Source organism: Komagataeibacter ossonobensis (assembly GCF_057359305.1).
Window position 1 is genome coordinate 1 of record NZ_JBXAYQ010000015.1, and the last position, 56,898, is coordinate 56,898.

52 protein-coding genes, 2 tRNA genes and 1 pseudogene (1 of these 55 only partly in view) are annotated in these 56,898 nt (G+C 60.8%); 27 read left to right on the forward strand and 28 right to left on the reverse strand.

Annotation, left to right across the window (positions count from 1 at the left end; genetic code table 11):
* Positions 1 to 48: 48 nt before the first annotated feature.
* Together AC1RQ9_RS09990 and AC1RQ9_RS09995 are read right to left on the reverse strand one after the other, a co-directional pair.
* Complete coding sequence (locus AC1RQ9_RS09990) at positions 49 to 1,335, reverse strand: NAD(P)/FAD-dependent oxidoreductase (protein WP_485986736.1); 1,287 nt, start codon at positions 1,333 to 1,335, stop codon at positions 49 to 51.
* A gap of 57 nt (positions 1,336 to 1,392) precedes the next feature.
* Entirely contained in the window at positions 1,393 to 2,316 is a 924-nt protein-coding gene (locus AC1RQ9_RS09995) for an MBL fold metallo-hydrolase (RefSeq protein WP_485986737.1), read from the reverse strand.
* Positions 2,317 to 2,406: 90 nt separating this feature from the next.
* Here AC1RQ9_RS09995 and AC1RQ9_RS10000 point away from each other — a divergent pair, with 90 nt between their 5' ends.
* The 5 genes from AC1RQ9_RS10000 (at position 2,407) to AC1RQ9_RS10020 (ending at position 7,796) form a co-directional block, all read left to right on the forward strand.
* Positions 2,407 to 3,078 carry a peroxiredoxin gene (locus tag AC1RQ9_RS10000; protein ID WP_193732768.1) on the forward strand — a complete coding sequence of 224 codons (672 nt, stop codon included), beginning with the start codon at positions 2,407 to 2,409 and terminating at the stop codon, positions 3,076 to 3,078.
* Between the two features lie 6 nt (positions 3,079 to 3,084).
* Positions 3,085 to 3,987 carry a formyltetrahydrofolate deformylase gene (gene purU / locus AC1RQ9_RS10005; RefSeq protein ID WP_485986738.1) on the forward strand — a complete coding sequence of 301 codons (903 nt, stop codon included), beginning with the start codon at positions 3,085 to 3,087 and terminating at the stop codon, positions 3,985 to 3,987.
* Positions 3,984 to 4,499 (forward strand): manganese-binding transcriptional regulator MntR, encoded by a 516-nt coding sequence (gene mntR / locus AC1RQ9_RS10010; RefSeq protein WP_256431447.1) that lies wholly within the window; start codon positions 3,984 to 3,986, stop codon positions 4,497 to 4,499. Before purU ends, mntR begins: the two co-directional genes overlap by 4 nt.
* 33 nt (positions 4,500 to 4,532) lie before the next feature.
* Positions 4,533 to 5,873, forward strand: coding sequence for a DUF763 domain-containing protein (locus AC1RQ9_RS10015; protein ID WP_485986739.1), 1,341 nt, complete (start codon positions 4,533 to 4,535; stop codon positions 5,871 to 5,873).
* Positions 5,874 to 5,966: 93 nt separating this feature from the next.
* Positions 5,967 to 7,796, forward strand: coding sequence for an ABC transporter ATP-binding protein (locus tag AC1RQ9_RS10020; RefSeq protein ID WP_485986740.1), 1,830 nt, complete (start codon positions 5,967 to 5,969; stop codon positions 7,794 to 7,796).
* 3 nt (positions 7,797 to 7,799) lie between these two features.
* Here the strand turns inward: AC1RQ9_RS10020 and AC1RQ9_RS10025 are convergent, their stop codons facing one another.
* Together AC1RQ9_RS10025 and AC1RQ9_RS10030 are read right to left on the reverse strand one after the other, a co-directional pair.
* Positions 7,800 to 8,948 carry a retropepsin-like aspartic protease gene (locus tag AC1RQ9_RS10025; protein WP_485986741.1) on the reverse strand — a complete coding sequence of 383 codons (1,149 nt, stop codon included), beginning with the start codon at positions 8,946 to 8,948 and terminating at the stop codon, positions 7,800 to 7,802.
* Entirely contained in the window at positions 8,914 to 9,891 is a 978-nt protein-coding gene (locus AC1RQ9_RS10030) for an ion channel (RefSeq protein ID WP_485986742.1), read from the reverse strand. Before AC1RQ9_RS10030 ends, AC1RQ9_RS10025 begins: the two co-directional genes overlap by 35 nt.
* Before the next feature lie 161 nt (positions 9,892 to 10,052).
* Here AC1RQ9_RS10030 and AC1RQ9_RS10035 point away from each other — a divergent pair, with 161 nt between their 5' ends.
* Positions 10,053 to 10,955, forward strand: coding sequence for a 3'-5' exonuclease (locus AC1RQ9_RS10035; protein WP_485986743.1), 903 nt, complete (start codon positions 10,053 to 10,055; stop codon positions 10,953 to 10,955).
* Positions 10,956 to 10,964: 9 nt separating this feature from the next.
* On the opposite strand, the gene AC1RQ9_RS10040 is transcribed toward AC1RQ9_RS10035, so the two are convergent.
* On the reverse strand, positions 10,965 to 11,450 hold the full coding sequence (locus AC1RQ9_RS10040) for an IS5 family transposase (protein WP_485986744.1): 486 nt from the start codon (positions 11,448 to 11,450) through the stop codon (positions 10,965 to 10,967).
* 150 nt (positions 11,451 to 11,600) lie between these two features.
* Between AC1RQ9_RS10040 and AC1RQ9_RS10045 the strand changes: the two genes are divergently transcribed.
* From AC1RQ9_RS10045 to AC1RQ9_RS10080, 8 genes are all read left to right on the forward strand, one after another.
* Positions 11,601 to 12,929, forward strand: coding sequence for a UDP-glucose dehydrogenase family protein (locus AC1RQ9_RS10045; RefSeq protein WP_485986745.1), 1,329 nt, complete (start codon positions 11,601 to 11,603; stop codon positions 12,927 to 12,929).
* Positions 12,930 to 13,202: 273 nt separating this feature from the next.
* Complete coding sequence (locus AC1RQ9_RS10050; RefSeq protein ID WP_485986746.1) at positions 13,203 to 13,565, forward strand: hypothetical protein; 363 nt, start codon at positions 13,203 to 13,205, stop codon at positions 13,563 to 13,565.
* Positions 13,555 to 13,749: a hypothetical protein gene (locus tag AC1RQ9_RS10055; RefSeq protein ID WP_485986747.1), complete on the forward strand. Its 195-nt coding sequence runs from the start codon at positions 13,555 to 13,557 to the stop codon at positions 13,747 to 13,749. Before AC1RQ9_RS10050 ends, AC1RQ9_RS10055 begins: the two co-directional genes overlap by 11 nt.
* On the forward strand, positions 13,746 to 14,078 hold the full coding sequence (locus tag AC1RQ9_RS10060) for an ATP-binding cassette domain-containing protein (RefSeq protein ID WP_485986748.1): 333 nt from the start codon (positions 13,746 to 13,748) through the stop codon (positions 14,076 to 14,078). Before AC1RQ9_RS10055 ends, AC1RQ9_RS10060 begins: the two co-directional genes overlap by 4 nt.
* Positions 14,075 to 14,446, forward strand: a complete 372-nt coding sequence (locus tag AC1RQ9_RS10065; protein ID WP_485986749.1) for a hypothetical protein — start codon at positions 14,075 to 14,077, stop codon at positions 14,444 to 14,446. The genes AC1RQ9_RS10060 and AC1RQ9_RS10065 overlap by 4 nt, the downstream gene beginning before the upstream one ends.
* Positions 14,447 to 14,530: 84 nt before the next feature.
* Positions 14,531 to 15,538: an NAD-dependent epimerase gene (locus AC1RQ9_RS10070; RefSeq protein ID WP_485986751.1), complete on the forward strand. Its 1,008-nt coding sequence runs from the start codon at positions 14,531 to 14,533 to the stop codon at positions 15,536 to 15,538.
* A complete protein-coding gene (locus tag AC1RQ9_RS10075; protein ID WP_485986752.1) occupies positions 15,529 to 15,864 on the forward strand; it encodes a hypothetical protein in 336 nt (111 codons plus the stop codon). The genes AC1RQ9_RS10070 and AC1RQ9_RS10075 overlap by 10 nt, the downstream gene beginning before the upstream one ends.
* The gene (locus tag AC1RQ9_RS10080; protein WP_485986754.1) at positions 15,822 to 16,202 is read left to right on the forward strand and encodes a hypothetical protein; all 381 of its coding nucleotides are present in this window, start codon (positions 15,822 to 15,824) and stop codon (positions 16,200 to 16,202) included. The genes AC1RQ9_RS10075 and AC1RQ9_RS10080 overlap by 43 nt, the downstream gene beginning before the upstream one ends.
* A 161-nt stretch (positions 16,203 to 16,363) precedes the next feature.
* On the opposite strand, the gene AC1RQ9_RS10085 is transcribed toward AC1RQ9_RS10080, so the two are convergent.
* From AC1RQ9_RS10085 to AC1RQ9_RS10100, 4 genes are all read right to left on the reverse strand, one after another.
* Entirely contained in the window at positions 16,364 to 16,624 is a 261-nt protein-coding gene (locus tag AC1RQ9_RS10085; RefSeq protein ID WP_485986755.1) for a hypothetical protein, read from the reverse strand.
* 12 nt (positions 16,625 to 16,636) lie between these two features.
* Positions 16,637 to 18,046 (reverse strand): amidohydrolase family protein, encoded by a 1,410-nt coding sequence (locus AC1RQ9_RS10090; RefSeq protein ID WP_485986756.1) that lies wholly within the window; start codon positions 18,044 to 18,046, stop codon positions 16,637 to 16,639.
* Between the two features lie 85 nt (positions 18,047 to 18,131).
* Positions 18,132 to 18,461 (reverse strand): hypothetical protein, encoded by a 330-nt coding sequence (locus tag AC1RQ9_RS10095; RefSeq protein ID WP_193732756.1) that lies wholly within the window; start codon positions 18,459 to 18,461, stop codon positions 18,132 to 18,134.
* Positions 18,462 to 18,686: 225 nt separating this feature from the next.
* Positions 18,687 to 18,902, reverse strand: a complete 216-nt coding sequence (locus AC1RQ9_RS10100; RefSeq protein ID WP_193732755.1) for a hypothetical protein — start codon at positions 18,900 to 18,902, stop codon at positions 18,687 to 18,689.
* Between AC1RQ9_RS10100 and eat the strand changes: the two genes are divergently transcribed.
* Complete coding sequence (gene eat, locus AC1RQ9_RS10105; RefSeq protein ID WP_485986758.1) at positions 18,902 to 20,296, forward strand: ethanolamine permease; 1,395 nt, start codon at positions 18,902 to 18,904, stop codon at positions 20,294 to 20,296. The genes AC1RQ9_RS10100 and eat overlap by 1 nt on opposite strands.
* A 572-nt stretch (positions 20,297 to 20,868) precedes the next feature.
* Entirely contained in the window at positions 20,869 to 23,295 is a 2,427-nt protein-coding gene (locus tag AC1RQ9_RS10110) for a TonB-dependent receptor (RefSeq protein WP_193732754.1), read from the forward strand.
* Positions 23,296 to 23,550: 255 nt separating this feature from the next.
* On the opposite strand, the gene AC1RQ9_RS10115 is transcribed toward AC1RQ9_RS10110, so the two are convergent.
* Positions 23,551 to 24,843: a haloacid dehalogenase-like hydrolase gene (locus AC1RQ9_RS10115; RefSeq protein WP_485986760.1), complete on the reverse strand. Its 1,293-nt coding sequence runs from the start codon at positions 24,841 to 24,843 to the stop codon at positions 23,551 to 23,553.
* The gene (locus AC1RQ9_RS10120) at positions 24,840 to 26,933 is read right to left on the reverse strand and encodes a phosphocholine-specific phospholipase C (RefSeq protein WP_485986761.1); all 2,094 of its coding nucleotides are present in this window, start codon (positions 26,931 to 26,933) and stop codon (positions 24,840 to 24,842) included. Before AC1RQ9_RS10120 ends, AC1RQ9_RS10115 begins: the two co-directional genes overlap by 4 nt.
* 196 nt (positions 26,934 to 27,129) lie before the next feature.
* Here AC1RQ9_RS10120 and qhpR point away from each other — a divergent pair, with 196 nt between their 5' ends.
* The 3 genes from qhpR (at position 27,130) to eutC (ending at position 30,467) form a co-directional block, all read left to right on the forward strand.
* On the forward strand, positions 27,130 to 28,212 hold the full coding sequence (gene qhpR / locus AC1RQ9_RS10125; RefSeq protein ID WP_485986762.1) for an AraC-like transcriptional regulator QhpR: 1,083 nt from the start codon (positions 27,130 to 27,132) through the stop codon (positions 28,210 to 28,212).
* Positions 28,213 to 28,330: 118 nt separating this feature from the next.
* Positions 28,331 to 29,713 (forward strand): ethanolamine ammonia-lyase subunit EutB, encoded by a 1,383-nt coding sequence (locus AC1RQ9_RS10130; protein WP_485986763.1) that lies wholly within the window; start codon positions 28,331 to 28,333, stop codon positions 29,711 to 29,713.
* Entirely contained in the window at positions 29,706 to 30,467 is a 762-nt protein-coding gene (gene eutC / locus AC1RQ9_RS10135) for an ethanolamine ammonia-lyase subunit EutC (protein ID WP_485986764.1), read from the forward strand. The genes AC1RQ9_RS10130 and eutC overlap by 8 nt, the downstream gene beginning before the upstream one ends.
* 485 nt (positions 30,468 to 30,952) lie before the next feature.
* Here the strand turns inward: eutC and AC1RQ9_RS10140 are convergent.
* The 5 genes from AC1RQ9_RS10140 to AC1RQ9_RS10160 all read right to left on the reverse strand — a co-directional run bounded on the left by AC1RQ9_RS10140 (position 30,953) and on the right by AC1RQ9_RS10160 (position 36,577).
* Positions 30,953 to 31,028, reverse strand: a tRNA-Glu gene (locus AC1RQ9_RS10140).
* Between the two features lie 68 nt (positions 31,029 to 31,096).
* On the reverse strand, positions 31,097 to 32,947 hold the full coding sequence (gene recJ / locus AC1RQ9_RS10145) for a single-stranded-DNA-specific exonuclease RecJ (RefSeq protein WP_485986765.1): 1,851 nt from the start codon (positions 32,945 to 32,947) through the stop codon (positions 31,097 to 31,099).
* 78 nt (positions 32,948 to 33,025) lie between these two features.
* Entirely contained in the window at positions 33,026 to 34,363 is a 1,338-nt protein-coding gene (locus tag AC1RQ9_RS10150; protein WP_485986766.1) for a homoserine dehydrogenase, read from the reverse strand.
* A 27-nt stretch (positions 34,364 to 34,390) separates the two neighbouring features.
* The gene (locus AC1RQ9_RS10155; RefSeq protein ID WP_485986767.1) at positions 34,391 to 35,632 is read right to left on the reverse strand and encodes an LL-diaminopimelate aminotransferase; all 1,242 of its coding nucleotides are present in this window, start codon (positions 35,630 to 35,632) and stop codon (positions 34,391 to 34,393) included.
* An 84-nt stretch (positions 35,633 to 35,716) separates the two neighbouring features.
* Entirely contained in the window at positions 35,717 to 36,577 is an 861-nt protein-coding gene (locus AC1RQ9_RS10160) for an OmpA family protein (RefSeq protein ID WP_485986768.1), read from the reverse strand.
* 354 nt (positions 36,578 to 36,931) lie between these two features.
* Between AC1RQ9_RS10160 and AC1RQ9_RS10165 the strand changes: the two genes are divergently transcribed.
* Positions 36,932 to 37,606: an ATP-dependent Clp protease proteolytic subunit gene (locus AC1RQ9_RS10165; RefSeq protein ID WP_485986797.1), complete on the forward strand. Its 675-nt coding sequence runs from the start codon at positions 36,932 to 36,934 to the stop codon at positions 37,604 to 37,606.
* Between the two features lie 210 nt (positions 37,607 to 37,816).
* Entirely contained in the window at positions 37,817 to 38,821 is a 1,005-nt protein-coding gene (locus AC1RQ9_RS10170; protein WP_485986770.1) for a ferritin-like domain-containing protein, read from the forward strand.
* Between the two features lie 48 nt (positions 38,822 to 38,869).
* On the opposite strand, the gene AC1RQ9_RS10175 is transcribed toward AC1RQ9_RS10170, so the two are convergent.
* Positions 38,870 to 39,391, reverse strand: a complete 522-nt coding sequence (locus AC1RQ9_RS10175) for a hypothetical protein (RefSeq protein WP_485986772.1) — start codon at positions 39,389 to 39,391, stop codon at positions 38,870 to 38,872.
* A 182-nt stretch (positions 39,392 to 39,573) separates the two neighbouring features.
* Here AC1RQ9_RS10175 and AC1RQ9_RS10180 point away from each other — a divergent pair, with 182 nt between their 5' ends.
* The 6 genes from AC1RQ9_RS10180 (at position 39,574) to AC1RQ9_RS10205 (ending at position 49,284) form a co-directional block, all read left to right on the forward strand.
* Complete coding sequence (locus AC1RQ9_RS10180) at positions 39,574 to 40,017, forward strand: hypothetical protein (protein WP_485986774.1); 444 nt, start codon at positions 39,574 to 39,576, stop codon at positions 40,015 to 40,017.
* Between the two features lie 60 nt (positions 40,018 to 40,077).
* The gene (locus AC1RQ9_RS10185; RefSeq protein WP_485986776.1) at positions 40,078 to 40,635 is read left to right on the forward strand and encodes a cytochrome b; all 558 of its coding nucleotides are present in this window, start codon (positions 40,078 to 40,080) and stop codon (positions 40,633 to 40,635) included.
* Between the two features lie 509 nt (positions 40,636 to 41,144).
* Positions 41,145 to 43,148: a putative bifunctional diguanylate cyclase/phosphodiesterase gene (locus AC1RQ9_RS10190; RefSeq protein WP_485986777.1), complete on the forward strand. Its 2,004-nt coding sequence runs from the start codon at positions 41,145 to 41,147 to the stop codon at positions 43,146 to 43,148.
* A 41-nt stretch (positions 43,149 to 43,189) separates the two neighbouring features.
* Positions 43,190 to 45,448, forward strand: coding sequence for an EAL domain-containing protein (locus AC1RQ9_RS10195; protein WP_485986778.1), 2,259 nt, complete (start codon positions 43,190 to 43,192; stop codon positions 45,446 to 45,448).
* A 75-nt stretch (positions 45,449 to 45,523) separates the two neighbouring features.
* Complete coding sequence (locus tag AC1RQ9_RS10200; RefSeq protein WP_485986779.1) at positions 45,524 to 47,746, forward strand: sensor domain-containing protein; 2,223 nt, start codon at positions 45,524 to 45,526, stop codon at positions 47,744 to 47,746.
* A gap of 197 nt (positions 47,747 to 47,943) precedes the next feature.
* On the forward strand, positions 47,944 to 49,284 hold the full coding sequence (locus tag AC1RQ9_RS10205; protein ID WP_485986780.1) for a dihydroorotase: 1,341 nt from the start codon (positions 47,944 to 47,946) through the stop codon (positions 49,282 to 49,284).
* Between the two features lie 405 nt (positions 49,285 to 49,689).
* Here AC1RQ9_RS10205 and AC1RQ9_RS10210 read toward each other — a convergent pair.
* The 11 genes and pseudogenes from AC1RQ9_RS10210 to dcd form a co-directional block, all read right to left on the reverse strand.
* Positions 49,690 to 49,765: transfer RNA gene (locus tag AC1RQ9_RS10210), tRNA-Phe, on the reverse strand.
* Positions 49,766 to 49,825: 60 nt separating this feature from the next.
* Positions 49,826 to 50,032 (reverse strand): DNA gyrase inhibitor YacG, encoded by a 207-nt coding sequence (locus AC1RQ9_RS10215; protein WP_485986781.1) that lies wholly within the window; start codon positions 50,030 to 50,032, stop codon positions 49,826 to 49,828.
* Positions 50,025 to 51,143 carry a ribonuclease E/G gene (locus tag AC1RQ9_RS10220; RefSeq protein WP_193732733.1) on the reverse strand — a complete coding sequence of 373 codons (1,119 nt, stop codon included), beginning with the start codon at positions 51,141 to 51,143 and terminating at the stop codon, positions 50,025 to 50,027. Before AC1RQ9_RS10220 ends, AC1RQ9_RS10215 begins: the two co-directional genes overlap by 8 nt.
* Complete coding sequence (locus tag AC1RQ9_RS10225) at positions 51,140 to 51,769, reverse strand: Maf family protein (RefSeq protein ID WP_193732732.1); 630 nt, start codon at positions 51,767 to 51,769, stop codon at positions 51,140 to 51,142. The genes AC1RQ9_RS10220 and AC1RQ9_RS10225 overlap by 4 nt, the downstream gene beginning before the upstream one ends.
* Before the next feature lie 16 nt (positions 51,770 to 51,785).
* Entirely contained in the window at positions 51,786 to 52,004 is a 219-nt protein-coding gene (gene infA, locus AC1RQ9_RS10230; RefSeq protein WP_010508114.1) for a translation initiation factor IF-1, read from the reverse strand.
* A gap of 97 nt (positions 52,005 to 52,101) precedes the next feature.
* A complete protein-coding gene (gene hisD, locus AC1RQ9_RS10235; protein ID WP_485986784.1) occupies positions 52,102 to 53,406 on the reverse strand; it encodes a histidinol dehydrogenase in 1,305 nt (434 codons plus the stop codon).
* Entirely contained in the window at positions 53,403 to 54,143 is a 741-nt protein-coding gene (hisG, locus tag AC1RQ9_RS10240) for an ATP phosphoribosyltransferase (RefSeq protein ID WP_193732730.1), read from the reverse strand. Before hisG ends, hisD begins: the two co-directional genes overlap by 4 nt.
* 159 nt (positions 54,144 to 54,302) lie before the next feature.
* Positions 54,303 to 54,428: a hypothetical protein gene (locus AC1RQ9_RS10245; protein ID WP_485986798.1), complete on the reverse strand. Its 126-nt coding sequence runs from the start codon at positions 54,426 to 54,428 to the stop codon at positions 54,303 to 54,305.
* Positions 54,413 to 54,741: pseudogene (locus AC1RQ9_RS10250) on the reverse strand (phosphatase PAP2 family protein); the annotation flags it as partial. The gene AC1RQ9_RS10245 and the pseudogene AC1RQ9_RS10250, both read right to left, overlap by 16 nt.
* A gap of 603 nt (positions 54,742 to 55,344) precedes the next feature.
* On the reverse strand, positions 55,345 to 56,607 hold the full coding sequence (gene murA / locus AC1RQ9_RS10255) for a UDP-N-acetylglucosamine 1-carboxyvinyltransferase (protein WP_193732729.1): 1,263 nt from the start codon (positions 56,605 to 56,607) through the stop codon (positions 55,345 to 55,347).
* Positions 56,608 to 56,625: 18 nt separating this feature from the next.
* Positions 56,626 to 56,898: the 3' portion of a dCTP deaminase gene (gene dcd / locus AC1RQ9_RS10260; protein ID WP_193732728.1), read on the reverse strand. Its footprint extends 282 nt past the window's final position; the window shows 273 of its 555 coding nt (coding positions 283-555); its start codon lies off the right edge, out of view — the gene reads right to left on this strand; the stop codon is at positions 56,626 to 56,628.

Here is a 56,898-nt window from a genome sequence, read left to right on the forward strand (position 1 = left end):
TGAAAAAAGGCGGCACCCAAAAACTTTTGTTGCTTTTTTATCAGTCAATCAGCGCGGCGTGCCGATCTTGTGGGGGGCGACCATGATTTCGCGGCCCTTGAGCATGCCATCCCAATACAGTACCGGCATGACCCATTCCTTCAGCATCCATGCCAGATGCGTGGGCTTGCGGCCATCAAGCAGCCATGTCGGCAGGGTCGGCTCCAGTTTGCCGCCATAACCGAATTCCGCCAGCACGATCTTCCCGCGTTCGACCGTCAGCGGGCATGCGCCGTAACCGTCGTAATCGGCGACGGCGGGCTTGTGGTCCAGCGTAGCCAGAACGTTGACCGCAACCACCGGGGCCTGCACGCGCACGGCGGCCGCCGTCTTGGCGTTGGACGTGCCCGCCACGTCACCCAGTGCGAACACGTTTTCATATTTCGTATGCCGCAGGGTGGCGGGATCAACCGATACCCAGCCGCCTTCACCCGCCAGCGGGCTGTTGCGGATCACATCCGGCGCGCGCTGGGGCGGGACGACATGTAGCATGTCGAATTCCGTCTCGGTCGTGGTCTTGGTGCCGTCCTCGGCCACGTTGGTGAAGGTGGCGACCCGGTTCTTGCCATCCACCTTCGTCAGGTTGGATTTCAGGCACAGGTCGATGTGATAGCGCTGGATGTATTCCATCAGTGCCGGCACGTATTCCTTAACCCCAAACAGGCCCGGCGTGGCGGTGTGGAAGGAGACATTGATATTGTCGGCCAGTCCCCGCCTGCGCCATGCGTCACAGGCCAGGTACATGGCCTTCTGCGGCGCGCCCGCGCATTTGATCGGCATGGGCGGTTGGGTGAACACGGCATTGCCCCGGCCCAGCGTCTGCACCAGCTGCCAGGTGTAGGGGGCAAGGTCATAACGGTAGTTGGAGGTCACGCCATTGCGGCCCAGCGTTTCGCTCAGCCCCTCGATCCCGTCCCAGTCCAGCGTCAGGCCGGTTGCGACCACCAGGATGTCGTAGCGGATGGACGACCCGTTCGACAGGTGCACAAGGTTGGAGTCGGGTTCGAACCCGGTCGCCGCCGCCTGTATCCAGTCCGCACCGGCGGGGATCAGCCGCTTTTCCGAACGCCGCGTCTGGGACTGCTTGAATACGCCACCCCCCACCAGCGTCCAGCCCGGCTGGTAGAAATGCGATCCCGACGGTTCGATGATCGCGACCGTGATACCGCCCCGGCGCTTGAGAATGCTGGCAGCCGTGGACAGGCCGGCCGCCCCGCCGCCTACCACGACGACATCATAGGTCAGCCCGTGCGCGGGGCTGGACAGGTTCGGGGTGGCTGGGTCGGTATCTGTCATGAAGGGTCTCCGTAACTCAGAATGAAAAACCGGCTCTAATCGACTGTAACAGGGATGTCATGAACCGCTGACCGGGATTTTGATATAACTTACACCATTGTCTTCCGGTTCGGGCAGGTGCCCGCCACGCATGTTGACCTGCACCGAAGGCATGATCAGGTTCGGCAGCGACAGCGTGGCATCGCGTGCGGTGCGCATTTTGACGAAAGCATCTTCATCCACGCCGTCATGAACGTGGACGTTGTCGTGCCGTTCCGCGCCGATTGTGGTTTCCCACGCATATTCATCGCGTCCCGGCGCCTTGTAGTCATGACATAGGAAGACGCGGGTTTCCTCAGGCAGCGACAGCAGCCGCCGGATGGAATGATACAGCATACGGGCGTCGCCCCCGGGAAAATCAGCGCGCGCCGTGCCGTAATCGGGCATGAACAGCGTATCACCGATAAAGGCTGCGTCCCCGATCACATACGCCATGTCCGCGGGCGTGTGGCCGGGCACATGCAGGGCGATGGCGGGCAGCGAACCCAGCATGAACTGCGTCCCGTCGCTGAACAGGCGGTCGAACTGCGACCCGTCGCGCGCGAAACGCGTGCCCGCGTTGAACATTTTGCCAAATATGTCCTGGACGCGGATGATGGATTCCCCGATCCCCAGCCTGCCGCCCAGCCGTTCCTGCAGCCAGGGGGCGGCGGAAAGGTGGTCGGCATGGACATGCGTTTCCAGCAGCCATTCCACCTTCAGCTTTTCCGCCGTCACGTAATCCACGATTTCCTGCGCCATGGCGTGATCGGTCTGGCCGGATGCGGGATCATAGTCCATTACGCTGTCCACGATGGCGCAGGCCATGGTGGCGGGGTCATGAACAACATGGGTGGCGGTGAAGGTCGGGTTGTCGAAAAACGTCCTGACAACAGGCACGTGGCCCGTGGCGCGGCATGTTGTGATCTGGCTGGTTACGGCCGCGATGACAGGGTCGGTCATGGAATGTCTTCCATACTTTATGAATTACATAATAAATGTATGTTATAAGATGGCTTGCGTCAAGGCGCGACAGATGCAAAAGGGCAGGGTATGAGCAATGAGGGAAGCATACCCGCAACCGGCGGCATGACCGAACCCCGCCCGTTGCGTATCGGTGACGTGGCGCCGGACTTTCAGGCGCGTACCACGAAAGGTGAGATGCGCCTGTCGGATTTCCGTGGTCGCTGGCTGCTGTTTTTCTCGCATCCGGCGGATTTCACGCCGGTCTGCACCAGCGAATTCATGGCGCTGGCCAAGGCGCAGGACCGTTTCGACGCGCTGGACTGCGCCCTGCTGGGGCTGTCGGTTGACAGCCTGTACGCGCATCTGGCGTGGCTGGAGACGATATACGAACGCTTCGGGGTCGAAATTCCCTTTCCGCTGGTGGAAGACCCTTCCATGGCGGTATGCCGCGCCTATGGCATGCTGGACCAGACCGCGCAGAACAGTGCCACCGTGCGGGCGTGCTACGTGATCGACCCCGATGGCATCATCCGCGCCGTGATATGGTATCCCATGTCCGTTGGCCGCTCGGTCGAGGAACTGCTCCGCCTTGTCGAAGCCCTGCGTCGCAGCGCGGGCAACACCATCATGACACCCGAAGGCTGGGTGCCGGGCGGCGATGTGGTCAGACCCGTGCCTACCACGCAGGCTGGTGTGCGCAAGGCCACGGGCGAATGCTGGTTTTACAACACCGTGCCCGATACGGGCCGCACGCGCTAGCGCGCCATGCCCGGCAATGGGGAAATGATGCCCGACCACAAGAACCGCGACCGCCGTTCCTATATCCTGACGCTGTCATGCCCGAACCGTCCGGGCATTGTCGCCGCGATCAGCCACACGCTGTTCGAACTGGGTGGGGATATCGCGGGCGCCCAGCAGTTTGATGAACGCGAAAGCCGTATCTTCTTCATGCGCGTCGTGTTCAGCGTGCCGGCCGATGGCATCGCGCGCGGGGGGCTGGACGTGGCGCTGGCTCAGGTCGCCGCGCGGTTTGGCATGAAATGGTCGCTGCGTGAAAACCCGTGTCCCACCCGCACCGTCATCATGGTCTCGCGCTTTGACCATTGCCTTGTTGACCTGCTGTACCGCTGGCGCATTGGCGAACTGGCCATCGAACCGGTGGCCATCATCGCCAACCATCCCCGGCAGACCTATGCCCATATCGATCTGGACGGCATCCCGTTCCATTACCTGCCGGTGACCGCCGCCACGCGCGGAGAACAGGAAGCCCGCATTGCGGATATCGTGCGCGAGACGGATGCCGAACTGGTGGTGCTGGCACGGTACATGCAGATCCTGTCCGATGGCATGAGCGAATGGCTCACCGGTCGCTGCATCAACATCCATCATTCCTTCCTGCCCGGCTTCAAGGGGGCGAAGCCCTATCACCAGGCCTTTGCGCGCGGTGTGAAGCTGATCGGGGCCACGGCCCATTTCGTAACGCCCGACCTGGATGAAGGCCCGATCATCGAACAGGATGTCGAACGCATCACCCATGCCGACAGCCCCGATGACCTGATCCGCAAGGGGCGGGATATCGAACGCCGGGTGCTGGCCCGCGCCGTGCGGTACTTTACCGAATGCCGGGTCATTCCCAACGGACACAAGACGATCGTGTTCAACCCATGATGCCAGCGGGCCACGGCGGCGGGGGGCGGCCGCCGCGCGATCCGCGCCCGCAACCCATGCCGGACGCCGACATGCAGTCCGCCGGTTTCCGCCAGGCACGACTGGCGCGCAAGACTGCCCTGATCGAGGATTATGTCGAACTGATCGATGACCTGCTCAATGACGGGCAGGAAGCGCGACAGGTGGATATCGCGGCGCGGCTTGGGGTCTCGCAGCCCACGGTGGCGAAGATGCTGGTGCGGCTGGAGGCGGACGGGCTGGTGACGCGCCGTCCCTATCGCGGCATTTTCCTGACCGATGCCGGGCATGACATGGCGGCGCTGAGCCGCGCGCGGCACCATACGGTTGAACGCTTCCTGTGCGCGCTGGGTATCAGTGAAGCCAATGCGCGTATTGATGCCGAGGGCATGGAGCATTATGTGGGCGCTGAAACGCTGGATGCCTTCCGCCATGCGCTGGATGCGGGCCTTGCCACATTCATGAAAACCGCCCGGAAGCACCGCCACGACTGATTCCCGACGGGGTCAGGCCACAGGGGGAACGTCATGACCAGACGCGCAGGCTCCGCCGACCTGCCGCTGCATACCGGCCGCGTGCCTGCGTGGCTGGGGCAGCGCATGGCGCGCCTTGGCGCGGTCATCACGCAGGCGATCATTCATCATTATGGGCGCGATGAATTCCTGCGCCGCCTTGCCCATCCCTTCTGGTTCCAGTCCTTTGGCGCGGTCATGGGCATGGACTGGCATTCATCAGGCATGACCACCAGCGTGATCGGGGCGCTCAAGCGCGGGCTGGCCCCGTTGCAGGATGAACTGGGCCTGTATGTATGCGGTGGCCGGGGGCGCCATTCCCGCCGTACGCCTGATGAACTGCTGGATGTGGGGCAGGCGACCGGTCTTGACGCCACCCCGCTGGTGGCGACCAGCCGCATGGTGGCCAAGGTGGACAGTGCCGCCGTGCAGGACGGATTCGACCTGTACCTGCATGGTTTCGTGGTGGCGGCGGATGGTCGGTGGTGCGTGGTCCAGCAGGGCATGCATACCGGTCGGCGCATGGCGCGGCGCTATCACTGGCTGTCCGAAGGGCTGGAGAACTTTGTCGAGGCCCCGCACACGGCCATTGATGGCCGCGCCACGAAGTCTGCGATCATGAACCTGACCGACCGGCGGGCCGATGCCTCGCGCCGGGGACAGGTGGGGCTGCTGCATGACATGGGACCTGACAGGCTGACACGCGTGCTCATGCGTATCGAGGGACGGCCACCTCCGCCCGTGCCCGCGCAGGGGGAGTTGCCGCACCTGTCCATGCCCGATCACCATGATGTCCAGCCGCAGGATGTGAACATGCGTCGCCTGCATGGTGCGCTGGCCGCGGCGGCGGAAGCAGGACCACGGGATTTCGCGGGCCTGTTGCGTGTGCCCGGCGTGGGGGCGCGGACCGTGCGCGCGCTGGCGCTGGTGGCGGAGGTCGTGCACGGCGCGCCGTGCCGTTTTTCCGATCCCGCGCGGTTTTCGCTGGCCCATGGCGGCAAGGACCGCCATCCCTATCCCGTGCCTGTGGCGGTATATGACCGCACGTTGTCGGTCATGAAGGCGGCGGTAACGGCGGCGAAGCTGGGGCGGGAGGAACGGCTGGACGCCATCCGCAGGCTGGATACGGCCGCACGCCGTCTGGAGCGGGACGCAACTGGTCCCAGCTTTTCCGCCATCATGGCGGAGGAATACAACCGTTCACACGAATATGGCGGCCGGTCGGTGTTCGGATATGAACCACCGCCGGCCCGGCGGGTTTCAGAAGAAGGGCAGGGCAATCGGGTCATGCGCCATGATGGCCAGCCACAGGACCAGCAGGGACATGATGGTGATGCGTCCCGCCACTCGGGATAGGGGTACGTCTGTCATGCAGTCATGATACCGGGCCGAATACGGCAGAAATACGGACCAACCCGTTCGCCACGCCTGGAGGGCAGCATCACATCCATGACTGTAATCGATCCCCGTCTGCCGCATCCGGCAGACCCCGGTCCCGCGCCCGATATGGCGGGGATGGCCGACCTGCAGCGTTACCGGCATCACCCGCTTGCGTTCATTTTCCATTACGTGCGCCTGCATGTGCGCTGGCATGTCATCATTGTCAGCGCGATTGCGGTGGCGGTCGCATGCAATGTGGGCATGTCCGCCATCATCCGCCACCTGGTCAACGGCATGACGCAGGGCGGGCAGGGGATGGGGGCTGTATGGGTGTCCATCATCCTGTTCTGCGCCACCATCATCTGTGACAACGCGGCATGGCGTGTCGCGGGGTGGATGGCGTCGGGCGTGTTCGTGCGCGTGGGCGGCGATGTGCGCCAGGACCTGTTCCGGTATCTGACCGGCCATGCCGCGACCTATTTCGCGGACCGGCTGTCCGGTGCGCTGGCGGCGCGTGTATCGGCGGCGGCGGGCGCGGTGGTGGCGCTGGAAAACATGGCGGCGTGGAACCTGCTGCCGTCGGTGCTTAACCTTGTGCTGGCCATTGTCACCCTTGGCACCGTCAGTCCGTGGATGGCGCTGGTACTGGTGGGCATGACCCTGCTGCTGGGTCTGGGCATATACAGGCTGGCGGGACGGGGACAGTTCCTGCATCTGTCCTATGCCGCCGAGGCGGCGGAGGTGGACGGCGAAATGCTGGATGTGATGCAGAACCTGCCGCTGGTGCGCGCCTATGGCATGATCGGTTCTGAACATGGCCGCATGCGCAGGCGCATCCAGGTGGAAACGGGCATGCACAGCCGTTCGCTGCGGTACATGGAACAGCTGCGCATGATCCATTCCACTGTTACCGCCTTCATGACCACGGGGCTGCTGGTCTGGGCGGTGGAACTGTGGCGCATGCACCGGGCCACGACCGGGGATGTGGTGATGGTGACGACACTGGGGTTCCTGATCCTGAACTGCACGCGTGACCTTGCCTTTTCCATGGTCGAGGCCATGAAGCATGTCACCCGCCTGTCTGAAACCCTGGGTCACCTGCTGGTGCCGCATGAACGCAGCGGCGTCATGGAATCCAGGACCCTGCCACCCACGGCGTGCCGGGGGCATGTGCGGCTGCGCGATGTCAGCTTTGCCTATCCCGGCAGTCCGCCCGTCCTGTCGCATTTTGACCTGGATATTCCGGCAGGCAGCCGTGTCGGGCTGGTAGGCGTGTCGGGATCGGGCAAAAGCACGGTCCTTGCCCTGCTGCAGCGCCAGCGTTTCGTGCAGGCGGGGGCGGTGGAAATGGATGGCATCAACATTCTGGAACTGGATGAGGCCAGCCTGCGCGCCACCATGGCGGTCGTGCCGCAGGATGTGTACCTGCTGCGCCGTTCGGTAGGGGAAAACATCCGCTATGGCCGCCCCGACGCCACCGATGCGGAAGTCCGCGCGGCGGCGGAGGCTGCACGATGCACCGGCTTTATTGCCGCCATGCCACGCGGCTTTGATACCGTGGTGGGGGAACGGGGCGTGATGCTGTCGGGCGGACAGCGCCAGCGTATTGCCATTGCGCGCGCTTTTCTGCGCAATGCGCCGGTGCTGATTCTGGATGAAGCGACCAGTGCGCTGGATGGTGAAAGCGAGCGCCATGTCCATGCCGCCCTTGAACGACTGATGGTTGGGCGTACCGTGATCGCGGTGGCGCACCGCCTGTCCACGCTGCGGGGATTCGATCGAATTGTGGTGATGGAGAAGGGACGCATTGCCCAGCAGGGCAGCATGGCGGAACTGGAACGCGTGCCTGGTCCCTATCGTGACAGGTTGCTGCCCATGGGCGGCGACCTGCCGGCATAAAGGTCAGTGCGCGGCGGCAGGGGGGACTGGCCTGTCCGTTGGTACCAGCAGGGTGTTATTGCCCGTGGACGGTGGTGGGGTTTCAACCATTCGGGCGATGGCGGTGCGCGTGCTCAGCACGCCATGGGTGGCCTGCCCCCGGTCATCCGGCATGTCCTGCTGTGGCGTCATGAAGACCATGCCCTGTGGAAACGCCATCAGGACCCGCCTGCGACGCAGGAAGTTCATGCCCAGGACGCTGTAGCTGGTCTTTTCCACATTCACGTCCAGGCCCAGGCCCTGCCATGCCCCCAGCGTGACATTATCGAAATGATGCCGCCGCCCATTGAGGATCTTGCCCGCATTGGTACGCACGTGCATGTCCGTATGCAGCATGGCGCTGGTCAGGCCCAGCGCACGCGCATCCCTGCGTGAAAGGGAGGAAATGTCAGCCCCCGGCTCAACCTCCATCCGCACGGGCCGGTCTCCCACCCGTAGGGCCACCCCGGTCATCCGCCCCGTGGAATCGGGCAGCAGCGGCAGCGCCGTGCTGTCTGCCCCCAGCCAGTCACGCATTGGCGGGCACGCCCTGCCCTCGCGTGGCAGGAACAGGACCATGCGCCGGGCCGGGAAATCGAACAGCACGTCATAATTACCCAGCACATCATATCCGATAATCCCCAGCACGGGCCGGTCGTTGATATGGGGCAGGCCGACTCCCTCCAGCAGTGCAGGCACGTTTTCCGCCATGCCGTTGTTTATGCGCATGGTGTTCAGTGTGGTGGTGTAGGTGGTGTCCTCACCTGCGATGGTCTGGACGTTTATGATGGATTCCGGTGGGAAATCATGCGGGGCGGCGGCGTAAACGCCCACCCTGTCCTGCGTCACGCTGATATAGGACAGCCCGTCCATCGTGTTGAAGGTGACGGGAATGATGGGACTGCCGCTATTGGTCAGCAGCGGGGCCGTGATGACATGGGCGATACAGGCGGCGGGCAGGCCGTATGCCAGTTCCGGCGGGGCTTCAGGCGCGGGTGGGGCATGGTCATGGTGGGCGGGACGGGCATGGACGGATCCCGCGCAGGCCATGATGCCCATGGCGCACGCGCCCGCGCGCAGGATGCGCGGCGGATGAAGGTCAGTCAGGCTGGTCAGCCAGGTATTCCGCCACATCGGCTGCTGCGTCCTGCGGCGATTCGGTCTGGTCGAAACGGGTGTAGTCAACGGTGATCCGTCCATCAGGCCCGGCGTTTATGATATCCACGAAGCGATGGTTATAAAGCATACGGTCAAACCCGTAAGCGGAGCGAGCGAATACTGTCTGGCCGGATGCTTCGTCCGTGCCGGTCAGGCTGACTATGATTTCCGCCTCCTGTGCCGACAGGTCTGTTTCGGTCATGTTGTATAGGGGACTGTCCTTATCAATCACATGCGTGGGCGTGCAGGCAAAGCGCAGGACCGGCACATGCGCCTGCTGTAGCGGCAGGGGATCGAATTGCCGCACCACCCGACCCGCAGGCGTGCGGATCAGACGGGCCAGTGCGCATTCCACATCCACCGACAGGATCGGGCTGCGCCTGCAGTTGGCAATGCGGATATCAAGGTGAAGCTGGTTGTTTTCCCACAGGATGAGCGCCTTGTGGCTGAACATTACCCGGGCGCGTGGCCGTGAAAAACGCGCGAAGATCAGCCCCGTCGCCAGGGCGTTGATCATCATGCCGCCCAGTACCTCCACCGTTGCGATCAGATTGGCGGTACGGCTGACGGGGATCATGCCGCCATAGCCGACGGTGGACAGGGTCTGCACGCTGAAAAAGAAGAAATCGGCGAAGCTGTGTGGATGCGTGCCGCTGATTCCGTTGCTGTCCGCCATGTACAGCAGGGCGAACAGCAGGTTGATGCCAACGTAAACCAGCAGGGAGCCGTAGAAGAACGTACTCCACGGCGCGGTCAGGGCGTGGTGATAGAAATCGGACCAGATGCGGTCAACCTGCCCCACGCGTATGATCGTATCATCGCCCCTGTCCTCCAGACGGTGGGGATTCGGGGGCGATGACGGACGGGATGGGGACGGGTCGGGCGGGGTGGGGCGGTCTGGCGTGGCATCCTGTGCCATGGCGTATCCTGTGTGTACGGTCGAACTGCATCAGGATTCAGCCAGCCTGACAAGTTTTGTAATATTCCATGTCCCGCCCCGGAACAACGCCCGTTCTGCTGGACGGGGCGTCCATGCTGTCTGCATACCCATGTGGACATGGCCGCCACAGGAGACCCGTGATGACAGATGACCCGACTTCCGACCCGATGGAACACATGGCCCGGACGCTGGAGGGGACAGGGCGATACCGTGTCCTGCGCCCGCTGGCGCCACGCATGCTGGATCAGTACCCGGAGGGGACGGGCACACGGCTTGGCATGTTCCTTGATCTTGAGACAACCGGGCTGAGTGCCGCGAAGGACGAAATCATCGAATTCGGGATCGTCCCCTTCGTCTATACGCTGGATGGGCGGATATTGGGGTCGCTGGAACCTTTCAGCCGCCTGCGCGAACCCTCCTGTCCCATTCCGGCGCAGATTACCGAACTGACCGGCATTACCCCGGCCATGGTGGCGGGGCAGTCCGTCACCCCGGAAGAAGTGGAACGTTTTGTCGCACCGGCGTCATTAATTATCGCACATAATGCAAATTTTGACCGGAAGTTTGCAGAACGCTTCACACCTGTCTTCACCACCAAGCCATGGGCGTGCTCCATGCGCGATGTGGATTGGGCAGCGGAAGGGTATGAAGGACGCAAGTTGTCCTATCTGGGGATGCAGGCGGGTTTCTGGTTTGATGGCCACCGGGCGGTGGATGACTGCCACGCGGGCATTGCGATCCTGGATCGTGACCTGCCGGTATCGGGGCGTCCGGCGCTGGGCGTCCTGCTGGAAAACGCCCGGCAGATCCGTTGCCGGATCTGGGCCGAGAACGCACCTTATGAATACAAGGACATGCTGCGCCAGCGTGGCTACCGCTGGAATGACGGAACCGATGGAAACCCGCGTGCGTGGTCCATCTCGCTGCCTGAGGAGCAGGTGGAGGCGGAACAGGCTTTCCTGTCAGCCGAGGTCTTTGCCTGCCCCGTTGAACTGCCCGTAACCCGCATCACGCCATGGGATCGTTTTTCCACGCGGTGCTAGGCGCATGCCTTATTCTTTAAGATAGAAGATGAAGCTTGCTGCGATGTGGATTGCAGACATGAATGTATGGGCGCAGCGATCGTATCTGGTTGCAATACATTGCCAGTCTTTCAGCTTTGCGAACATGTTTTCAATCAGATGGCGCTTTTCATACAGATGCCAGTTGTAAGGCGGCTTTGATTTCCGGTTCTTTTTCGGAGGAATACAGGCAGTGATATTGCGTTCTGCACGCGATAACCTGATCCGGTTGCTGTCATGGCCCCTGTCCCCGATGACTTCTTCTGTCCCGTCGGAGAGATCTGCCAGCAGCACGTCTGCGCCCTTGAAGTCACTGACCTGACCTGCTGTCAGATGCAGGCGAACAGGCCGACCCTGACCATCGCACACGGCATGGAGTTTTGAGTTCAGGCCACTTTTTGTCCGCCCGATATGGCGAAAAAAAACCTTTTTTGAGCAGGGACGCCGATGTCCGGTGCGCCTTGAGATGTGTCTCATCGATCATCAGGGTCATGCAGGACCGCACGTTTCGTCTCAAGGCCCGGACCGGTGCCCCGGCCTTTATTGAGTAGAGATTCGGCCTCCAGCGCATAATGGGAATACGATGCCATTTTACGATACAGGTTTTCCGTTACAAGGAAGAGCAGGATGAAAATTGCTATGATCGGGGCCGGTTATGTTGGCCTTGTAACCGGCGCGTGTTTTGCGGATTTCGGGCATGAGGTCCGATGCATCGATACGGACCCACGCAAGATTGAATCCCTGCGCAGCGGCGGCGTGCCGATTTATGAGCCGGGCCTGGCGGAACTGATCGCCAGCAACGTCGCGGCCGACCGTCTCAAGTTCGACCTGGATCTGGGATGGGGCGTGCGCGACGCTGATGTGGTGTTCATTGCCGTGGGCACGCCGTCCCGCCGTGGCGATGGCTATGCGGACCTGAGCTATGTCTATCAGGTGGCGAAGGATATCGCGGCGGAACTGCAGGGCTATACCGTCGTGGTGACAAAATCCACGGTGCCGGTCGGCACCGGTGATGAAGTCGAACGCCTGATCCGCGAAACGCGGCCCGATGCGGATTTCACGGTCGCGTCCAATCCGGAATTCCTGCGCGAAGGGGCTGCCATTGGTGATTTCAAGCGGCCCGACCGCATCGTGATCGGCACGACTGACCCGCGTGCGCGTGAAGTCATGTCGGAAGTCTACCGTCCGCTGTTCCTCAATCAGGCCCCCATCCTGTTTACCGACCGCCGCACGTCCGAACTGACCAAATACGCGGCCAATGCCTTCCTCGCCACCAAGATCACGTTCATCAACGAAATTGCCGATCTATGTGAGGAAGCCGGTGCCAACGTGCAGGATGTCGCGCGTGGCATGGGGCTGGATAACCGCATCGGTTCCAAGTTCCTGCATGCGGGGCCCGGCTTTGGTGGATCGTGTTTCCCCAAGGATGTCAGCGCGCTTATCAAGACCGGCCAGGATTATGGTGTGCCCGGACGCATTATCGAGGCGGTGGCGAATGTCAACGACCAGCGCAAGCGCGCCATGGGCCGCAAGATCATCCAGGCGGCGGGTGGCGATATCCGTGGTAAGACGGTTGCCCTGCTGGGCCTGACCTTCAAGCCCAACACGGATGACATGCGTGACGCACCGTCCATTGCCATCACGCGTGCGCTCAGGGATGCGGGCGCAAACATCCGTGCCTTTGACCCGGTTGGCATGGAACAGGCGCGCAAGGTGATCGATGAAGGCGTCGTGTTCTGCAAGGACCCGTACGAAACCGTAGCCGGTGCGGATGTCATGACGGTGGTGACGGAATGGGATGCTTTCCGTGCACTCGACCTGACCAGGGTGCGTGGCCTGATGAAAAGCGCGATCCTTGTGGACCTGCGTAATGTCTACAATCCCACGGATGTCATCAAGGCAGGCTTCACCTATACGGGTGTCGGCCGTGGCCAGGTGAAAACAAATGCTGCCTGATGCTTCTGGCGCCTGACCCATGGGCGCACCGAGTGGTTGACGGAGAATGACTGACATGAATGGCAGCGTGGAAACACGGCGGGGAATGGCGCGTTCGTCCCCCCATGCCAATCGGGGGAGGTACGCAGGCAGACAACTGGGTCATATCTGCCCTCATGCGCCATTACCGCGTTATTGGCGCGCTGATCCCGCGCACCGCGCAGACGCGTTTCGGGCATACCAGCGTGGGTTTATCTGTGGACGCTGATCGAACCGATCGCCCATGTTGCCGTCATGTCCGTTGTCTATTGGGCCATCAACCGGCAGGCCCCGGTGGGTGGCAATGTTTTCCTGTTTTTCGTAACCTGGGAGCTGCCGTTCTTCCTGTTCCAGAAAACGGCGCTGCATGTTGGCGCGGCACTCCGTTCCAATCAGATGCTCCTGCACTTTCCGCTGATACACGCGCTGGATATCGTAACATCACGGGGACTGCTTGAAGGTGTTATGTGGCTTGCGGTATCCGTGCTGATCCTGGGCGGAATGATTATAGGCGACTATGCCCCCGTGCCCGAGTATCCGATGGAATGCGTTGCTGCCATCATCCTGATCTTCGCGATGGGAATGGGCGTTGGACTGATCAATCCGGGTGCCCGTTGACCTGCGTCGGTGGTTGCTGTGGAACCCGATGCTGCATGGCGTGGCGCGGTTCCGCGCGGGGCATCTGTCTGATTATGATACAATCTACATGAGTTCCCTCTATCTTTCGCAATGGGCCATCGGGTCAGTGGTGGCCGGTCTGTGCCTGCAGCGCATCACGCGCAAACGGATCATATCCGCATGATCGCCGTGTCGGATGTCACCAAATCCTATCGCGGGCAGGCAGCGGACAACCCGGTCCTGTCGCACCTGAACGCGGTGTTTGACGGTAGTGAGGATATCGGGATCCTTGGCAGCAACGGGTCGGGCAAGAGTACGCTCATCCGTCTGCTGGCCGGTATGGATTCCCCCGATAGCGGGGAGATCATCCGCAGCCCCGACATGCGGGTTTCCTATCCGCTGTCCTGTAGCGGTTTCTTCCATCCCCACATGTTCGGGCGTGATAGGCCCCGCGCCAGGCGCTGTTTACTGCGCAAAGCCAGGCCGATGACCTGCGTCGTTCCGGCGGCATGAACAGCCCGGCGCTGGCGTCACTGCAGCAGAAGATCACCACCATCCAGAGCCAGATCAGTGAAATCTGGCAGCGCGTCCGTGGCGGTTCGGCCGATCACGTCGCGACCCCGACCGAAGGGTGGGCTTCGGTCATGGATACCAACACCCTCCTGCTGGACCAGATGCACGAAGCCCGCAATACATTGCGCAAGCTGCGCCAGAACGCCGTCAAGCAGAATGCGTACGTGCTGATCTATGTCTGGCCGGTAAAGGCGGGCGAGGCGACATTCCCCCGTTACCTGTTCTCCCCGCTGACCGTCACGGGCTGCGCGTTCATTGCTTGGGTCATTTCGCTTCTGCTGTTCTACGCGCTGCGTGATTCCCGCTAAAGAGGTGCGTGGACATCGTCGTGTTCCGTCAGGACCCAACAGGGGTGGCTTAGACCCAGCCACCGGAATTTTCTGGAGTATATAATGCGTATTCTTGTTACCGGTACGGCCGGATTCATTGGTTTCCATGTCGCCCAGCGTCTGTTGCGTGATGGCCATGAGGTGACCGGCATAGATGGCATGACCACCTATTACGACGTGACGCTAAAGCAGAAGCGCCATGCAATGCTGCGGGAATTCGAGAAGTTCACCTGCAACGAATTCATGCTTGAAGACGCGCAGGCCATGGAAAATGCCTTTACGGCGTGCCGGCCTGACCTGGTCATCCACCTCGCGGCGCAGGCGGGGGTGCGGTACAGCATTGAAAACCCGGGCACCTATATCAGCGCCAACCTTGTCGGCACCTATAACGTGCTTGAGCAGGTCAAGCAGCATAAGACGCCCCATCTCATGATGGCGTCAACGTCATCCGTCTATGGGGCGAACAAGGAGATCCCCTTCTCCGAATCCCAGCGTTGCGATCATCCGCTCAGCCTGTACGCCGCCACCAAGAAGGCGAACGAGGAACTGGCACATTCCTATTCCTATATCTGGAAGCTGCCGATTACCGCTTTCCGCTTCTTTACGGTGTACGGCCCGTGGGGACGGCCGGACATGGCGCTGTTCAAGTTCACCGCCAATACGCTCGAGGGCAAGCCGATCGATGTTTACAACAACGGCAACATGGAACGCGATTTCACCTATATCGACGATCTGGTGGAAGCGATCTGCCTGCTGTCCAGGAAGCCGCCGCTCAAGGCGGGTGAAAGCGATCCCGGCGCCAGTCCCGTCGCGCCGTACCGGGTGGTCAATATCGGCAACAGCCAGCCGGTCAGCCTGATGGCGTTTATCGAAGCGATTGAAAAGGCGCTGGGCAAGCCGTGTGTGCGCAACTACATGCCCATGCAGCCCGGTGATGTGCCGCGTACCTGGGCTGACTGCTCGGCCCTGCAGGCGCTGACCGGTTTCTGCCCGGCGACCCCCGTACAGACTGGTGTAGATGCCTTCGTGGCGTGGTACAGGGATTACTACAATGTTCCCGCGTGCCCCTGATACACGAGGAGCCAGCGGATACCCTGTCAGGCCATCGGGCATCCAGCCCCGATGGCAATGGCTCGACACAGCCCATGCATCCCGACCGCAGCACGCATGAAATGGCGGAAGCCATGTTCGCGCGGCATGTGCGCCTGCGTACGTTCGCGGAAGGTGTGCGGGAAATGGACAGCCTTGCCGCCCGCTTTCCCGCCCATGAGCGTTTTCATCTCCTGGCCATGCGCCTGCGTGACCGGAGCGAAGGACGCCCGACCGTCCCGAACGCGACCGCCCAGAATATCATATGCTCTACCAGACCCTGCTTTCCGCGCCGGGTATCGTGCTGACTGCCAATTCCCGCTTTACCGCGTGGCGTTACGCCACATGGCTGGGCATTGATGAAGCGTGTGTGCGCGTCATCTATAACGGCGTGCAACCGCTTGCGCATACGCCGCGCGGCGACAGCGCGGTCTTCATGGCGGATTTTGATGTCCAGCTGCCGGCCGCCCACACCATTGGCACGGTCATGCGCCCTGCTGGCGGAGCCGTTCCGGGCGGAACTGGCGCGGCAGATGCATGGTGCATCCGTGCCGACGCCCCTTGCCTCCATGCGTCCGGAAGTGCTGGCTGGCTGCGTAATGGGACTGGCGGGTGCCGCAGACGGTGGCAACCAGTGGCCACGTGACTGTGGCGCATCGAAATAATACCGGGCCAGACGATATGTCCTGCAAATCATAAAAAAGCTTCAGAAGGATGCCGCCTTTTTGAAAAAGACGGCATCCAAAAACTTTTTATTTATCAATGGTTTTCCCAAGCTGTTTCTACCGCATGTTGCCAGCTTCTGGTTCAGGGGACGCCCATGAACTCGTCACCCAGATAATTTGGTGGGCCGCCGTTCAATCCCTCCGCCTCGAAACCGTCATCATACGGCCCGGAATAGAACCCCATGCCGTAATTATGTTCGTTCCAGTCATTATTGGCGATCATCGGCCCATCAGGCCCCGATAACTGTGGGCCGCTCGGCCCGGCACAGGCGGTAAGGGCTGCTGCAATCCCGATCAGGGGAAGCAGTTTACGAAGGGGATTGGACGTATTTTTTCCGGTCATATCGACTTTCTGTCACTTGGGCCGGGCTGTCGGCCTGTCCTGTCCTGCCAACGGGCCGGGCACCTGACGCCCACGGTGCCAGACCTGCTGGATATGATCCAGTGCCGACGGGTCCTGATCCGGGTTGCCTGACACCACCAGCAGGTCCGCCAGTTGTCCCGATGCGATCGTGCCCCGGTCCGTAAGCTGCATGAGATGGGCGGCATCCCCCGTCGCCAGCGTAATGGCCTGTAGCGGGGTCAGGCCCGCCATGACCGACAGCCGGAATTCCCGGTGTTCGGCAAATCCGGGAATACGGGTTGGCGTCGCCCCCGAATCCGTGCCGAAACCGATGGAAATGCCCGCACGGTACAGGGTCAGCAGATTGCGCATGTTCATCGCCAGCGCCTTGCGTGCTGCTGCAGTCAGGGGGGCTGTCAGAACCTTCTCCCGCCATGCCGGGTCAGCGAACTGCTGACGCAGGGCCGCAGACAGCCCGTATGACAGGAACGGGTCATCCAGCCATTCGGGGTGTTCGGCAAAGATATAGTTCGCTTCGTCAAGGTCCAGCGTCGCGATATAGCCCGTGCCCTGCTGTGTCATGGCGTGGATTAGGGTCGCGTCAACCGGTTTGTCCCGCACGCCGTGGGCCAGGATATCCACACCCGCGGCCACCAGCGCGCGGGCATCGGACAGATCATGGATATGGGCGGCCACGCGCTTGCCGCGCAGGTGGGCCTGCGTAATGGCGGCGCGGTATATTTCGGGTCGCATCTTGGGCATGCCGTGCGCGCCGGGCACGCCGTTGCGGAAATCATCGACCCACAGCTTGATCAGGTCCGTGCCTTCATCCGCCATCTTGTTGACGGCGGCGCGGGCTTCATCGGGCGTGGTGGGCCGAAAAACCTGATCTGCGCCAAGATGGAACATGTTCTGCGGTGGCACGCCGTCGGGTGCGCCAATGCCCTGGTCCACGCCAAACAGGTCCGCGCCGGGGTTGAGCGCTGCATGCTGTTCGCGCCGCAGGTCATCAAACAGGGGTGAACGGTTCAGCCCCAGGGCTACAATGGTCAGCACGCCATAATGTTCGTACTGCGACAGTTCGGACAGGATATTGGCGCGGGTGTAATTGACTTCCCCATTCTGCGTGCCGCTGACCTGTCCCACATGGCTGTGGTCGGAAATCAGTCCCGGCAGCACGGTCTGGCCCGACAGGTCAATGGTGCGTGCGTGTGCTGCCGGCGGCAGGTGGTGGCCGGTTGCCGCGATATGCCCGTCGCGGATCAGGATATCCGTATCCGGCTGCGGCGCGCTGCCCGTGCCATCAATAACGGTGGCATGGCGCAGCAGCACCGGCCTGTCCGGCCGGGCATGGGCCATGCCGTGAACCAGCAGAAGCCCCGTCATGAAGGTCAGCAGGGCAGGGCGGCGGTAACGGGACATGGCGGGATCTCCATCCGGCAGGGTGGAGCAGTGTGGAACGCGTGCGGACCCGCGTCCATTCACATCTGGGCGGGCCGCGTTGCGCCTAGCGCGGCAGGCGTGTCGCCCCACCTTCGATCAGGTCGGCGAAGGCGTCAGCCACGTCACCGCTTTCGGGAAAGCAGACAAGGACATCATCACTTTCCGCCTTGGCTTCGCGGGCAGGCGTGATCACGCTGTCCCAATCGCCCGATAGTGAGGCCACGGTGCCGATTTCCGGCTCCACGAACTGCCATGACCCGCCCTTGACCGTTGACCCCATGACGGTTGTCAGCAGGAATATGCATGCCTGCGGGGGCAGGGGCGAAGGTACGCGCCGGAACTGGTAGATCGTGCCGGATTTTCCAAATAGTGTGAAAGAAGTCCACGGTTCCATAGGCCTGTTCCCTCCTTGGGTGATGGTTGCACTATGCCATGTTTCATGGTGCCGGGGGGATAGTGGCGTGTCGCCCATCAGCCATGCGGGCCATATTGTGTCGGGTATTGTGCCGGGGGCGCAATGGCTGTCTGGTTTCTCCGGCGTATGAAGGGACCGTCGCCTGCATTCCATGATGCGGTCCATGTGATGGCCCGGTCGGCAGGTCGTCGGCGAATTTCCTGATCATGCATGGGTGATGTGGCATGCGTGGGCGAAGGATGAATGCAGCGTGGAATAAAGACGTTTTTCGCGGTCAAAAGAATGTTTCACCGGGTCAAGAATGTTGTCGGCGCAGCGGTCTATCGTGGTGATGGAAGCCAGTCCGGACTTCGTGTTAAGCGGGAGGCAGTCACCATGCGTGTTTCCTGTATAGACCATCATAAATTCTGTTGTGGACAATGACCCGACCCTCCGTGACTTCTACCACTCCCCTTACGCCACTGCATGACGCACACACCCCCGCGCCTGCGCTCCAGCGCCGGTTCGGGGTCTTTCACCTGTGGGGCATTGCCGTGGGCCTGGTGATTTCAGGGGAGTATTTCGGGTGGAGTTATGGCTGGGCTGCGGCAGGCACGCTGGGCTTTCTTGTCACCACATTCATGGTTGCGCTGATGTATGCGGCGCTGATTTTTTCCTATACCGAACTGACCACGTCCATACCGAAGGCGGGTGGACCGTTTGCCTATGTGCTGGCGGCGTTCGGACCTGTACCGGCGTTCCTGACGGGCTTTGCCTCGATCATGGAATTCGTGTTTGCGCCTCCGGCCATCGCGTTGGCGATCGGGGCCTACCTGCATGTGCAATATCCCCATGTCAGTGCATCGACGGCCGCGACGGGGGCCTATGTGGTGTTCATGGCGCTCAATATATTCGGGGTGAATATTGCGGCCACATTCGAACTGGTCATTACCATCGCCGCTATTGTTGAACTTCTTGTCTTCATGGTTGTGGTGATGCCGGGTTTTTCATGGGCGAATTTCGTCCATGATGGCTGGGCCGGGTCTGATGTGTTCAGCCTGCATGCCGTTGGCGGCATCCTGGCGGCGGTTCCCTTTGCCATATGGTTTTTCCTTGCGATTGAAGGCGTGGCCATGACAGCGGAAGAAGCGCACACCCCGCACCGGACCATTCCCGTGGCCTATATTGCCGGAATCATTACCCTGATGGTTCTGGCGTTCGGTGTCATGATCCTTGCGGGGGGCGTGGGCGACTGGAAAGCCCTGGCCAACCTGAATGACCCGCTACCACAGGCCATGCTGACGGTAGTCGGTCCCCGCAGTGGTTATGTCCATATGCTGGTATGGCTCGGGCTGTTCGGTCTTGTGGCGTCTTTCCACGGGATCATCATGGGATATTCGCGCCAGATCTATGCCATGGCGCGGGAAGGTTACCTGCCTGCGGTGCTGGGGCGGCTTCACCCCCGGTTCGGAACGCCGTGGGCCGCAACGCTGGCGGGCGGGGTCGTGGGGATGCTGGCCATTTACGGTGACCGGTATATCACCATCGGCGGGCAACCGCTGACCGCCAATATCGTTACCATATCGGTATTTGGTGCGCTGACCATGTACCTGTTTGCCATGGCCAGCCTGTTCCAGCTGCGCCGTCACCAGCCAGGTCGGGTGCGACCCTGGTCCGTGCCCGGTTATCCTGTCGTGCCGGGATTTGCCTTTATTGCCGCATTGTGCGCGCTGGTGGGCATGGCTGTCAGCCATCTGGCCATTTTCGGGATTTATGTCGTGTTCATGGCCGCGGGCCTTACGGTTTATCTGCTCAGCCGCAGATCCGGCGCATGACGGGATTATCCTGACCGGCAAGCGCTGTGTCAGGGGACTGGTGTGTGGCCGTTTGAATATGACTGTATTGTTTTCCATAACCCGTCATGACCCGGCGAACAGGCCTGGTGACGGAACAGACATATTATAAAACATATGTCTGTTCCGGTTAAAAAATAATAAGATATACGCCTGCATTGATGAAATAATATTTCTGCATTCCATTATGGAATTCCGCGTCGGCGACATCTCCATGCACAGATGTCAACAATATGTTTCATCAGGTCAATTCAGAACATCATATAAGTTATTATATTGTAACGAAGATGATGTATTCTTTCATATGCATTGATGGAAAGTCATTGGGGAGATGGAACGCAGATGCGGATGAACCGGGCGTGGGACAGAAAAGTATCATCCCGGAATTTTCCGGTTTCTGATTTCCTGTCTGCTTCGGTTTGTTCTTTCTGTTCTGGAAATTGTAAAATAAACAAATCCCCAGATTAAATTTAAAATTCAATAAAACAGACCAGACAAAACAATAATTCCTGTTTCCGGGCATGTGCTTTTATGAAGCGTCAATGGAGAATGATATGAGACACCGTGCTGATGTTTTATTGAAAACGTTTGCCGCAGTTCTGTTTGTTTCCAGTTCCAATGTTGCACTTTCCGCCACTGTCGCGCCGAAGGTGAAACCGGATGGAAAGATCACGTCTGTCAGTCGGCACGGTGTTGCATCCAGGCCTGTTTCCCGGCCGGTGGCCGCATTGAAACCGGAGACGCTGGGTGTGGTCGGCCATCGCCATCGCGCAGTCGGTGTCAAGGAAGTGGTTTCCGCCCAGATGATCAAGGAGGAAGTTCCCGGCACGAATGCCCTCAAGGTACTGGGTAAAATGCCGGGCATCCTGTTCCAGTCAGCCGACGGGCAGGGACTGGATATCTGGTCGCAGTCCCTGTACATGCACGGCTTCCTGCTTAATCAGGTCGGGGTGACGCTGGATGGTATTCCGCTGGGGGACCAGCAGTATCATGCCCTCAACGGCCTGAACGTCATGAATGCGCTGGCGTCGGAAAATATCGGCCATATGGATGTATCCATGAGCGCGGGCGCCGAATCCGTTGCCTCCACATCCAACCTTGGCGGTTCGATCGAATATTTTTCAGCTGACCCCAAGCACAAGATGGGCGGTCAGGTGAACCAGACATTCGGTTCCAATTCCACCATGCACAGCTTTTTTCGCTTTGATTCCGGCGACATGAACCGGACAGGCACCCGCATGTTCGTGTCCTACATGCGCAATAACGCGGAAAAATGGAAAGGCGGCGGCAACCAGTTCATGCAGCAGGTCAATGCCAAGCTGGTGCAGCCGATCGGTGAGGAAAGCCAGATTTCCGCCCTATTCGACTGGGGTGATCTGGATCAGTACCAGTATCAGGATCTGTCCTTTGACATGCTGCATAACGGCGGGGGCGGGATCGACAACTTTATCGGCACGCCGAATGCCTATGCAAAAGCCTACCGTCTGGCGCTTGCGGCGAACAACAAGCCCGGTGGGGCGCTGCCCGCAGGCTATGGCAAGATGTCGGATCCGTATGATGCCTCTTACTATGACGGCGGCACGGTGGAGCGCGATTATCTCGGCGGCCTGAACATGGATTTCGCGCTGACGCACCGCCTGCACTGGAAAACCGTCCTGTATGCACAGGGACAGTACGGCCGTGGCACATGGGCCAGCCCCTATCCATGGTACAGCAGCGGGCTGATGCCCAATGGCGCCCCGCTATTTGACCAGATTACCAGTGTTCATGCCCAGCGCGGCGGTTTTACATCCGCCCTGCATTACAATATCGCGCATAACGATATCAGCGCGGGCGTGTGGTACGAACATTATCATGTGGATGAAGTGCGCAACGCCTATTATGAACCGGTGCTGGGGCAGGGGTCCCCGATCAATTCCATGGGCAAGCTGCCTTCCCCCATGGCCAATCTGTGGGGTGATACCTTCAATTCAAACAGCTTTACGGCCTTCGTGCAAGATACGTATCATGTCCGCCCCAACCTGAACGTACATTTCGGTTTCAAGTCGTTGCTGCAGACGGTTGATGGCCGCGAAACCGGCAATCTGTCCGCCTATACCGGCACGGACGCCATTGCCAGCGGCAGCGTGACGACAGCCAAGGCGTTCCTGCCACATATCAGCGCGGACTGGCATTTCCTGAAGCATCATGAACTGTTTTTTGATGTTGCTGAAAACGTGAAATCCTACCCCATCGCGGGTTACAAGATGGGCGCATCGCCTTTCGCCATGACCCAGTCCGCCTATAACAGCATGCAGTCGCAGGGCGGGCTGAAGCCGGAAACCAACTGGAACTATGCGGTGGGTTACCGCTACATGGCCCGGATGCTGATGGCGTCGCTGTATGCCTACCACACCAATTTCCGCAATCGTCTGCAGCAGGTGACAAGCGGACCGATCACCAACCCGTATTCCGCCGTGATGAACGTTGGTGGCGTGACGATGAACGGTGTGGATGCCGGTCTGACCGTGATGCCGGTCAAGGGACTGTCCATTTACAATTCCATCAGCTGGAACCATGCAACTTATGATCAGGATGTGACTTCTGGCGGCGTGCGTTACGGCACCCACGGGCAGCAGATCGTCAATTATCCCCGGTTCATGTACAAGGCCAGCCTGACATATGCCTGGCATGGCGCAAGCGCCCATATCGATACGCAGTATATCGGGGAACGTAACTTCAGCTATATTGGTGATACCCATGTGCCGGGTTACTGGGTCACATCACTGGGCGCACGGTACAATTTCTCCGAACTCGCCCACAGAAGTGACCGGTTCAGGTATCTCAATCATCTGACCCTCAGCTTCAACGTGTATAACCTGACCAATACACAGTATATTTCCACCATGGGTGAAAACGGCAACCCGATGAGTGGTGATGACCAGTCCTTCCTGATTGGCGCGCCGCGACAGTATTTCGGGTCGGTCGCCATAGAATTCTAGACAATGAACGGGCGCCCTGTGCAGGGCGCCCGTTTGTTTATGAAACGGTGGCCTGTATTTTTTTGAAAACATTAAAAGTTTTTGGGCGCTGCCTTTTTTCAAAAAGACAGCGTTTCCTGAAGCTTTCTGAAAAAAGCTTCATCAAAACTGCTTTTAATTTTAAGGCGTTATTATGGGCTGACTTTTCAAACCGTCTCCAAAGACATTTGCCCCCATGCGCCTTGTGCCGTGTTCGCCTGCGGCACAGGGGCGTCGTCAGGCCAGCAGGCGTGGTATCGTGCTGCCGTAAGGGATGGAGGCGGGATCGGGGCGCCATTCGCCGGTATTCTCATTACGCCCCTGCAGCACGAACCGGGGCTGTGATGCCGACTGTTCCTGTGCCGCGCGTCGGGACAGCGCGCCAATCGGGCCGGACAGGCAGCGGTTGATGATGACCGACAGCGCGGTATCGGCAAAACCGTGCAGCATATCCACGTCCCCGTCGCTATCGCCAAAGACCATCAGGGGACCGTGTCCTTTCTGCCGGGCCAGTGCCTGACGGATGGCCGTGACCTTGCCCTGCCGATAGGTCAGGGGCCAGTGGGGTACGTCCCTGTCACCGGGATAGGACGCATCACCATCCGGGTGCATCCGCACGCCCATTACGTTTTCGGCAGGCAGGTTGTATCCGTACTGGGGATCAGTCGCGAAAATGCGCACGATATCCACAAAGGATGCCGAACAGACATAGACATCAATGCCCTGCGCGCGCAGGCAGCCATGCAGCGTGGCGATTTCGGGCGTCAGGCGCAGGCATTGCATGAAGGTGTGGCTGACGCATCCCGCCTGTCCCGGTCGCTGTGGCGGGGTGTGCCACGTGACGGATGTAATGGCCTGTCCCAGATGCCAGGTGTTGGAAGCCTGTACAAGCTGGCGCAGGCTGTCGGGCGTATGACCGTTCAGCATCCATATGACCCAGCGATAGGCATGATCCACGCCGGAACTCGCCATCATGGCGTCATAGGCGAAATACAGCTTTGCCCGGAAACTGCACATTATGGGATCGGCGGCCGTACGAAGCGTAAAGCCGCCGTCACGCAGGGGCTGCAGTCCGTAGGACCGTACCAGCGCCGTGTAATCGGCAACCAGATCCACAGCCAATGCATGCGCGTTTACCCGCTGCCCCGTAACGGTGCGGCATGTCGGGGCAAGCAGCCCATGCCCCAACCCACGTTGCAGAAAGGTGCCAAACTGCTGCGGCGTAAGCATGAAGCACAGATTGTCGATCATGAAGCGGAACAGTGTTTCCGCGCAGTCACCAGAAATACAGGTATTGTCCCAGTCAAATACGGCATAGGGCCGGGTCGTGGCATCCTGGCTGCCACGTCCATGGGCGCGGATGACCGCTTCGACCGCCCGGCGTGTCGTGGGTGCCCATTTCAGGGGCGGCAGCAGCGGGAGGGAGGCCGTATCATCGGTTGCATGCGCCCCGGCCGCCAGCAGCCCGGGCGCCAGGGATGACAGGCCTGCTACAGTGGCAAACTGACGACGGGTAAAGGGTTTCGTCACGCTTCATGCCCTTTTGGCAGATGGGTAATGGACGGCGCGCCGCCAAGGCGCGGGTCACTGCGGCTGGGCCGCCCCGTTTCCATGTGGCCAGCCAGTCTGGCAAGGAAATGCGGATGGCCACCGCATGTCAGGCGCAGGTCATACCAGTGATCCGACGCGGCCAGGTTCCAGTCATGGGTTACGCTGCCGAGTGGGGGAATGTCCAGACGGACCGGCGCGTAGCCGGCGTAATCCACCATGTCCATATTTACACGCAGCCTGTTCCTGCATGTGTGCCGCAGGGTCAGGCGCAGGTTGCCCGTGTCGGTATCATAGGATTCCGCCACCTCCAGCACGCATGACCGGTGAGGCAGGGTCCATGTCCGTACAAAGCCGTTGGGACCATGTAGGCGCAGGGTATGGTTGGCCATGGTCGGTGGCAGCGTGAAGCGGAAATCACTGTGCGCGGCCACGGTAAAATGCCGGGGACCGTGAACATCCACGCCATACAGGCGGAAGACCACCCCGACGTCGCCCGGATTGTCCAGTACAAGGTCCAGCGCCCCATCGTGCGCATGTATCCGTGCGGTATGGCGATAGGGCAGGGGACGGGCGGGACGCTGTCCGGTTTCCTGCATGGGAAAATGCTGCCGGCGTGGTACCTGTGGCGGGGCAAGGTGGCACGCGGCATCCGTCTGTGTGGGATAGTGCGCGGTGTCCGGTAATGCGGCCTGCCACTGCCGGTCCGTGACCCCGAAATCAAACAGCGATGTCAGGTCACCACAGACGCTGCGCCGCCATGGGGTGATGTTGGGTTCCATGACACCGAAGCGGCGTTCAAGGAACCGGATGACCGAGGTATGGTCGAACATCTGCGAATTGACCCATCCGCCCTTTGTCCATGGCGAAATCACGATCATCGGCACGCGGGGGCCCAGGCCCACCGGTTCACCCTGATAGATCTCGCCCGTGACAGGTACGTTGCTGCCGCCCTGTGTCGTGTCTAGTGCGGGGACGGGGGCGGGGATGTGATCGAAAAAACCGTCATTTTCATCATAATTGAGGATAAAGACGGTTTTTGACCACACATCGGGATGCCGGGAGAGGACATCCATCAGGCGTGAAATCAGGTATTCGCCATAGCCCGGGGGCGCATCGGGGTGTTCGCTCAGATGCTGGGGCGGTACGATCCATGAAACCTGCGGCAGCGTGCGGTGCATGATGTCATGTTCCAGGGCCGCGACCAGAAATTGCCCTTCGGATGTATGGGCGTTGGACGCATCGGACCCTGGCACGATCGACCGTGCGGCGCGGTAACGGGCGGAGTGCGGGGACAGGTTGCGGAACTGCGCAAAGGAGGCGAGCGGATTATCCGTGAAGTTGTCGTATTCCTGATAGATCTTCCAGCTTACCCCATGTTCCAGCAGCCGGTCGCCATAGGTTTTCCATGTAAAGGCCCGGAAATCCTTCCGGTCCAGCGCCATGTCGGCTGAACCGTTTCCATCATCGACATTGGTGACGACCTGCACGCCATCCTGCCCGCACGCCAGGCCACTGGTGCCCGTAAACAGGAACAGGCGATTGGGGTTTGTCGGTCCGAAAATGGAGGCATGGTAATTGTCACAGATGGTAAAGGCATCTGCCAGCGCATAGTAATATGGGATATCCTGACGGTCGAAATACCCCATGGTCATCGGGGTTTTGACATCAATCCACGCATCCCAGTTGTTCCATAATGCCTGTGATCCCTTCCAGCTGTGATCGAGGCTGGGCAGGCATCCGGCGCTGGTGGTTGCGGTATTGAAGCGGAATGGCAGCACCGTCCGGCCGTGCCGGTCACGCTGGGCCAGCGGGGATCGCCCATCGGGCAGGAATTCGGGCTGGGGATCGGAATAGCCGCGCACGCCCTTCATGCAGCCGAAATAATGATCAAAGGCCCGGTTTTCCTGCATCAGGATAATGACGTGTTCAATATCCTCTATCCCGCCGCCCTGCCGGTTTGGCGGCACGGCCAGGGCGCGCTGCACGTTTTCGGGCAGTACCCCCGCCATGGCGCTTGCGGCCGACATCTGCAGGAAGCGGCGTCGGCCAGGGCGGATGAAACGGGGCATGCGGCCTTGTTCTCCTTGGATTCTTCCGCACGCAGCACCACAGGCGCACGGATATTGATAGCGCCGCAGCGTAGCGGGCATGGATAGGGAGAGCTTGACAGAAGACTACATAATTTTGGCATCATAACGTTTGGGCTTGTTACGGATCGCCAAAACATGAAAACTGGTGGTCGCTTCAGGATGTAGGGAAGGGAAGATGCTGCCTGGCGATATACCCGGCCCATCAGACAGCACGGTCAGACAGCCACGTGTGCTTGCCGCAGCGGCCACGGGGGCGTACCAGTTCATCCGTGATCAGGGCTGCGATCCCGATCGCGTGGCCCTGTCCGCCGGGCTGCGACTTGACCAGAGCCTTTCCCAGACGGCGTCGCTCGACCTTGCCGGATACTGCCTTCTGTTTGAGGAAACCACCCGGCAGAGCGGGCATGCAGGGGTGGGCCTGTCCTATGGCCGGCATTTTACCCCCGACATGCTGGGCCTGATCGGTTTTATCGCCATGGCGTCCCCCACACTGGGTAACGCGGTGGAAAATGTGGCCGAACTGTTCCCGTACCACCAGAGCGGCACCATTACCCGCCTTGTCCATCAGGACGATGGCTGCGCGCGACTGGAATACCGGATCGTGACGGGCGGCATCATCGGGCGTGAGCAGGATGCGGAACTGACCATGGGCATGTTCTGCAACATATTTCGCCATGTGCTGGGGCAGCTCTGGGCGCCACGGGCCATCTGGCTTGAACATCGCCGCATTGCCACGCCGGGCGAATACGACAATGCCTTTGGCGCGCCGGTGCATTTTGGCATGGGCGTCAATGCGGTCGTGTTTGACAGGGCGGAAATGGGCTGCATCATGCCACAGGGAAATGTGCGGCTGCTTGATGTTTTGCGGTGCAGCCTGACATCGCTGTCGCCTGCGGCCGCAACCCGGCCAATGGAACCGGCCGCGGATCCGCTGCTGTCGCGCATCCGTACCGAAATCCGGTATTCGATGGGGCAGGGCGTGCCCGCCCTGTCGCATGTGGCGGAAACGCTGCGCATACCGCGCTGGACCCTGCAGCGTCGTCTGGATGGGATGGGCATTACGTTTTCGGCCCTGGTGGAACGGACCCGGCAGGAACTGGCCCGCGAATACCTTGCCCGCCCCACGATGCCGATTGGCGAGATCGCATTACTGCTGGGATATTCGGAAATCAGCGCCTTCAGTCGCGCATTCCGCAAATGGACCGGGGTCTCGCCACGCCTGTACCGCGCATCGCAGCATTCAGGTGGCGACCGCTAGGCACATGCCCGTGCGGAAGCAGGTCAAGTCTTTGTGCCTGTCGGTCAAGATATTTGAAAACAAACGTTTATAATTCCGTCATGGATAAATTACCTCCCGTTGGGAAGGCTATTGTACTGTGTCATATCATGCTTTTCTGGGGGGAGAGAAATTCTGCTTTTCCTCTCTGAAACAGGTGCTCGCCTATGCCTCACCCTATCGCAGCGGTGATGAACTGGCAGGGGTTGCGGCCCCTGATCCCCTGCAGCGTATCGGAGCGCGTGAGGCGCTGGCGAACATTCCGCTCCGGACCTTCCTGAACGAGGTCCCGGTCCCTTATGAGACGGATGAAGTCACGCGGCTGATTATTGACAGTCACGACACCGCCGCCTTTGCCCCCGTCGCGCATATGACGGTGGGGGATCTGCGCGACTGGCTGCTGGACCATGAAACCGACGGGGCGACCCTTTCGGCACTTGCGCCGGGGCTGACGGCGGAAATGGTCGCGGCGGTCAGCAAAATCATGCGTAATCAGGATCTGGTGGCGGTTGCCCGCAAGATCACGGTCCGCACGGGCTTTCGCAACACGCAGGGCCTGCCGGGGCGCATGGGGTCACGCCTGCAACCCAATCACCCGGTGGACAGCCTGCCGGGCATTGCTGCATCCATGCTGGACGGCCTGTTGCTGGGGGTGGGGGATGCCGTGGTGGGCATAAACCCGGCATCGGACAACATGGCCAATGCCAGTGACATCCTGCATATGCTCGAAGGGGTGCGGGTGCGCTATGACATTCCCATACAGACCTGCCTGCTGACGCATGTGACCAATACCCTGCAGCTTATGGAACGGAATGTGCCGGTGGACCTGGTGTTCCAGTCCATATCCGGCACACAGGAAGCGAATGCGGGCTTTGGCATTTCCCTGTCCGTCCTGTCCGAAGCCTATATGGCCAGCCAGTCACTGGGGCGGGGGACGGTCGGCACGAATACCATGTATTTCGAAACGGGGCAGGGATCGGCCCTGTCGGCCAATGCCCATCACGGCATGGACCAGCAGACGGCGGAGGTCCGGGCCTATGCCGTGGCACGGGCTTTCTCGCCGCTGCTGGTCAATACGGTGGTCGGCTTCATCGGTCCGGAATATCTATATGATGGCAGGCAGATCATCCGTGCGGGGCTGGAAGACCATTTCTGCGGGAAGCTCATGGGTCTGCCGATGGGGTGTGACGTCTGTTACACCAATCATGCCGAGGCGGATCAGGATGACATGGACAACCTGATGATGCTGTTATGCACCGCTGGCATCAACTTCCTGATTGCCGTGCCCGGCAGCGATGACATCATGCTGAATTACCAGAGCCTGTCCTACCACGATATCCAGACCCTGCGTTCGCTGTTTGGCGTGCGGGCGGCGCCGGAGTTTGAAGAGTGGCTGATCGCGCGTGAGCTGATTGATGCAAAGGGTCGGATACGCGTCAATTCCCCCAGCATTTTTTCCGGGATGATACCCTCGAATGACTGATGAACGTCCCATTTCCTGGCAGGGGCTGCAGGCACGGACATCGGCGCGGATCGGCCTGCCCCGTACCGGCAATACGATTTCCGGTGCGGCCGTGCGGGAGTTTCAGTATGCCCATGTCCGTGCGCGTCATGCTGTCTCCACCACGCTGGATACCAGTCGGCTGAACCTGTCACAGCCCCTGATCGAGGTTGAAAGCCGCGCCCGGGACCGCGAAGAATACGTCAGGCGTCCCGACCTTGGGCGACAGTTATCCGACAGCAGCCGCGAAAGCCTGTTGCACGGGCAGTATGATGTCGTATTCGTCATTGCAGATGGACTATCAGCCCTTGCGGCCCAGCAGCAGGGTCCCGCAGTGCTGGCTGCAATGATACCCCTGCTGGCGGGCTGGCGTATTGCTCCGTTGGTTGTGGCGCACAGGGCACGGGTGGCCCTGGGCGATGAAATCGCGACCTGCATGGGTGCGCGGTGCGTCGTGATGATGATCGGGGAGCGTCCCGGTCTGCGCTGCGCAGAGAGCATGAGCCTTTACATGACGTGGAATCCGCAGATAGGGATGCGGGATTCAGGACGGAACTGCATTTCCAACATCCATGGTCACGGCGGGTTATCCGCCATGACTGCGGCAAACAGTCTGGCATGGTTGCTGAAGATGGCGCGGACGCGCAATTACAGTGGCGTCAACCTCAAGGATGAAACCTGTACTATTGAGCAGACGGACCAGCAGAAAATATTATCGGATAAATCGGGACAATAAAAAGCATCGATTCTGGAAATACAGATATATGAAAGAATGACCGTATGGCCTCTTTCATTGCCTATGTCGATGGAACCGTTATCGCCTGTCGTGTTGTGAACAAAAAAACGGCGCAGATGTGATTTTTATTCTATGGAAATTCCGAAAATAGTGCTGTGGCAGGAACGTAATAAAAGTTTCCAGCCGTTCCCTTTTTCAGGGATTGCTTGAGCGTAAATATTTTAAAAAAGCAAAAGTTTTTGGATCCAATTTTTTTTCAAAAAAGTGGTGTTCCTCGAAGCTTCTGAAGAAAGCTTCACCAAAAACTTTTTCATAATTTGCACGATGCTTTGTAGGCAGTTTTTTTAATCTGCGTACAGCCACACTGTAGAAATGTCAGTCACAGACACGACAGGCCGTCAACGACATTCTACGTATTAAAAATACAGAAACTTGGAAAGTGCCTGTAATCAGCCAAGACCCGCAGTAAACTGCAGCAAAGTAGCTGGCGTCCCGTACGGGATTCGAACCCGTGTTGCCGCCGTGAAAGGGCGGTGTCCTAGGCCTCTAGACGAACGGGACTAAAGGCGTGAGCGGTAAGTATCCCGACACGGGGGGAGGGTCAACCCCCTGATTCAAAAATATTGAAATTATTTGGCGATTGCTGCGTCACGGATGAAAAAAGTGGCGGATGTCCGGCCATTCCAGCTTTCGGCACGCAGCCATCCCGCCAGATGCAGCGGTGGCGTATCACGATCTTCCAGCACGGGGGCCAGCGGGCTTTCATTGGCGCGGAACACCAGTGCTTTCAGCCGGGGGCCTCGGCCTTCGCCCTGCAGCGTCAGACGCAGGGTATTGCCTTCCCGCCCGATCCGTTCGGCATAGGCCACGCGCACGCGGGGCAGCGCGATCAACGGTTCGTCGTTACCGGCGCCAAACGGGGCCAGGCGGTCCATGTCCGTTGCAAGGGCCACATCGGCCGCCGCGACATTCACCACGGCGTCAATGGTCAGGTCCACGGCTTCGGGCAGGCTGGCGGCGGTGGCCAGATGGTGGTCAAGGAATTCATGCAGGGCAGGGATGCCGTCCGCTGGCAGGCCGAATCCTGCCGCCATCGCATGGCCCCCGCCCGATGACAGCAGTCCGGCCTGTCGTGCCGCGATAATGGCGCCACCAAGATCCTGTCCCGGCACGGAGCGGGCGGAGCCTTTTACGCTGCCATCTTCCATCTCCGCACCAACCAGAACGGGACGGTTGAATTTTTCCTTGATCCGCCCGGCCACGATCCCGACCACGCCGGGGTGCCAGTCACGGCCGCTCAGCACCAGCACGGCATGCCCCTGCGCGCGTTGTGCGGCGGCCAGTTCCATGGCGCGGTCAAGGATGCCGGATTCGACGCTCTGCCGGTTGTGGTTGACGGAATTCAGCTTCTCGGCCAACGCCTGTGCTTCGGCTGTGTCCTCGCACAGCAACAGGCGCAGCCCCAGGCCGGAATCCGCGATACGCCCACCCGCATTGATCCGGGGACCGAGCGCGAATCCGCATGTAAACGCCGAAAGCGGGTCGCGCGCGCCCGCAGCTTCCAGCAGGGCCGCGAGTCCCGTGCGCTGCCGCCGCGCCATGACCTTCAGCCCCTGCGTGACAAAGGCGCGGTTCAGGCCGCTTAACGGCATGACGTCACATACGGTCGCCAGCGCCACGAGGTCGAGGCTGTCCATCAACTGCGGGTCGGGATGGGATTCGAACCATCCTTCACGGCGCAGGATGCGGACTGTCGCCACCACGGTCATGAATGTGACCGCAGCCGCACAGATGCCGTGCAGGCCGGATGGGCAGTCGGGCCGGTTCGGATTGACCGTGGCCAGCACACGCGGCAGCGCGCCCTGCACCTGATGGTGGTCAAGGACAATGACATCACCACGCCCGCTTGCGTGTTCCAGCACATCCACCGCCGCCGTGCCGCAGTCCAGACACACGATCAGGGTCGCGCCCTGATCCTGCATGGCCTCGATTGCGGGGATGTTCGGGCCGTATCCTTCCGTCATGCGGTCGGGAATATGCGTCAGCACCGTGCAGCCCTGACGGCGCAGGAAATCGGTCAGAAGTGCCGTGGAACACGCGCCATCCACGTCATAATCCCCGAACAGGCCCACCGTTTCCCCGTTGCGGATGGCGGTGGCCAGACGGATGGCCGCGGCATCCATGTCCGTGAAGGTGGACGGGTCGGGCATCAGCGCACGCAGGGTAGGGGCCAGATAGGTTGCAACCTGTTCGGGGGCAATGCGGCGCAGGGCCAGCATGCGGCCCACGATTTCCGGCAGTCCGGTCTGCTGTGCAATGGCCATGCCCATGCGGTCGGTATGGCTGGCCTGTCCGCCTTCGCGCCAGTTCCACCGGCGGCCCGTAACACTGTGGGTCACCCCCAGCACGGCTGGCGCCTGCTCCGCCTCCTGTGGCGCGGGGGACGCGGGAAAGGGGGAAAGCAGGTCGGCAGCGGACATGAAAACGGATCCTTGTGGGTATGCGGCGCGGGCAAGGCAGGATGGATGGTCCGGCCGGAACCATCCATTGCCCGGTGTTCAGGCCGCTTCGATACGGATCAGCGCGGGCTCATCCAGTACGGCGGACAGTTCTGCAATGTGATGCAGGGCATGCTGCATCGCGGCCTCGTTGGTCTTGTGCGTCAGCAGCACCAGCGGCACGGCATGGGTGCCATCGGGGCGGACGTCATGCGCGTCGGCATGCTGGAGCATGCTGCGCAGCGATACGCCGTTGTCACGCAGCACCGCCGTGATGTCGGCAATGACACCGGGGCGGTCTTCCACGTTCAGGCGCAGGTAGTATTCGCCCGTGAACGATTTGCTGGGCAGGGCCACGGCCTGCATCAGGCTATCAGCGGCACAGCCCCATACCGGCATGGCGGAGCCACGGGCGATATCGATCAGGTCGGCGCATACGGCAGTGGCCGTCGGTCCTTCGCCCGCACCCCGGCCTTCCAGCATCAGGCGGCCGACAAAGGCCCCTTCCGCCACCACGGCGTTGAACACGCCGTTGACCTGCGCAATGGGCGCATCCTGTGGGACAAGGCAGGGATGGACCCGGGCCTCGATACCGTTTTCATGCTGGCGCGCGATCCCCAGCAGCTTGATGCGATAACCCATCTTGCGCGCGAACTGCAGGTCCAGCGCGCCAATGCGGCGGATGCCCTCGATATAGACGGAGGCAAATACCACGGGCCGCCCGAACGCCAGTCCGGCAAGGATCGCCAGCTTGTGCGCGGTATCAATGCCGTCCACGTCGGTCGAGGGATCGGCTTCGGCATAGCCCAGCTTCTGCGCATCGGCCAGGATTTCGGCGAAGTCCCGCCCGGTTTCATGCATGACGGTCAGGATGTAATTGCACGTGCCGTTCAGGATGCCGCCGATCTTCAGAATCCGGTCCGCCGCCAGCCCCTCACGCACGGTCTTGATGGCGGGAATGCCTCCGGCCACCGCTGCCTCAAACATCAGCGGCACGCCCGCTGCCTGCGCCGTACAGGCCAGTTCGGCGCCGTGAATGGCGATCAGCGCCTTGTTTGCGGTCACCACCGGACGGCGGTTTTCCAGCGCGCGGGTCACCGTCAGGCGCGCGGCACCTTCCGCCCCGCCAATCAGTTCGGCCACCACATCCACATCGGGGTGGGTGGCCAGTTCCTCGGGTGCGTCACACCAGGCGACATCGCTCAGGTCGACGCCACGGTCACGCGTGCGGTCGCGCGCGCTTACGGCGGTCACCACCAGTTCGCGGCCCGCGCGGGCACGGATCAGGTCGGCGTTTTCACGCAGCAGTTTTACAACGCCGGCACCAACCGTGCCCAGTCCCGCAATGCCGATGCGCAGGGGCGGTTTGGGGGCGGGTTTACAAGGGGAAGAAGTCATGTGTTTTCCGTCAACCGATAAGGGCAGTCATGAATGGGCGGGCTGGGTGTCAGGCAGCGGGGCGGCCTGCTGCGTGGTGGGGGCCGTGCCTCCGTGTTCCGTCATGAAATGGCGGATGGAGCGGCAGGCCTGACGCAGGCGCTGGGTGTTTTCCACCAGTCCGATGCGCACGAAGCCCTCGCCATATTCCCCGAAGCCAAGGCCGGGGGCCACCGCGACGCCAGCTTCCTTCAGCAGCAGCTTGGAAAAGCCCACGCTGCCCAGTTCACGGAAGCGTTCGGGAATGGGCGCCCATGCGAACATTGATCCTTCGGGGGAGGGCACATCCCATCCCGCCGTCTGCAGTCCCTGAATCAGTACGTCGCGGCGCTTGCGGTAGATATCGCGGATTTCGGCCACGCAATCCTGCGGGCCACTGAGTGCCGCGACAGCCGCGACCTGAATGGGCGTGAACGCGCCATAATCCAGATAGGACTTGATGCGGGTCAGCGCCGCGATCAGCTTCGGGTTGCCCGCGGCAAAGCCCATGCGCCAGCCCGCCATGGAATAGGTCTTGGACAGGGACGTGAACTCGACGGCGATGTCCTTCGCACCCGGCACTTCCAGGATGGAGGGGGGAACGTTATCGCCAAAATAGATTTCCGCATATGCCAGGTCCGACAGGATCCAGATTTCGTGCTTGCGCGCGAACGCCACCAGCTTGCGGTAGAAATCAAGGTCCGCGAGATACGCGGTGGGATTTGACGGAAAATTGACAATCAGCGCCGTGGGCTTCGGCACGGAATGGCGCACCGCGCGGTCCAGCGCCTCCAGCATTTCATCATCGGGCGTCGCGGGAATGGAGCGGACGGACGCACCGGCGATGATGAAGCCGAACTGATGGATGGGATAGGACGGATTGGGTACCAGAATGGTGTCGCCTGGGCTGGTGATGGCGGAGGCGAGGTTGGCCAGCCCTTCCTTGGACCCCAGGGTCGCGATCACTTCCGTCTCGGGGTCCAGCTTTACGTTGAAGCGGCGTTCATAATATCCCGCCAGCGCCCGGCGCAGGCCCGGAATGCCGCGGCTGACGGAATAACGGTGCGCGCGCGGGTCGCTTACGGTTTCCACCAGTTTCTGCACGATATGGGGTGGGGTGGGGGTATCGGGATTGCCCATGCCCAGATCAATAATATCCTCCCCCCGCGCTCGGGCCTGGGCCTTGGCCTTGTTGACTTCAGCGAAGACATAGGGCGGCAGACGGCGGATACGGTGGAATTCTTCGGTCATGGGACGCTCTGTTACGGGCGCGCGGCAATCCGTGCGCCGGGTTGGAAAAATGGCGGGCCACCCGTTGGGGGTGGGCACCACACTCTAGCGCACGATGGCAATTCTTGCACCATTGCCAAAGGCATGGGCGTGTACCGCAATGCGGTTGGCTGGTACGCCCCGGGCGCGCAGCATGTTGGTCAGGGTGCGGGTGCGCAGTATGGCAAGGTTGAGGGCCGCGGTCTGCCCTTCCGCCGAGGCGGTGGCGGCATTGCCATAGCCATTCACGATCACAAAACGGTTGCCGCGCTGTTTTACCACATTGCCAACCACATCTTCCTCGCCATCCTCGATCTGGTCCGACCCGGGCAGGAAGCGCACCTGATCCCCGTCATCAGGTGTCGCGAGGTGATAGGTCGGCAGGTCCATGCCGTCCCGCCCGGCATTGTCAGGCAGGCTGATCCCGCCCACCGAGGGCAGTTCCGGCGGCCCATCGGCAATGGCTGGCAGGTTGGCGGGGATCGCCTCGGGGGTGTCGGATACCGTTTCCGTAACCGCGGGCATGACCAGTTGGCCCGTGGCGTCCCGCACGGGTTCGGCCTGATGGGACATGCCGCGTTCGGATTTCGGCCTGGTGCCGCCCGTTGCCTGCCGTCCCGCCTGCGCGCCGTCATTCGCCACCGCGAGGGAGGCGGACTGCCCCCCGCCATTGCCTGACGGGTGCGAGGGAACGGGGGGAATGTCGGCGGCCGTGGGCATGGTGCCCATGATCGCGTCCTGATGCTGGTTGAGTTCGCGCTGCGCCTCAAGATCGGCGGTGATGTCTTCACGCAGTTCAGGTGAGGGGAGTTCGGGCGTCTTGTCCGGTCCCAGCCCGACCTTGGGATAGGGCTGGTGCGTACCGGGCGGTGGGGGACGCTGCTGGCCGATCACGCCGCCCTGGTAGTTATGGTACCAGTCGGACACGGAATCGACAGTATCCTGATGGTGCGCGCAGCCCGCCATACCCGTGGCAAACAGCGCCAGCAGGACAGCCCGCGTTGTGGCGGGACGTCTGGATGGCGGAAAAAAAAATCTTCCGGGACTTGGCGATGGTGCCCGCTTTCCCAATCTTAGCTCCCATGGCCTTTTTCGGCCTGCACACGACATGACCGGGGCAAACTAGCCTGCAATGCCGATCTTAGCGAGGGGGATCGCGCACCGGGTCTGTCCCGGCCGGGGTCATTGTGCCCGATTGTCAGGTCGGGACTTGGCACCGGACGCAAGGCAGCGCAGGATAAGGGCATGACCAGGACAGTCCCGGAGAATAGGGAGAACCCGATGAACGGCATGCAGCCGAAACACCGCATCCGCATGGATGAAGAAGATCCCAGGGATCCCGATATCCCCGAGCCCCAGGGCCCGGAAACCGAGGAACCCGACAAGAACCGCACCCTGTCCTCCCCCATAGGGGAACTGGAAAGCCGCCTGTTCGACCAGCGCAAGGTGCTGGTGTTCGGTCCGATCAATGACAAGATCGCCCGTGACGTGACCGGTCGCCTGCTGGCGCTGGCCGGTGCGTCGGACAAGCCGATTGATGTGTACGTGAACTCCCCCGGTGGTCATGTGGAAAGTGGCGACACCATCCATGACATGATCCGCTTTGTCGATTCGGTTGCACCCATCAACATGATCGGCACCGGCTGGGTCGCATCCGCGGGCGCACTGATCTTTGCCGCAGGGAACAAGGAACGGCGTTACTGCCTGCCCAACACGCGTTTCCTGCTGCACCAGCCCATGGGCGGCGTGCGGGGTCCCGCGACCGATATCGATATCGAAGCGCGTGAGATCATCAAGATGCGTGAGCGTCTGAACCGCCTGTTCGCGCGTGAAACCGGGCAGCCTTATGAAAAGGTGTGCAAGGATACGGACCGCAATTACTGGATGTCCGCGTCCGAAGCGATCGATTATGGGCTGGTGACGCGCGTAATCGACAAAATCTCTGACCTGCATTGATTTAAGGCAAGGCGGACCGCTTGGCGGGTCCATAATGCTGATGTCGCGTTGTGCGGGGGATGCTTCGGCATTCCCCGCAAATTCCAGATAACAGTTCTGCACTTAATGGTTGGTGTGATATGGACCGCAGCAATCAGGGTGTCAGCTGTTGGGATGAATGCCACATCGGCCGGCGTATCCACGCGACACCGTTCCGAGCAGCGAGCCGACATGACGAAATCACTTTCTGACATCTATACCATTCTGCCCGAAGCCCGCGACCCGGGGGCCGCGACCCCTGATGCCGTGGCAAAGGCTGATTTCAATGCCCGCCACTGGTCCAGCCCGGTGCCGGGACCGCTCACGCCCGGATCGGCGGAGCACAAGCAGGCGGTGGCGGAGATGTTCCGCGACACCTTCAATCCCTACAAGCCATCGGTCATCGAATGGCCCAAGCTGGACAGGGAAACGCTGGAACGCGTCACTTCCCTGCCGATCTGGGATATTGCCGTACAGACCGAAGGCAAGGCCCGCCTGCGCATGGCAGCCTATGCCCGCCTGATTGACGACCCGGATATGAAGGACGCCCTGTCACGCAACGCGTGGGAGGAAAACCGCCACAAGGAAGTCCTGTCCAAAATGGTGGAAGCCTATGGCATTCCGCTGGCGTCTGAACCCCCCTATATCGAACCGCGTGACGTGGAATGGGCCTATCTGGTCACGGGTTTTTCGGAATGCGTGGACAGTTTCTTCGCGTTTGGCCTGTTTGCCATTGCCCAGAAATCCGCCTTCTTCCCCCCCGCGCTGATCGACACGTTCGAACCCGTCATGCAGGAAGAATGCCGCCATATCCTGCTGTTCGCCAACTGGCTGGCGTGGCACCGCGCCACCATGCCGCTGTGGAAGCGCCCCTGGTTCGAGATGCGCGTGGTCGGGGTCTGGCTGTTCCTGCTGTATGAACGGCTGGGCATGGTCACGACGTTCGATGCCGAAGGCAACAAGCATGAGCAGGACAACAACTTCACCGTGAATGGCACGAAGGATGTCGCCAATGTCGATGTGCCGCTGCGCGACATGATCGACATCTGCCTGATCGAGAACGAACGCCGCTTCTCCGGCTATGATCCGCGTCTGCTGCGGCCGAAGCTGGCGCCAAACCTTGCGCGTTTCATCCGTTTCTTCCTGCGGCGCACACCCAATTCCGCCAGCCTGGAAAGCCAGCCCGGCGCGGCCTGAGCGTCCACGCTCCACCCGCCCGCAAACCGGGCGGGTGGGGTCCTGTCCTCAGCCCAGGGTGGGGTCGACCTGCCCTGCGCCGAAATCAAGCTGGCCCAGATAGGCCACGCGGGTTGCGGCCACGATGTCACCAATCCGGCCGCCCTCGATCCGGGCATAGGCGTAGACCTTGCTTTCCTCCTCATCGGAGGAGCCGATTGCAAGCCCCGCGAACTGTGTGCCGCCCTCATCCTTCAACTGCCAGACGTCACCGCGCACGACGGCATCGTATTTGTAGCGGAAACCGGGGACGATCTTCGTCAGCAGCAGCGGCATGACTTCCGTGACATCCAGCGCCGTGCGTACGAAGGCGGTGCAGGCTTCATCCGGCACGAAATAGCCCTTGGCCGCCGCCGTCATCATGATCAGCCCGGGCGTTGTCTTGCCATTTGCCACGACACGGCTGCGAATGACGATCTTCTGGTCATCGCGTGAAACTTCCGATGCAAGCATCACGGTGCCCATCGGTGCCGCCAGCAGGTCGGGCACGACGGTCATCTGGGTCAGGGGAAGGGTGGCGAGCGTGGTCATCTCTCATTCTCCAGCAGGCAATGTGTCGGTAACGCCATGGGTGGGCCGTGTATGGCGTTACGTTTCATGAGAACCATACGCCCGTTCACGTGTTTTGGGATGCATGGCACACGCGCGTCATATGCGTGGCAGAAATGTCCCGATCAGGCCGTATGCGCAATACTATTGGCGCTGCGGGGTACATGCCCCATGTAGACAGCATGAACGTCATGCAGGCCAATGGCGTGACGCATAACAGGAGGAAGAGCCGGATGTCGGGTTATATCAGGAAGGGTCTGGCGGCCCTGACGGTGGGGGTAATGGTGGCGGCCGGTCATGGCGGCATTGCGCACGCGCGCAGCCATTCTGACGGTAACGGCAATAGTGTTGGCAGCTATACACCGGGTGAATCGGAAGCGAATAATGCATCGGCCGGAATAACGGGCGATTACAGCGCGCCGGAAACCGGTTCAGGTGGTGGTGTACCGCAGTTCCGTAATGATGGTGAGGAATCCGACCAGATGACGGGCGCCATGATGATGCCCGGCAGCGCATCCTCCAGCGAAGCCCCCGGCATGACCGATGGCGGTTATTCCAACATGCATATCGGTGGGGAAGACAGTTCGATGCTTCCCGGTGTTGACTGACACGACCGTCATGCCTTCTGGCATTTTTTCTACGGCTACCAGACCAGACAGGTGATCGGTATGGCAGCATATTCATCCGCCACGTCACATATGCCCCGGCGGTATAGCTGGGAAACCCGCTGGCTGCACTGGATTACTGCCGTACTGGTGGTAGAGCAGTTCGTGGTGGGACAGGTTGCGTGGCACCTGATGGACCGTACCGCACCCATGCGGGCGTTTCTGGCGGTTACCCATACGTCACTGGGCGTGCTGCTGGCGGCCGTGTTCGTGACCCGCATGGCATGGGCGGTCACCGGGGGGCGGGCAATCCGTTTCCCCGTTGTAACATTTCAGGACCGTGTCGCACGCAGCGTACATCGCCTGCTTTATCTGCTGCTGGGCGGAGAAATCGTGTTCGGTTACATGGCGCGCTGGACAACGGGACGGCCCGTGATCGCATTTGGTATCCCGATCAATTCGCCTTTTCCGGAATTGATGGGCGGAACACATTCGTTTTTTTCATCATTACATCACTGGAATGCGTGGTTACTGTTCTGTCTGGCATGCTTTCATGCCGGGGCGGGCTTTTATCATCTGCTGGGTATCCGGGATCAGGTTTTTCAGCGCATGCTGCCATGATGGCGGCATGCGGGACCTGATGGGAGCGCTGTCATTGGCAATTCTGGCTGTAACAAACTGAAACAGCACTGAAGATAGGTATAATTTAGGAATTAAAACCTATTATCGTGTGTTCATCTGTCATTCCCTTGCTATTTCCTCATGAATATTGGTGTAGTTTTCTGCTGTGCATGATGTAGAAACTCGCGCAGATGGATGAAGGATTTCTGCGGGATATTTGTTGTTGCATTTTTCGCGGATCTTTACTAACATCTGGTTAATCATAATAAATACATAAAATAAATATCTGATAATTTGTTAAGTGCCCCTGTTGTAGGCGTTTGATACTGCCTGGTTTTTCGTATTACCCAACGCGGTAACGGATTTTACCCGAAATCTGGTGATGACTGGATGGTATTGATCGTTCAAAAATGGAATCAATGAGCAATCATATCTATGAGCTGAGGGTTTATAACCCCTTTCTGCTGTCTGGTGCATTGGTCGTTTGTGTACTGGGTGCGTGGATTACCATGCGACTGGTTGCCCGCGTGTCCGACACCCGTGGCAGGCAGCGTGTCGGCTGGTGTTTCCTGAGCGCCATGGCGGGTGCCAGTTTTGTCTGGTGCACGCATTTTGCGGCCATGCTGGCCTATCATGCCGGTGCCGATGTGCATCTCGACCCCTTGCTGACCATCCTGTCCCTGCTGGCCATGTTCGTGGCCATGCCCTTTGCGGTCATGACGGCGGTCAGGCTGTACGGACGCGGTGGCTGCGTGCTGGGCGGGATCATCCTTGGGCTTGGTATCGCCAGCATGCATTATATCGGCATGGCGGCGTACCGGATTGATGCCCCCGTGGTCTGGAACCTGCCGCTGGCGATCGTGTCGATCCTGATCGGTATTGGCCTGTCCGCCACGGCCCTGCGCCTGGCGTTGCGCCCGGCCACCCTGCGGCGTGAGATCGAAATGACGCTGGCCATGGTGGGTGCGGTGGCCGGGCTGCATTTTACCGGCATGGCGGCCATGCATATTCATATGCATCCGCACATGCAGGCCCTGCATGACAATGAACAGTTCCAGGCCATTGGCTTCGCGGTCATTGCCGGTTCGATGCTGATGATCGTCGCCGGTATCGCCTGCTTTGTCATTGATGGCAGCGTGCGGCAGGAATCGTATGACGAACTGCACCGCATGGCCATGTCCGATGCATTGACCGGCCTGCCCAACCGCATAAGCTTCAATGAACGCCTGAACCAGGAAGTCGCAATGGCTGACCAGAATGGCGAACAGTTTGCGGTCATCGGTATCGACCTGAACAAATTCAAGGAAATCAACGATACGCGCGGCCATGCCGCAGGTGATGTCGTGCTGACCACACTGGCTGAACGCTTCAGCGCGCTGCTGGGACAGGGTGAGTTCGTGGCCCGTCTGGGGGGGGATGAATTCATCGCCATCCATCGCACGTCGGATCAGGCGGAACTGCATGATTTCGTAAACCGTATCCAGCAGGCGCTGAACCAGCCCATTCCCATTGATGATTACATGGTCACCAGCGGCGGCAGCATCGGGGTTGCGGTCTATCCTGTTGACGCGACCGACAGTGAAACCCTGATTTCACGCGCCGACCTTGCCATGTATCGTGCCAAGACCGACCTGCACCATACGATCTGGTATTATGAAAGTTCGCTGGACCAGAACGTGCGTGAACGCCGCGCGATGGGTGATGACCTGCGTGCCGCCATGACCAATGGCCAGCTTTCGCTGTTTTTCCAGGTGCAGACTGTCGTCGCCACTGGCGAGGTTTCGGGATATGAAGCCCTGCTGCGGTGGGAACATCCGGTACGTGGCAGCGTGCCTCCCACGGAAATCCTCGACATTGCCTATGAAAACGGCCTGATTATCGAATTGGGTGAATGGGTGCTGGACCAGGCATGCCAGGCTGCGGCAGGCTGGGACGGAAATGTGCGTGTCGCGGTCAACATGTCCGCATCACAGTTCCTGCTGCCGCGCTTTGCCGATACGGTTCAGGCTGCCCTGGCACGCAGCGGCCTGCCTGCGGGCCGCCTTGTCATCGAGATTACCGAGGCCACGATACAGCGTGACCGCCCGCGTGCGCTGGCCATGGCCCGCAAGGTGCATACGCTTGGGGTCAGGCTTGCGCTGGACGAGTTTGGTGGCCCGAAATCGGTTCTGTCCATGCTGCGCGAATTCCCCTTTGACAAGATCAAGATCGACCGCACCCTTATGCAGCAGGTGGGCACGGATCCGGCCATGGCTGAACTGGTCCGCTCCGTCATGATCGCGGGGCATGCGCTGGATGTCTCGGTCCTGGCGCAGGGGATCGAAACGCCGGGCCAGCTTGCGCTGCTTTCGTCCGAGGGATGTGACGAGGGGCAGGGCTACCTGCTTGGCCGTCCGGCCCATGTCCCCATGGCGGCAAACGCCCCGGCGCCCGCAGCCCCCACCATGTCACAGACGTTTGCCGCGACACCCATGCGTGCGGCGTGCGCCCCGTCCTTCTATCCAGCAGCGTGATATCCGCCAGAATATCCTCAATGAAACAGTGTGAGAAAGTAATGAACCCCCACGAAGCGCCTGCCATGACCGATGACCACAAGCCCGCCACCAAGCTGGACATGACGGCCGATGTCAGTCTCCAGCTACTGGAGCAGGCAACGGATGGCGTCGTGATCATCAATGAGCGTAACGAGGTCGTGTTCTTTAACCCGGCGGCGGAAAAGCTGTGGGGTTTTACCGAGGAAGAAGTGATCGGCCGCAATGTCAGCTGCCTGGTCCCCTCGGTCTATCGCGCCGATCATGACAGCTATATCTACAAGAACCGCAAGACGGGCGTGAACCGCATTGTCGGCACCTCGCGCGAAGTCACGTTCGAGAACAAGGCCGGGGATTACATTTCGGGCGAGATGTCGATCTCGACCGCGCTGCTGGGCCCGGAAAAGAAGCGCTACTACATGGCCTTCATGAAGGGCGTTACGGAGGAAAGCCACCGCCGCAAGCTGCTGGACCTGCAGAATACGGTGTTCCAGGCCATTTCCAACGATATGCAGGTGGAGGACGTGGCCGACCTCGTCTGCCGTGAAGTGGAAAGTTTTGTCCCCAACACGGTGTCCGCCATCATCCTGCTGGATGAAAACAACCGCCTGAGCATCCTGTCCGGTCCCGGCCTGCCGCGTCGTTATGCCGCGGCCCTTGAAAACATGGTCCTGACCGAAGGCGATCTTGCCGCCCTGGGCAATGACCTGTCCGAAGCCAACAGCATCGTATGGGACAGCTATCGCTCGCTTGGGATCTCGCTGGGGCTGCATAACTGCTGGGCTTCGGCCATCAAGTCGCGCAACGGGCGGATTTCGGGCATTTTCGCGCTGTATTCGCGCAATCAGTACAAGCTGAGCGACTGGCCGCAGAAAATCGTTACCGGCTGCGTGCCGTTCTGTAGCGTCGTGATCGAGAATTATGAGGCCCAGCAGCATATCTCGCAGCTTGCCAATCATGATTCCCTGACCGGTTTCCTGAACCGGACCGCCATCCACAAGATCATCAAGTCGATGATCGACCGGCCGGGTGACAACCAGTTCGCGGTCTTCATGATCGACGTGGACCGTTTCCGCGACATCAATGACACCCTTGGCCACCAGAATGGCGATTCCTTTCTCAAGGCAATTGCCGAGCGGCTGAAGGGCATGTCACGCAGCAACTATATCCTCAGCCGTTCGGGCGGGGATGAGTTCGTCATCGTCATGCCCGACAGTGATGAGGAAAAGGCATCGTCCTTTGCCGAAAGCCTGATCAGGGCCATGCAGGAACCCATCGAGATCGCGGGCAACCTGCTGGTCGTGTCGCTTGGTATCGGGATCAGCATCTTTCCTGAAAACGGGCCGGATGGTGAATCCCTGCTGGGCCATGCCGAAATCGCCATGCGCCGGTGCAAGAAGGAAGCGCGCGGCGGCTTCTGCGTATCCAGCACGGCGGATAACCGCGCGGCACAGGACCGGCTGCTGCTGGGTTCGGCGCTGCGTGAATCGCTGGCCAAGGGCATGCTCAACCTGCATTACCAGCCGCAGGTCGATATCAAGACGGGCAAGCTGTATGGCGTGGAGGCCCTGTCGCGGTGGAAGCATCCGACTCTGGGCAATATCTATCCCTCCCGCTTCATCGCGGTGGCGGAAGATACCGGGCAGATCGAGACGATCGGCACATGGTCGCTGGAAGAGGCGACGCGCCAGATCATCGACTGGGAACGTCAGGGGCTGCATGTCCCCACGGTTTCGGTCAATCTGTCGGCGGCACATTTCCGCAACCGGGGCCTGCCCGGGCTGATCGAGCGTATCCTCAGGGAGCGAAAGCTCTCGCCTGAGCGTCTGTGTGTCGAAATCACGGAAAGCGTCATGATGGATGAAAACGAGGACACGATGGAGGGACTGGCCGCCATCCGTAACCTTGGTGTCGGACTATCGATGGATGATTTCGGCACGGGATATTCCTCGCTGTCACGGCTGACGCGCCTGCCGCTGACGGAAATCAAGATCGACCGCAGCTTCATCATGAACCTTGAACACGACCCCAATGCACAGGCCGTGACCACGGCGGTGATCGGGATCGGCAACCGACTGGACATGACCGTCGTGACCGAAGGGGTCGAGACGGAAGCCCAGCTCAAGCTGCTGCGGGGACTGAACTGTGATGTCGTGCAGGGTTATCTGTTCGCCCGTCCCATGGCGCCCGCAGACATGCTGAAGTGGGCACAAGGCCCCGACATGGCGCGTGTGTCCGACATGGCGCGTGAAGTCCTGAACGAAGGTGAACAGAAAAAATAGGTCCCCGGGCAGTCCGTAACCGCCCACCCGTCCTGGTGCCTGCCTGGAAACAGGCATTTATAATTTTGGATTACCATGAAAACCGAGAACCCCAAGCCGTCCCCAGCTGTCGATACCATTCCGGACATCAGCTTTGAGCTGCTGAATCAGGCCCATGACGGGATGGTCATCATCGATGATCATAACATGATCCTGTATGCCAACCCGGCGGCTGAAACGCTGTGGGGATATGATCCCGGCACGCTGGCGGGCAGGCCCGTGGGTGAACTTCTGGCCACGTCGGTCGGAAACAGCAGCCTGCCGTTTTCTGAGGAGGCACCGGCGCTGGAACCGGTCGCGGGTGATGTCACGTTCGAAAACCGCAGCGGGGACTACATTTCCGCCGCGGTGAGCCTGACGGCGGCACGGCTGATGGGGAAGGGTGGACGCACCTATCGCCTGATGATGGTGCACGGCATTACCGGCGCGGGCCATCGCAACCGGGTGATGGAACTGCAGAACACGGTTTTCCGCTCCCTTTCCAGCGAGATCCAGATCCAGGACGTGGCCGACATGGTCTGCCGCGAGGTGGAGGTCCTGGTTCCCAACACCGTCGCCGTACTGATCCAGCTTGATGAGCAGAACCGCCTGCGCATCCTGTCCGGTCCGGGCATGCCGCGCCGTTTTGCCGCCGCCCTGGAGGAAATGCGCCTGACGGATGCGGATATCGCAGCCCTGGCCAATGATCTGGGTGAGGCCACCACCATTGTGTGGGACAGCTACCGTTCCGTCGGGATTTCGCTTGGGCTGCATCATTGCTGGGCATCGGCCATCCGTACCCGCAACGGACGCATCATCGGCATTTTCGCGCTGTATTCGCGTTCCGAGCGTAATCGCAGCGAATGGCCATCCCATATCGTCAGCAGTTGCGTGCCGTTCTGTGGCGTGCTGATCGAACAGCACGAGGCCCGCCAGCATATCTCGCAGCTGTCGAACTATGACCCGCTGACCGGTTTCCTGAACCGCACGGCGGTGCACAAGGTGATCCGGTCCATGATCGGCCAGCCGGGTGACAACCACTTCGCACTGTACATGATCGATATCGACCGCTTCCGCGATATCAATGATGCGCTGGGCCATATCAACGGCGATGGATTCCTGAGGTCCGTTTCCGAGCGGCTGAAGGGTATTTCACGCAGCAATTATATTCTCAGCCGTTCCGGCTCGAACGAATTCCTGATCATTGTGCCGAATACAAGTCAGGAGGACGCGCTGAAATTTGCCGACAGGCTGCATGAATGCGTCAAGCAGCCGATTGAGATCGGCGGCAACATGATCGTGCCGACCCTGGGTATCGGTATCAGCCTGTTCCCCGAAAACGGGCCGGATGGGGAATCCCTGCTCAGCTATGCCGAACAGGCGATGCGTCATGCCAAGCGTTCGGGTCTGGGCATGACCCACCTTGCGCGTTCGGAAGACAACAAGGCGGCGCAGGACCGGCTGCTGCTGGGTTCGGCGCTGCGTGAATCGCTGGCGCAGGGCCTGCTCAACCTGCATTACCAGCCCCAGATCGATGTGCGGAACAACACGCTGTATGGTGTGGAAGCGCTGTCGCGGTGGAACCATCCGACACTGGGCAACATCTATCCCTCGCGCTTCATTGCCGTGGCCGAGGAAACCGGGCAGATCGAAGCCATTGGCACATGGTCGCTGGAGCGCGCGGTGCAGCAGATCCTGGAATGGGATGCGCATGGCATTTACGTGCCGACGGTGGCGGTCAACCTGTCGGCGGGGCATTTCCGTAACCGTAATCTGCCCGGTTTCATTGCGCGCCTGCTTAGCGACAGCAAGCTGGAGCCGCATCGCCTGACGGTCGAAATTACCGAAAGCGTCATGATGACGGAAAACGAGGATACGAACATGGTCCTGCAGGCCATCCGTAACCTTGGCGTCGCCCTGTCGATGGATGATTTCGGCACGGGGTATTCTTCGCTCTCAAGGCTGACGCGCCTGCCGCTGACGGAAATCAAGATCGACCGCAGCTTCATCATGAATCTGGAACACGACGCCAATGCACAGGCCGTGACCACGGCGGTGATCGGGATTGGCGGCCGCCTGGGCATGACGGTGGTGACCGAAGGGGTCGAGACCGTGCGCCAGCTTGACCTGCTGTGTCGGCTTGGCTGTGACGTGGTGCAGGGCTACCTGTTTGCCCGTCCCATGACACCACAGAAGCTGGAGGAATGGATCAGGGATGGCGGCCTGCAGGCCGTCCTGAAGCAGGCGGAGGAAGAACGCGCCGCCCCTTCCACCAACTGACGCTTTCCCGTCATATCTTCAATGTGACTGCAACACCCCGGCCAGCAAGGACCGGGGTGTTTCGTTATGGGGGATGGTTTGCATGCTATCGGGCGCGTGCCATACATCGGGTCAGGACGTGGCGGGCACAGGCGTGGCCCGGCGCGTATTTCCCGCCCGCGCTGCCGATCTGCGGGCAATGGCCACAGGATAGTCCCATGACCTTACCCGTTTTTGATCTTTGTCTGAAAAATGGCAGCGTTGTGCTGCCTGATGCCACCGTCGTGACCGATATATACGTGCGTGACGGGCGGATTGCCCGGATCGGGGGGCAGGGGGATGCCGGTCGCATCATTGACTGTACCGGCCTGACGATCCTGCCCGGCGTGATCGATACGCAGGTCCATTTCCGTGAACCGGGCCTGACCGGGACAGAGGACTTGGCCACCGGCAGCATGGCCGCCGTAATGGGTGGCGTGACCGCCGTGTTCGAAATGCCCAATACCAAACCCCCCACCGACCGGCCCGAAGCCGTTGTGGACAAGCTGGAACGCGCGCGCGGGCGCATGTGGTGCGACCATGCCTTCTATGTGGGCGCCACCACGGATAATGCCGACCGGTGCGGTGAACTGGAAATGCTGCCCGGTACGGCTGGGATCAAGATTTTCATGGGATCTTCCACCGGCAGCCTGCTGGTGTCTGATGATGCGGTACTGGAACGTGTGCTGCGTTCGGGCCGCCGCCGTGTCGCCATCCATGCCGAAGACGAGGCACGTCTGCATGAACGCCTGTCAGAACGCAAGGCAGGTGATCCGTCCAGTCACCCCGTCTGGCGTGATGAGGAAACGGCCCTGCGCGCGACACAGCGCATCGTGCGGCTGGCACGGCGTACGGGGCGTCGCATCCATGTGCTGCATGTCACGACGCCCGCGGAACTGGAATTCCTGTCAGGTCACAAGGATATCGCCAGTTGTGAGGTTACACCCCAGCACCTGACCCTGGCGGGTGAGGAAGCCTATGCCGAACTGGGGACGCTGGCGCAGATGAACCCGCCCATCCGTGGCCGTAAATGGCGTGACGGCCTGTGGTACTGGATGGGCCAGGGCGTGCCTGACATCATTGGTTCCGACCATGCCCCCCATACGCTAGAAGCCAAGCAGCGCAGCTATCCCGAAACCCCTTCGGGCATGCCTGGCGTGCAGACGCTGCTGCCGCTCATGCTGGACCATGTGGCGCATGGTCGCCTGTCGTTGCGCCGGGTGGTGGACATGACATCGGCCGGCCCACAGCGTCTGTTCGGTCTGGTGCGTAAGGGGCGCATTGCCGTGGGCTATGATGCCGATTTCTCGGTGGTCGATCTTGCTGCGCGCTGGACGGTTCAGCAGGAATGGCTGGCCTCCAAGTGTGGCTGGTCGCCTTTTGTCGGGCGCGAACTGACGGGCCGTCCTGTCGGCACGATCATTCGTGGCAATGTCGCCATGTGGGAAGGCCAGCTTGCCCCCACGGCCCAGGGCGCACCGCTGCTGTTCGAGGCTACGGATCGTCCGCAATCCGCCTGAAAGGGGCTGCAGGCGGGAAACAGTAAAAGTTTTTGGGTGTCGCCTTTTTTCAAAAAGGCGACGTTCTTCTGAAGCTTTTTGCAAAAAGCCTTACCAAAAACTTCTTTATGATTTGCAGGTTGTTTCAGACAGTCTCTTGCCGGCCGCATGGTCCGGCCCAATCCCTTTGGCGTCGTCTTCCATCTTTCGATGTCTGGCGGGTCATATGATCCGCGACATGATGATGGCCTGCACATCGGTCTGACGACACCTGTGCCACGGCTCGTACCCAGCCAGCAGGATTGGCTGGGTAGGGACCAGCCATGTCAGGGAAAATGGGGTAAGATATCCGACTGGATCATGAACCACAGGCTTATGTGGAATGATACGGACCGGTAGGCTTGATTATATTTTCTGGAAATCAAATGGTGCCCAAGGGCGGGATCGAACCACCGACACTGCGATTTTCAGTCGCATGCTCTACCAACTGAGCTACTTGGGCACCGGGCCGTCTGTCCGGCTATGTCAGGCAGTCAGGACCGCCGTGACGTTGGACAAGCGTTTAACCTACCTCATCATCGGGATCAACCCGTCTTGTGTATTTTTCATCCTCTACGGATGGAATCTCTGCCGATGGTACCCGGTACTGGCCCGAAAACCAGCGCCCCAGGTCAACATCGGCGCAGCGACGCGAACAGAACGGCCGGTATTGCGGCTTTGCGGGCTGGCCGCAGATGGGGCAGGGGGGAAGGGCGGACGGTTCAGTCATGATCGAATCTCCAGCCATTGGCGGGCAGGCCCTGATCCATGACAGGCTGAAGCACGCGGCCTGTCAGGCGCATGAAATCCTCCATCCAGCCCGGATGGTCCTGCAACAGCGCCATGATGCCATAACCGCATCCCAGCATGACAGGCCGCCCATCAGGCGGCATGCCACGATAGGCCTGCATCTGCCCGCGCAGCGCACGCAGCAGACGTCCTTCGCGTGACTGGAACAGTTCATGCAGCGGCGGGTGCACGCGCGGGCGGACGATTTCCGCCAACCCCAGCGCCGTAAAGCCCAGAAAGCGCGGACGCAGCGGATCGTCCTTCAGTAACGCTTCGACCGTTTCCGACAGCGCGCGACGCTTGCGTATGGCAAGCCCCGCGACATCGACAATGATCGCACCGGACAGGTTGCGCAGCCGCAACTGGCGCAACAGGTCAGGCAGTGCATCGCGGTTGGCGGCAAACTGTGCTGTCTGCTTGGGGCGGCGGTCCATGCTGGTGGCCCCGCCATCCATGTCGATCGCCACCAGCGCAGGCGTGGGCGTAATGCTGGCCGACATGCCACCGGGCAGGGATATGACGGGGTCTTCCAGTGCATCGACCTGCGCGCGCAGGTCACTGTCAAACGTACAGTTGACGCGTGTCAGGCGTGGATGAAAGACAGCAGGCAGCAATGCGGCAATGGCGGCGTCATCTATAACGATGGGTGCCAGCGGATAATACCGCGCCAGCCGTTCCAGCGGCGTGGGACCTCGGCGCAGCAGCTTGGGGTCCGACCCACCGGGCAGGTCGGATGGCAGGTTGCGCGCGCCCAGACGTACGCCCTTGCCCCCCTGTGCGCTGCGGGTGACGGTCACAAGGACGGTCTGCCCCTGTGTCAGGGGACCAAGCCCTTCCGAATCCGGCAGGAAGCCTGCCTGTTCCAGTCCCGGCAGGGTGATGAACGTGCCGCCGAGTGCCGGGACATGGGCGCTGACGCGGGCGCGATAGATATCGCCCACGCCATCAGCCATGTCAGGTCGCCACAGGGCGAAATCCTGCATGACGCCATTGTCCATTACGGCGATGCGGACTTCTCCGGGGCTGCTGCTGGCGCAGATGCGCACGCTCACCGGAGCCAGTTTCCTTTCTGTCCGCGCAGCATCTGCGCGGTTTCAAACAGCGGCAGGCCGACAATGCCCGTGTAACTGCCCGACATGAAGCGGACGAACGCCGCCGCATGGCCCTGTATGGCATACCCCCCGGCCTTGCCGTTCCAGTCGCCTGCGTCAATCAGCGCATCAATCTGTGCGGATGTCAGGCGGGAAAACGTGACCGTGCTGGCAACCAGCCTGTTACCCGCACGCCCGCCGGGCCATGTGGCGGTAGGCCGTATGGCAACGGCGGTGAATACGGTATGACGCCGTCCGGACAGCAGGTTCAGGCATGCGCGTGCGGTATCCGCATCTTCCGCCTTGGGCAGGATGCGCCGACCAAGGGCCACGACCGTATCAGCCGCGATGACCAGTGCCGGAATATCCAGCGCGCGCGCCACGTGTTCGGCCTTTTCCATCGCCAGACGCTGCGCATGGGGGCGCGGCAGTTCGTCACGCCGGGGCGTTTCATCGATATCGGCTGGATGCACCTGATCGGGAACCAGCCCGATCTGGCGCAGGAGCGCGAGCCTGCGGGGGGAAGCCGAGGCAAGGACAAGCTGCGCACCCGTATCCGCCCCGGATGGAGCGGTGTCTGCGGTCATGACCGACAAGGGCGGCTTACTTGAAGCGGAACGTGATGCGACCTTTTGTCAGGTCATAGGGCGTCATTTCCACATTCACGCGGTCGCCCGCCAGCACGCGGATACGGTTCTTGCGCATCTTGCCGCTGGTATGGGCCAGGATGGTATGCTCATTATCCAGTGTCACGCGGAACATGGCATTGGGCAGCAGTTCGGTTACTGTGCCACTGAATTCGATCATGTCTTCTTTAGACATCGTGTCCTTCAATCATCAAAATTGCCGTCGTGCTGCGGGCCCGCAGCGCAATACGGTTGGTTTATGTGGGGATACTCACCGCCGGGGTCAAGTTTCCTTATGCGTGGCCATCAAGGTCGGCCAGCCGGACCGACACGCTCAACGCATGTGCATCAAGGCCTTCGGCCTGTGCCAGGCTGACGGCGGCGGGACCGATTTTGCGTAGCGAATCGGGCTGGGCCTCAATGAACGTGGTGCGCTTGATAAAGTCGAACACCGACAGCCCGGATGAAAAACGCGCCGTGCGGCTGGTGGGCAGCACATGGTTGGGACCACCGATATAATCGCCAATGGCCTCTGGGCAATACCGACCGACAAAGATGGCGCCAGCATGCCGCACGCGGGCAAATACCGGAGCCGGATCATCGATCATGAGTTCCAGATGTTCAGGCGCTATGGTGTTTACAAGGTCCGCCGCCTCATTCAGGTCACGCACCGTGATGATTGCGCCATGGGTGTCCCAGCTGGTGCGGGCGATTTCGGCGCGTGGCAGGGTTTCCAGTTCGGTTGCGACCGCCTGTTCCACCTTCGCCGCCATGTCCGTATTCGGCGTGATCAGGATGGATTGGGCCATGAGGTCGTGTTCCGCCTGCGCCAGCAGGTCGAGTGCGATGGCGCGGGGGTCATTGTTGCCGTCGGCGATCACCACCACTTCGGACGGCCCGGCAATGCTGTCGATTCCCACCGTGCCAAAGACCTGCCGCTTCGCTTCGGCCACATAGGCATTGCCCGGTCCCACCACGCGGTCCACCGGTGCGATGGTGGCCGTGCCATAGGCCATGGCGCCCACGGCCTGCGCACCGCCTACACGGTAGATTTCAGTCACACCCGCGCGCCGCGCCGCCGCCAGCACCAGCGGGTTGAGCGCGCCATCGGGCGTGGGCACGCACATGGCGATACGCCCGACCCCCGCCACATGGGCGGGAATGGCGTTCATCAGCACGGAGGATGGGTACGCCGCCTTGCCACCGGGCACGTACAGCCCCACCGAGTCCAGCGCCGTCCAGCGCATGCCCAGCGTCACGCCCGCATCATCCACGTAACGCATGTCGGATGGCATCTGCGCCCTGTGGAACGACTCGATCCGCGTGGCGGCAGTTTCCAGCGCGTCCAGCAGGTCGGCTGGAACCTGCGCGCAGGCGGCTTCGACTTCCGCTGCCGTGATCCGCAGGGTGGCGGGGGTGACATCGGCCCGGTCGAAACGGTTGGTGAATTCGCACAGCGCGTCATCACCGCGCGCGCGCACGGCAGCCAGGATTTCGGTTACGGGGCCGTCCACGCGGGCGGTGTCGCTGTCACGGTCGGCCAGCAGGCCGGCGAATTCGGCCCTGAAATCAGGTTGGGTGGTATCGAGGCGCTTCATGCCTGCTGGTCCTTGGCTTGTGCGGAACTGGACGCCAGAGCTGTCCGGAAACGGTTGATGATGGCGCTTATGCGCTCGGGCTGGGTTTTCAGCGCCGTGCGGTTCACGATCAGGCGGCTGGTGACATGGGCAATGGTGTGGGTTTCCTCCAGCCCGTTGGCGCGCAAAGTGGACCCCGTATCGACCAGATCCACGATCAGGTGCGACAGGTCCAGCACCGGGGCCAGTTCCATCGCGCCATGCAGATGGACGATGCTGGCGTTGATGCCGCGGGCTGCGAAATGGCGGCGCGTGATGGAGGGATACTTGGTCGCCACCCGCACCTGTGACAGGCGGTTGGGGTTGTCTTCAAGCCCGCTGCGGTCCCGGGGCTGGGCAATGGAAATGCGGCAGCCCCCGATCCCCAGGTCAAGCGGGGCATAGATTTCAGGGTAGTCGAATTCCATCAGCACATCGGCGCCGCATATGCCGATCTGCGCGCCGCCAAAGGCGACGAAGGTCGCCACATCGAACGAGCGCACGCGCACCACGTCAATGTTGGGATCATTGGTTTCAAAGCGCAGCAGGCGGCTTTTCTCGTCATTGAAATCCGGGCCGGGCACAATGCCCGCCATATGCAGAAGCGGCGCCGCGGCTTTGAGGATACGGCCCTTGGGCAGGGCGAGTATCAGCGGGCTATCCGTTTCCGGAACGGCGGTCTGGGCCGGTGACAGGACGGTCAATGCATTCTCCGACATTGAAGGCTGGGGTCACCCCGCACGGTACGGGGTACCCCTGGTGACATGCGCGCATACCACATTGAAGCCTCATGCAGGAAGGGCGCTTTTCTCCGGGCAGGTTACTAACTAACGTGCCTGTGTCAGCGGCGCTGTCATGGCAGCGTCATGTTCGGTCCGTCAGGTCGCCGGATCCGGTGCGACGGGAGTCTTTTTCAGATTTTCCACATCCACCTGTACCGCCACGAACAGCGGGGCGATGTCAGGTGTCGTGGTGAACATATTGAACAGGGTGGCGCCATTCATGTAACCCGCCCCAGATATCGGTTGCCCAGTGCACGCCACACACGACCCGACTTTCACCAAAGATACGCCCACGTTCCATGATGGCCGATGCCCGTTCAGGAACCAGCCGGGCAAGGAGCAGGGCTGTCGCCCACCCATGCGTCATATGACCTGATGGGGAGGCAAAGCTGGGCTTTTCGCCCGGGAGCGGGCAAGGCACAGGGTCGCGTGGGGCATTTCTCCGAATGGGCCTGGTCTGTCGGAAAGTGCAAACCTGGTCATGCGCGGGTTTTCCGATGGACAGTATGATGTCACGTTTGATGGCAATTCCCATTGCCCAGACCAATGACAATACCCATCACAGCACATCGTATTATGCCGCCCACAATCTGGGACAGGTTGAAGTGGATGCGGGGCCGGGTGATGCCATAACCGTGGGATTTGCACCATTTGGTGGCCGGAATCCGGGCTGGGCAATGACCCCACAAACCAGAATTATGAAGGCTGCAACTGGGACAGTATCCAGACGGACCTTGAATATACCGGGATCAATTCGGATCTGGGTTCCGGCTGGACGCTGGATGACAAACCCACGCCCGATCGCGCAAAGGCGATTACCCGCCAGATGCATGACCAGAACCTGTCCATCCAGCCATTCATCCAGGGGGGATGTGCATATTACCAGGGCACTGACTTTTCCAGCCGGAGGGACTGTTCCGCAAATAACAGAAACCGTTGATGCGGCCCCCTTTTCAGGGTGACATTTTACCAATGGCGGCTGGAACTGTCTTTAGCCGGAAGAATGTCCCCCTTTCCCTCCATGACTGATGGGGAAAGGGAGTGCCTGTCGGTTGGACCGCAGGGAAAGGATCAGGACAGGGCAGCGGAGGGAAGGGGCTGCGCCATCCATGAAACGGTCACGATCCGGGGCAGGCTTCTAATCGGAAACGCGTTCGATATGCGCGCCGCACTGCGCCAGCTTGCGCTCCACGGCCTCATACCCGCGGTCAAGGTGATAGACGCGGCTCAGGATCGTCTCCCCATGCGCGGCAAGTCCCGCGATGATGAGCGAGAATGACGCCCGCAGGTCCGTCGCCATGACCGGCGCGCCGGAAAGCGAATGCACGCCGCGGATAATGGCCGATGATCCATGTACGTTGATGCGCGCGCCCATGCGGTTGAGTTCGGGCACATGCATGAAGCGGTTTTCGAAAATGGTCTCCGTCACCATCGACGCCCCTTCGGCCACCGACAGCAGCGCCATGAACTGGGCCTGCATGTCGGTCGGGAAGCCGGGATAGGGTTCGGTCATGATATCGACCCCGCGCAGCGCACCGGTGCGCTGCACGCGCACGGCCCCGTCTTCCTGCACCATTTCCACGCCCGCTTCCTCCAGCGCACGCACCACGGCGCCAAGGTGTTCGACCTGACCACCCACCAGCCGCAGTTCACCACCAGTAATGGCGGCAGCACAGGCATAGGTGCCACATTCGATCCGGTCGGGCATGACGCGGTAATGCGCGCCGTGCAGCCCTTCCACGCCGTCAATGACCAGCTTGCCCGTGCCAATGCCGGTAATGCGCGCGCCCATGGCGTTGAGGCAGCCGACAAGATCCCCGATCTCGGGCTCACGCGCGGCATTGATGATCTCGGTCCGCCCCTTGGCCAGGGTTGCGGCCATCAGCAGGTTTTCCGTAGCACCCACGGATGCGAACGGCAGGATCACCCGCTCCCCCTTCAGGCCATGGGGGGCTTCGGCATGGATGTAGCCGTTTTCCAGCGTGATCTTTGCCCCCAGCGTTTCCAGCGCCTTGAGGTGCAGGTCAACCGGGCGCGTGCCAATGGCGCAGCCACCGGGCAGAGAGACGCGGGCTTCGCCACAACGTGCCAGAAGCGGGCCGAGCACAAGAATCGAGGCCCGCATCTTGGAGACAATGTTGTAGGGCGCTTCGGTATTGGTGATCTCGCCACCAATCGAAAGCGTGCCGCCGTCCCCGCTGATGTCCTCGACCGTCAGGCCGTGCTGTTCAAGCAGCCTGCGCATGGTGCGGATGTCGGCAATGCGCGGGACATTGTCCAGCACCAGCTTTTCGGAGGTCAGCAACCCCGCCACCAGCAGCTTGAGGGCGGAATTCTTCGCCCCGCCAATGACGATGTCCCCACGCAGCGGGTGGCCGCCGTGAATGATGAAACGGTCCATGATATGCGGTTCCTGCCCTTACATGCGCGGTGGGGCGACGCCGACCTGCCCCATGTATTTGCCCTTGCGGTCGGCGTAGCTGACTTCGCAGGGTGATGCCCCCTGGAAGAACAGGAACTGGCAGATCCCCTCATTGGCGTAGATGCGCGCGGGCAGGGGGGTGGTGTTGCTGATCTCGATCGTGACCTGTCCTTCCCATTCCGGCTCCAGCGGGGTCACGTTCACGATGATGCCGCAGCGCGCATAGGTGGACTTGCCCAGGCAGACCACCAGCGTGTCGCGTGGTATGCG

What these genes read in the sequence shown, in the direction of transcription:
- AC1RQ9_RS09990 (WP_485986736.1), bottom strand. Translation starts at nt 1,335, where the DNA reads ATGACAGATACCGACCCAGCCACCCCGAACCTGTCCAGCCCCGCGCAC.
- AC1RQ9_RS09995 (WP_485986737.1), bottom strand. Translation starts at nt 2,316, where the DNA reads ATGACCGACCCTGTCATCGCGGCCGTAACCAGCCAGATCACAACATGC.
- AC1RQ9_RS10000 (WP_193732768.1), top strand. Translation starts at nt 2,407, where the DNA reads ATGAGCAATGAGGGAAGCATACCCGCAACCGGCGGCATGACCGAACCC.
- purU (WP_485986738.1), top strand. Translation starts at nt 3,085, where the DNA reads ATGCCCGGCAATGGGGAAATGATGCCCGACCACAAGAACCGCGACCGC.
- mntR (WP_256431447.1), top strand. Translation starts at nt 3,984, where the DNA reads ATGATGCCAGCGGGCCACGGCGGCGGGGGGCGGCCGCCGCGCGATCCG.
- AC1RQ9_RS10015 (WP_485986739.1), top strand. Translation starts at nt 4,533, where the DNA reads ATGACCAGACGCGCAGGCTCCGCCGACCTGCCGCTGCATACCGGCCGC.
- AC1RQ9_RS10020 (WP_485986740.1), top strand. Translation starts at nt 5,967, where the DNA reads ATGACTGTAATCGATCCCCGTCTGCCGCATCCGGCAGACCCCGGTCCC.
- AC1RQ9_RS10025 (WP_485986741.1), bottom strand. Translation starts at nt 8,948, where the DNA reads ATGTGGCGGAATACCTGGCTGACCAGCCTGACTGACCTTCATCCGCCG.
- AC1RQ9_RS10030 (WP_485986742.1), bottom strand. Translation starts at nt 9,891, where the DNA reads ATGGCACAGGATGCCACGCCAGACCGCCCCACCCCGCCCGACCCGTCC.
- AC1RQ9_RS10035 (WP_485986743.1), top strand. Translation starts at nt 10,053, where the DNA reads ATGACAGATGACCCGACTTCCGACCCGATGGAACACATGGCCCGGACG.
- AC1RQ9_RS10040 (WP_485986744.1), bottom strand. Translation starts at nt 11,450, where the DNA reads ATGAGACACATCTCAAGGCGCACCGGACATCGGCGTCCCTGCTCAAAA.
- AC1RQ9_RS10045 (WP_485986745.1), top strand. Translation starts at nt 11,601, where the DNA reads ATGAAAATTGCTATGATCGGGGCCGGTTATGTTGGCCTTGTAACCGGC.
- AC1RQ9_RS10050 (WP_485986746.1), top strand. Translation starts at nt 13,203, where the DNA reads ATGTCCGTTGTCTATTGGGCCATCAACCGGCAGGCCCCGGTGGGTGGC.
- AC1RQ9_RS10060 (WP_485986748.1), top strand. Translation starts at nt 13,746, where the DNA reads ATGATCGCCGTGTCGGATGTCACCAAATCCTATCGCGGGCAGGCAGCG.
- AC1RQ9_RS10065 (WP_485986749.1), top strand. Translation starts at nt 14,075, where the DNA reads ATGAACAGCCCGGCGCTGGCGTCACTGCAGCAGAAGATCACCACCATC.
- AC1RQ9_RS10070 (WP_485986751.1), top strand. Translation starts at nt 14,531, where the DNA reads ATGCGTATTCTTGTTACCGGTACGGCCGGATTCATTGGTTTCCATGTC.
- AC1RQ9_RS10080 (WP_485986754.1), top strand. Translation starts at nt 15,822, where the DNA reads ATGCTCTACCAGACCCTGCTTTCCGCGCCGGGTATCGTGCTGACTGCC.
- AC1RQ9_RS10085 (WP_485986755.1), bottom strand. Translation starts at nt 16,624, where the DNA reads ATGACCGGAAAAAATACGTCCAATCCCCTTCGTAAACTGCTTCCCCTG.
- AC1RQ9_RS10090 (WP_485986756.1), bottom strand. Translation starts at nt 18,046, where the DNA reads ATGTCCCGTTACCGCCGCCCTGCCCTGCTGACCTTCATGACGGGGCTT.
- AC1RQ9_RS10095 (WP_193732756.1), bottom strand. Translation starts at nt 18,461, where the DNA reads ATGGAACCGTGGACTTCTTTCACACTATTTGGAAAATCCGGCACGATC.
- eat (WP_485986758.1), top strand. Translation starts at nt 18,902, where the DNA reads ATGACCCGACCCTCCGTGACTTCTACCACTCCCCTTACGCCACTGCAT.
- AC1RQ9_RS10110 (WP_193732754.1), top strand. Translation starts at nt 20,869, where the DNA reads ATGAGACACCGTGCTGATGTTTTATTGAAAACGTTTGCCGCAGTTCTG.
- AC1RQ9_RS10120 (WP_485986761.1), bottom strand. Translation starts at nt 26,933, where the DNA reads ATGCCCCGTTTCATCCGCCCTGGCCGACGCCGCTTCCTGCAGATGTCG.
- qhpR (WP_485986762.1), top strand. Translation starts at nt 27,130, where the DNA reads ATGCTGCCTGGCGATATACCCGGCCCATCAGACAGCACGGTCAGACAG.
- eutC (WP_485986764.1), top strand. Translation starts at nt 29,706, where the DNA reads ATGACTGATGAACGTCCCATTTCCTGGCAGGGGCTGCAGGCACGGACA.
- recJ (WP_485986765.1), bottom strand. Translation starts at nt 32,947, where the DNA reads ATGTCCGCTGCCGACCTGCTTTCCCCCTTTCCCGCGTCCCCCGCGCCA.
- AC1RQ9_RS10150 (WP_485986766.1), bottom strand. Translation starts at nt 34,363, where the DNA reads ATGACTTCTTCCCCTTGTAAACCCGCCCCCAAACCGCCCCTGCGCATC.
- AC1RQ9_RS10155 (WP_485986767.1), bottom strand. Translation starts at nt 35,632, where the DNA reads ATGACCGAAGAATTCCACCGTATCCGCCGTCTGCCGCCCTATGTCTTC.
- AC1RQ9_RS10165 (WP_485986797.1), top strand. Translation starts at nt 36,932, where the DNA reads ATGAACGGCATGCAGCCGAAACACCGCATCCGCATGGATGAAGAAGAT.
- AC1RQ9_RS10170 (WP_485986770.1), top strand. Translation starts at nt 37,817, where the DNA reads ATGACGAAATCACTTTCTGACATCTATACCATTCTGCCCGAAGCCCGC.
- AC1RQ9_RS10175 (WP_485986772.1), bottom strand. Translation starts at nt 39,391, where the DNA reads ATGACCACGCTCGCCACCCTTCCCCTGACCCAGATGACCGTCGTGCCC.
- AC1RQ9_RS10180 (WP_485986774.1), top strand. Translation starts at nt 39,574, where the DNA reads ATGCCCCATGTAGACAGCATGAACGTCATGCAGGCCAATGGCGTGACG.
- AC1RQ9_RS10185 (WP_485986776.1), top strand. Translation starts at nt 40,078, where the DNA reads ATGGCAGCATATTCATCCGCCACGTCACATATGCCCCGGCGGTATAGC.
- AC1RQ9_RS10190 (WP_485986777.1), top strand. Translation starts at nt 41,145, where the DNA reads ATGCGACTGGTTGCCCGCGTGTCCGACACCCGTGGCAGGCAGCGTGTC.
- AC1RQ9_RS10195 (WP_485986778.1), top strand. Translation starts at nt 43,190, where the DNA reads ATGAACCCCCACGAAGCGCCTGCCATGACCGATGACCACAAGCCCGCC.
- AC1RQ9_RS10200 (WP_485986779.1), top strand. Translation starts at nt 45,524, where the DNA reads ATGAAAACCGAGAACCCCAAGCCGTCCCCAGCTGTCGATACCATTCCG.
- AC1RQ9_RS10205 (WP_485986780.1), top strand. Translation starts at nt 47,944, where the DNA reads ATGACCTTACCCGTTTTTGATCTTTGTCTGAAAAATGGCAGCGTTGTG.
- AC1RQ9_RS10215 (WP_485986781.1), bottom strand. Translation starts at nt 50,032, where the DNA reads ATGACTGAACCGTCCGCCCTTCCCCCCTGCCCCATCTGCGGCCAGCCC.
- AC1RQ9_RS10225 (WP_193732732.1), bottom strand. Translation starts at nt 51,769, where the DNA reads ATGACCGCAGACACCGCTCCATCCGGGGCGGATACGGGTGCGCAGCTT.
- infA (WP_010508114.1), bottom strand. Translation starts at nt 52,004, where the DNA reads ATGTCTAAAGAAGACATGATCGAATTCAGTGGCACAGTAACCGAACTG.
- hisD (WP_485986784.1), bottom strand. Translation starts at nt 53,406, where the DNA reads ATGAAGCGCCTCGATACCACCCAACCTGATTTCAGGGCCGAATTCGCC.
- hisG (WP_193732730.1), bottom strand. Translation starts at nt 54,143, where the DNA reads ATGTCGGAGAATGCATTGACCGTCCTGTCACCGGCCCAGACCGCCGTT.
- AC1RQ9_RS10245 (WP_485986798.1), bottom strand. Translation starts at nt 54,428, where the DNA reads ATGAATGGCGCCACCCTGTTCAATATGTTCACCACGACACCTGACATC.
- murA (WP_193732729.1), bottom strand. Translation starts at nt 56,607, where the DNA reads ATGGACCGTTTCATCATTCACGGCGGCCACCCGCTGCGTGGGGACATC.